Below are 56,784 nucleotides of genomic sequence, written 5' to 3'. Positions count from 1 at the left end.
GGGAGAGACGACAGGCGGCTCCCCCGCGCAGGGGAGCAAGTCTCCCCCGGGGAAACCCTCGCTCGGGTGATCCGCCCGAGCGAGCGGATGAACAGGATGGACTCCACAAGCAGTTGAGGACTCCACCCGGTTCCACGCACAGGAGGCACCTGACATGAACGCCCGCACGTCCCGCATCGTCATCGCAGCCGCTCTGCTCATCGGCATCACGGCGGGCCCCGCCTCACCGGCCCTGGCAGCGGCCGGCCCCTCCGTGACGGGCCGGGCCGCCCCCGCGTCACCGGCCGTCGGGGCAGCCGACGCCAAGGCGCTGCGGGCCGCGATCAGCGGGCTCCCGAAAGACGATGCCACGGCCGCACTGGTGCGGGTATCGGGCACCGCGGGCGTCTGGCGGGGAACCGCCGGCGTCCACGACCTGACGTCACAGCGGGCGGCGGACCCCGCCGGGCGCTTCCGGGCCGGTTCGGTCACCAAGGTGTTCACGGCGGCCGTGGTCCTCCAGTTGGCCGGGGAGGGCAGAATCGGCCTGGACCGTCCGGCCCGGCACTATCTGCCGGACCTGATCCCGGCGGCGTACGGGAAGGTCACGGTGCGCCAACTGCTGAACCACACCAGCGGCATCCCGTCCGTGGACCCGGGCAACGGCGACACGCTGGAGGACTGGTACGCGCACCGCTTCGACGTGACCGATCCGGCGGACGTGGTGCGCGAAGCCACCGCGCACCGGCCGGACTTCGCGCCCGGCACCCAGCAGCACTACGCCAACATCGGCTACACCGTCGCAGGGCTGCTGATCGAGCGGGTCACCGGGGGCACGTACGCCTCCCAGGTCTCGCGCCGCGTCCTGGAGCCCCTTGGCCTGAAGGACACCTACTTCCCCGGCACCGATCCGAAGATACGCGGCCGGCACAACCACGGATACCAGGCCTTCGGCACACAGGGCGAGCTGCGCGATGTGACGGTGTGGGGGGCGAGCGACGCCTGGGCGGCAGGGGACCTGATATCCACCACGGCCGATCTGGAGCGGTTCACCCGGGCGCTGTTCGGCGGGCAGGTGGTGCGCGGACCGCTGCTGGAGGCGATGTTCACACTGCCCGACGCCTCGGTGCGGGAGTACGGCACGGGCCGGCCCGCCGCGTTCGGCGCGGGCCTCTCGGTGATGACGCTGGGGGGACGCGAGGTCTGGGGCAAGACGGGTGGCCGCTGGGGATACAACACGGCCATCGCGGCCACCCGCGACCTCTCCCGCACCCTCGTCTACAGCGTCAACGCGACGGACGCGAAAGGCAGCGACATGAACGCCACGGCGATGAACGTCGTGGTGGCGGCTTTCGGCGCCCCGTCCGCCGGGTGATTCGGACCGCTGGAGCGGATTCGCCCGGGTAATTCAGACCGCTGGAGCGGATTCGCCGGCGGGCACCGGCTCCGGCGTCCCCTCCATGGCCTCCAGCCGCTTGATCAGGCGGTGGACGATCAGCAGCGGGATCACCCCGATGACGCCGAACGACATGTCGATGACCGACCACCAGAAGGGGATGTCGCGGATCGGTCCGCAGATCAGGGCGAGCGGAATGATCCCGGCGCACGCGATCATGCCGAACTCGATGACCCAGATGTTGCGGACCGGGTCGCGGTAGGGCCCGTAGAAGGCGACCGCGATCATGAGATGGGCGAAGGCCAGCCAGTCGGTGCCGTAGAGCACGAAGGGGTACGTGGCATCGGCCTCGTCCAGGCCGGTACGGACCCGGGTGATCCACTCCATCAGGGCCGGGAAGTGCTCGGGGACGGGCGAGGCGGAGGAGCTCAGCAGGTCCTCGGCCCAGCGCAGTTCGTGGACGAGCGGGAAGGCGGTGAGCCCGCTCAGTACCAGACAGACGATGAAGACGGCCAACCACACGCGTATGCGCCTCTGCAAGGCGCGTCGCTCGCTCATGTCCGCAGCGTACGCCCGTGTTTACCGGCTCTTCACGCGACCCCGGGCGCACCTTCACAAGCCGACGACGGCGTTCCATTTCTTGGCGAACCCGGCGCGTTCCTCCGAGGTGATGTCGCGGGCTATGGCCAGCCGCTTGCGCATGCCGTCGTCGGGGAAGATCAGGGGGTCCTCCGCCAGCGCGGCGGTCTCCTCGTCCTTGGAGGAGGCCAGGACGTCCCGGGCGGCGGGGACGGGGCAGACATAGTTGACCCAGGTGGCGAGTTCGGCGGCGACCTCGGGCTCGTAGTAGTAGTCGACGAGTTTCTCGGCATTGCGTTTGTGGCGGGCGAGGTTGGGGATCATCAGCGATTCCGCCCAGAGCTCGGCGCCCTCCTCGGGCACCACGAACTCGATGTCGGGGTTGTCGGCCTGGAGCTGGATGACGTCGCCGGAGTAGGCCTGGCAGGCGAGCACGTCTCCGGTGGAGAGGTCCTTGATGTAGTCGTTCCCGGTGAAGCGACGGATGTGCTTGCTCTTCACCAGCTTCTCCACCTGGTCGCAGATGTCGTGGAAGTCCTCGCGCTCCCAGCGGGTGATGTCGACGCCGTTGCCCTGCATCAGCAGGGCAAAGGCCTCGTCGAGCCCGGACAGCAGGGTGACCTTGCCGCGCAGGTCGGGTGCCCACAGGTCGCTCGTGTGCTTGATCTCCCGGCCGAGCCTCCTGCGGTTGTACGCGATGCCGGTGATGCCGGACTGCCAAGGGACAGTGTGCGTCCGGCCCTCGTCGAAGGCGGGCGAGCGAAGCTGCGGGTCGAGGTACTTCGCCACGTTGGGCTGCTTGCCCCGGTCCATCTCCTGGACCCAGCCGAGCCGGACGAAGCGCGCGGCCATCCAGTCGCTGATGACGACGACGTCGCGACCGGTCTGCTGGTGGTTCATGAGGGCCGGACTGATCTTGCCGAAGAACTCGTCGTTGTCGTTGATCTCCTCGGTGTACGTGACGGAGATCCCGGTCCGCTCGCCGAACGCGTCGAGGGTGGGCCGCCTCGACTCGTCCTCGTCGTCGGTGTCGATGTAGAGCGGCCAGTTGGCGAAATGAACGGTGTGATCGCCGGCGGAGTGGTCGCGGCCGGCACGGTCACCCGGCTCCACATAGGCGGCGGGGACTCCGCAGGCGGCCAGCGTGGCGCCGGCCGCTCCCGCCCCGGTGGCACGGAGCAGGGACCGGCGGGACATGAGGTGGTTCCGGATCGCTCGCACCTGCGCAGGATGCCGGTCGGCCGGTGCGGCGGGCAATGGACCAACCGTCCAGCGAAGCCCGCCCGTTGGGCACAACCTGTCGAGGCGGAAACGGGCCGGGAGGCACGGATCGGGAGGCGCCGGTCGCAGGCGCGCCAGGCGATGGATACGGAAACGGCCCCGAGCGGGTGCCCGGGGCCGTATCCGTACCGAATACCGCGACGGTCAGCCGTCGAGCGAGGTCATGACGTGCTTGATGCGGGTGTAGTCCTCGAAGCCGTAGGCGGAGAGGTCCTTGCCGTAGCCGGACTTCTTGAACCCGCCGTGCGGCATCTCGGCGACCAGCGGGATGTGGGTGTTGATCCACACGCAGCCGAAGTCGAGGTTCTTGGACATCCGCATGGCGCGCGCGTGGTCCTTGGTCCAGACGGAGGAGGCCAGCGCGTACTCGACGCCGTTCGCCCACTCGAGGGCCTGGGCCTCGTCCGTGAAGGACTGGACGGTGATGACCGGGCCGAAGACCTCGTTCTGGATGATCTCGTCGTCCTGCTTGAGCCCGGAGACGACGGTCGGGGCGTAGAAGTAGCCCTTCTCGCCGACGCGGTGGCCGCCGGCCTCGACCTTGGCGTGGGCGGGGAGCCGCTCGATGAAGCCGGTGACCTGGGCGAGCTGGTTGGCGTTGTTCAGCGGGCCGTAGAGCACGTCCTCGTCGTCCGGCTGCCCGGTCTTCGTGTCGGAGGCGGCCTTGGCGAGCGCGGTGACGAACTCGTCGTGGATCGACTCGTGGACGAGCACGCGGGTCGCGGCCGTGCAGTCCTGTCCGGCGTTGAAGTACCCCGCCACCGAGATGTCCTCTACGGCCTTGGGGATGTCGGTGTCCTCGAAGACGACGACGGGAGCCTTCCCGCCCAGCTCCAGGTGGACGCGCTTGACGTCCTTGGCGGCCGACTCGGCGACCTGCATGCCGGCCCGCACCGAACCGGTGATGGAGGCCATGGCCGGCGTCCGGTGCTCGACCATCGCGCGGCCGGTGTCGCGGTCGCCGCAGATGACGTTGAAGACGCCCTTCGGCAGGATCTGCCCGATGATCTCGGCGATCAGCACGGTGGACGCCGGAGTGGTGTCGGACGGCTTGATGACGACGGTGTTGCCCGCGGCGAGCGCCGGGGCGAACTTCCACACGGCCATCATCATCGGGTAGTTCCACGGCGCGACCTGCGCGCACACACCGACCGGCTCGCGGCGGACGATGGAGGTCAGCCCCTCCATGTACTCGCCGGCCGAGCGGCCCTCCAGCAGCCGTGCGGCGCCCGCGAAGAAGCGGATCTGGTCCACCATCGGCGGGATCTCTTCGGTGCGGGTCAGCCCGAGCGGCTTGCCGGTGTTCTCGGACTCGGCCGCGATGAGGTCCTCGGCACGCTCCTCGAAGGCGTCCGCGATCTTCAGCAGGGCGCGCTGGCGCTCGGCGGGCGTGGCGTCGCGCCACGCGGGGAAGGCAGCGGCGGCGGCGGCCATGGCGGCATCGACGTCGGCCTCGCCGGACAGCGGGGAGGTCGCGTAGACCTCCTCCGTCACCGGGTTGACCACATCGATGGTCCGCCCGTCGGCGGCGTCCCGGAACTCGCCATTGATGTAGTTGCGCAGACGGCGCACCTCGGTGGTCACAACCACCCCTCCTGTCGACACGTCCAATGGGTGAGACGTCCAGCGTAACCGCATGGGTAACGGTTTCGACATACCCACAGGGCGCGAACTTCGGATTCGGTGAGATCTGAGCCTCACGACAACGAATTTCATCGATTGAGGGTTGCAAGACAGACGAGTCCCGGTGCAGAGTGGCTCCGTGGCCAGTCGCAGCGCAGACTCCAGGACCGGGAACGGATCGTCCCCAGCGGTCGATGCCGTGTCCCTCGCAATCATCGAGCAGCTCCAGGAGGACGGGCGTCGTCCGTACGCCGCGATCGGCAAGGCCGTGGGCCTGTCCGAGGCGGCCGTGCGGCAGCGCGTCCAGAAGCTGCTCGACCAGGGCGTGATGCAGATCGTCGCCGTCACCGACCCCCTCACCGTGGGGTTCCGGCGGCAGGCGATGGTGGGGATCAACGTCGAGGGAGACCTCGACCCCGTGGCGGAGGCCCTGTCGGCCATGACCGAATGCGAGTACGTGGTGATGACCGCGGGCTCCTTCGACCTGATGGTGGAGATCGTCTGCGAGGACGACGACCACCTGCTGGAGACGATCAACAAACGCATCCGGGCCATCCCCGGTGTGCGCTCCACCGAGAGCTTCGTCTACCTCAAGCTCAAGAAGCAGACCTATATGTGGGGAACCCGATAGCCGTGAGCAAGGACCTCAGCCGGACCGCGTACGACCACCTGTGGATGCACTTCACCCGCATGTCGGACTACGAGAACGCGCCCGTACCCACCATCGTGCGTGGCGAGGGCACCTACATCTTCGACGACAAGGGCAAGCGCTACCTCGACGGGCTGTCCGGCCTGTTCGTGGTCAACGCCGGCCACGGCCGTCACGAGCTCGCCGAGGCCGCGTACAAGCAGGCGCAGGAGCTGGCCTTCTTCCCGGTGTGGTCCTACGCCCACCCGAAGGCCGTCGAGCTGGCCGAGCGCCTCGCGGACTACGCCCCGGGCGACCTGAACAAGGTCTTCTTCACCACCGGTGGCGGCGAGGCCGTCGAGACCGCCTGGAAGCTGGCCAAGCAGTACTTCAAGCTCAAGGGCAAGCCGACCAAGTACAAGGTCATCTCGCGTGCGGTCGCCTATCACGGCACCCCGCAGGGCGCCCTGTCCATCACCGGCCTGCCTGCCCTCAAGGCCCCCTTCGAGCCGCTGGTCCCCGGCGCGCACAAGGTGCCGAACACCAACATCTACCGCGCCCCGATTTACGGCGACGACCCGGAGGCCTTCGGCCGCTGGGCCGCCGACCAGATCGAGCAGGAGATCCTCTTCGAGGGCGCGGACACCGTGGCCGCCGTCTTCCTGGAGCCCGTGCAGAACGCGGGCGGCTGCTTCCCGCCCCCGCCCGGCTACTTCCAGCGGGTCCGCGAGATCTGCGACAAGTACGACGTGCTGCTCGTCTCCGACGAGGTCATCTGTGCTTTCGGCCGCCTCGGCACGATGTTCGCCTGCGACAAGTTCGGCTACGTGCCGGACATGATCACCTGCGCCAAGGGCATGACCTCGGGCTACTCGCCGATCGGTGCCTGCATCATCTCGGACAAGCTCGCCGAGCCGTTCTACGAGGGCGGCAACACCTTCCTGCACGGCTACACCTTCGGCGGCCACCCGGTGTCCGCGGCGGTCGGCCTCGCCAACCTCGACATCTTCGAGCGCGAGGGCCTCAACCAGCACGTCCTCGACAACGAGAGCGCCTTCCTCACCACGCTGCAGAAGCTGCACGACCTGCCGATCGTCGGCGACGTCCGCGGCAACGGCTTCTTCTACGGCATCGAGCTGGTGAAGGACAAGGTCACCAAGGAGACGTTCACCGACGAGGAGACCGAGCGCGTCCTGTACGGCTTCCTCTCCAAGGCGCTGTACGACAACGGCCTGTACTGCCGGGCCGACGACCGCGGCGACCCGGTCGTCCAGCTCGCGCCGCCGCTGGTCTCGGACCAGTCCACGTTCGACGAGATCGAGGGCATCCTGCGGTCCGTCCTGACGGAGGCCTGGACGAAGCTCTGACCAGCAGTCCTGACGAGGCTCTGACCGCTGGTCCGGACGGCCCAGCGGCCGGCCCCGGCTTGACCGCCGCTTGACCGTCCCGTGACGGCCCTCCGGCGGTCATTTCATACGGTCCACACGGCCCGGATGCGCCCATTCGAGTGGGAAGAAGCGCACCCGGGCCGTGTGCTGTGCGCACACCGCGATCCGAATCCCTACGGTGCCGAGTGACCGATCGGCCCCGCCTTCGTTCCCCCGTACGGGGGAACGGGATATCTGATCTGAACCGAGGTGTACGCCATGGTGGCCCCGCCGGACAACGACGTGATCTGGGCGCGTTCCCTGCAGCACTCCCACAACGGCTCACCCGCGCTCGGCGGGGTCTCCCTGGGGATCCGCGACGGCGAGATCCTCGCGGTGACCGGCCCGCGCGGCAGCGGCAAGACGACCCTGCTGCACTGCCTCTCCGGCCAGCTCGTGCCCCAGCAGGGCGAGGTGTGGTTCAACAGCGTCCCCGTCCACACCATGGGCCCGCGGCTGCGCGAACGGCTGCGCCGCGACAAGTTCGGCTGGATCGCCCCCGAACCCCAGCTCGTCCCGGAACTGAACACCTGGGAGAACACCGCGCTGCCGCTCCTGCTGCGCGGCTCCTCCCACCGCGAGGCCAAGAAGACCGCCATGGAGTGGCTGGAACGCCTCGACATCGGCATGTGCGCGCGGAAGCGGCCGCACACCCTCCAGCAGAGCCAGCGGCAGCGGATCTCGGTGGCCCGCGCACTCGCCGCATCACCCTCGGTGATCTTCGCCGACGAGCCGACCGCGACGCTGCACCGCACCGACCGCGCCCATGTGCTGCGCACCCTGACGAGCGCGGCCCGCTCGCACGGCATCACGGTGGTCCTCGCCACGCACGACGCGGAGATCGCCGCGCTCGCCGACCGCGTGGTGCCGCTGCTGGACGGACGCCGGGTCGCCACGGTCGGCCTGCCCGACGTGACCGATACGGAGGGCCGCGCGGCGTGCTCGCTCTCCGTCTAGCCCGCGGTTCCCATCCACTGGTCCTGGTGCGGCGGCTGCTGGTCGCGGCCGCCTCCGCCGGGGTCGGCTTCCTCCTGCTGTGCACGCTCGGCTATGCCTCCGGGCACCCGGCGCACTCCGCCGGTTCCGTACTGCGACTGCTGTGGTGCTTCGTGCCCCTGGCCGCGACGGTGCAGTTCGCGGTAGCGGTGGCGCGTACGGACCCGAGCACCCGCCCGCGCGCCGGACTGTCCGCCGTCGGCCTCGGGCCGGTGCGGCTGAGCGTGCTCGCCGCGGTCTCCACCGCCGTCTCGTGCACCCTCGGCTCGATGGTGGCGCTGCTCTTCTTCCTCCACCTGCGCGGCGACCTGTCCGGGCTGCCGTTCGACGGCGCCGCGGCCGGCCTGCTGGCCGCCGACGCGCCGCTGCCCCTGGCCGCGGTCCTCGTCCTGCTGACCCTGGTGCCGGCTGCCGCCGCGACGGCGAGCGCGCTGGCCCTGCGCACCGCTCCGGTGCGGGCCGAGGGCACCACGGAGGAGGCGGAGGACCTGCTGCCCGAGGAGCAGTTCCCGGCCCCGGCGGCGCCGCCCGCCGGGCTGCCGTGGGGCGTGGCCCTGACGGCCGCCGGGCTCGCCGTCGAGGCGTACGCGAACCGGGGCGCGCCCGGCAGTCCCTTCCCGCTCCCCGGCAAGCTCGACGCCACACCGGCCTGGGTGCTCGTCGGCTGGACCCTGACGGCGATCGGCCTGGCCACGGCCGGCCCGGGGCTGACCTACCTGTGCGGACGCCTGGTGCAGGCGATGCGGCCCGGAGCCGTACGCCTGCTGGCGGGCCGGGTCCTGATGGACGAGGCCCACCGGATCGGCCGCCCGCTGGGAATCGTCTGCGCGGTTCTCTCGGCCGTCGTCGCCGCCTACGCGCTGTACGGGACCGGGCCCCGGCCCTTCGGTCCGCTCACCGCCCTCGGCGCCGTCCTCGTCATCGGCTGCACCACAGCGACGCTCCTGACGTCGGCGCTGGAGGCCAAGCAGGCGCGCGCCGAAACGGCCCGGGCGCTGCTGCGCCTCGGCGCACCGGCCTCGGCGCTGCGCGCGGCGACGGCGCTGCGCGCGGCCGTCCTGCTGCTCGTCTTCGCCCCGCTGACGTGGGCGATCGCCGAGCTGGCCGCACTGCCGCTGACGGCCTGAACGGGCTCCGGCCGGGGCATCTCCCCCGGCCGGTCCGTAGCATGAGGGGGTGGAGACCCCGGAAGTCAGCACGCCGGCACCCGGCGCCGAGATCGAGTCGCTCGCCGCGTTCGACGCGGCGGTCGCCGCCGGTTCGCTGGCGGGTCTGCGCGTCCAGTCCCTCGACCTGACGGACCGCGGCGCGGCGCTGCTGGCCACGGACACGTCCGGCGCCGTCTTCCTCGGCTGCCCGATGGGGCCGGAAGCGGCCGAGAAGGTGCGGGCCGACGGGGCGTTCGTCTTCCCTCCGGTGCCCGGTCTCCCCTTCGATCCGTACCGCGGTCGGCTCTACTCGCCCGACGCCCTCTACGACGGGCTGGCGCAGGGCGGTTACGAGGCGACGCCCGACGCCCGCGCCTACCGCTGGTCCAGCCGCACCCGCTCGGACGGCGACGTCTTCGCCTCCATGCTGCGGGCGCTCCACGACGACGCGGTCTCCGACGCGCTGGACGAACTCCTCGCCGGGGCGCGGGTGGCCGGTGTGATGGGCGGTCACGCGACACCCCGGGGCAGCGCCTCGTACGCGGCGGCAGCCCGCCTCGGCAGGACCCTGGCCCGCAGCGGCCTGATGGTGGCCACCGGCGGCGGCCCGGGCGCGATGGAGGCGGCGAACCTCGGCGCCTACGCGGCCCCGCACCCCGACGCCATGCTGGACAAGGCGTGCGAACTCCTGGGCGCGGTCCCCTCGTTCACCCCGTCGGTCACCGACTGGGCGCTGGCCGCGTTCGCCGTGCGCGAGCGCTGGCCCGAGGGCGGACGCTCCGTGTCGATCCCGACCTGGTTCTACGGGCACGAGCCGCCGAACCCGTTCGCCCGGGACATCGCGAAGTACTTCGCCAACGCCCTGCGCGAGGACGGGCTGCTGGCCCGTTCCACGGCAGGGGTGATCTTCCTGCCCGGCGCGGCCGGCACGGTCCAGGAGATCTTCGACAGCACCACCCCCAACTACTACGGCTCGCTCGGCGATCCGTCCCCGATGGTGCTGGTCGGCCGTGACCACTGGACGCGGGAGCTGCCCGCCTGGCCGCTGCTCCGGGCCCTCGCGGCGGGCCGGCCGATGGAGTCCCGTATCGCGCTCGTAGACTCGGTGGACGAAGCGGCCGAGGCGCTCGCGCGGCTGTCGGAGGCGTAGCCTTCACGCCTCACCCCACTGGCCTTCAGGCCTCCCCCCGCCGGCCTTCAGGCCTCCCCCCGCCGGTCAGAACAGGGCGGGAAGCACGACGCTCTCCGCCGCGGCGAAGGTGACGCCGACCCGCGCGTCCTCGTCCGGAGTGCTGTTCAGCGCGCACTCAGCGTCCAGGACCGGCCCCTGTTCGGGGTGCAGCTTCACCGCGACGTGGTTGCCGCGGAAGGTGCGCGCGCCCACGGTGCAGCGCAGACCGTCCCGCGGGCCGCCGATCACGACCCCGGCCGGACGCACCAGCAGATCGCACGCCCCCTGCGGCGATCCCGCCGGTACCGGCACCTTCCCCCACTCCGTGTCCGCCACCTCACCGGTGACCGTCGCCTCCACCACATTGTCGAAGCCGAGGAAGCGGGCCACGAAGGCGGAGGCGGGGCGCTGCCAGACCTCCAGCGGCGTGCCCACCTGGGCGATGCGTCCGTCGCGCATCACGACGACCCGGTCGGCGAGCGCGAAGGCCTCACCCTGGTCGTGGGTGACGGCGAGCACCGTCGTACCCAGCCGGCCGAAGAGCGTGCGCAGTTCGACGACGAGGCGTTCGCGCAGACTGCGGTCCAGCTGCCCGAGCGGCTCGTCCAGCATCAGCAGCTTGGGCCGGGGGGCCAGCGCCCGGGCGAGGGCGACGCGTTGCTGTTCGCCGCCCGAGAGCGCGGCCACGGCCCGCCGTTCGGCGCCGGGCAGGCCCACCAGGTCGAGGAGTTCAGCGACCCGGCGGTCCTGCTCGCCCCGCTTCACGCCGTGCATCCGCAGCCCGAAGGCGACGTTGGCACCGACGTCACGGTGCGGGAAAAGCTGGTGGTCCTGGAACATCAGGCCGAGCCCGCGCCGGTGCACCGGCACGCCGTCCTGGTCCGCGCCGTCGAGCAGGACCCGTCCGCCGTCGGCGTCCTGGAGTCCGGCGACGAGCCGCAGCAGGGTCGACTTCCCGCTGCCGCTCGGCCCCAGGACGCACACGATCTCGTGCTCGGCGACCTCCAGGTCCACCCGGTCCAGCGCGGCCCGGTCGCCGAAGCGCACGGTGGCCGATTCCAGTGTCAGCATCTCTAGAACTCCCCGGATCGGTCCGTGCGGATACGTTCGAGCAGCAGCAGCGACACAGCGCACACGAGCATCAGGATCGTGCTCAGGGCCATCGCCTGGCCGTAGTTGAGCTCCCCGGACCGGCCCAGCAGCCTCGCGACGGCCACCGGAAGCGTGGGGTTGTCGGGCCGCGCGATGAACACGGTGGCCCCGAACTCGCCCAGCGACACGGCGAACGCGAATCCGGCGGCGACCAGCAGCGCCCGGCGCACCAGCGGCAGGTCCACCTCGCGCCAGGCCCGCAAGGGCGAGGCGCCGAGCACCGCGGCCGCCTCGCGCAGCCGCCCGTCCACCGCTCTGAGGACCGGCAGCATCGTGCGTACGACGAAGGGCACCCCGACCAGGGCCTGGGCGAGCGGCACCAGAATCCAGGAAGTACGCAGATCCAGCGGGGGTTTGTCGAGGGTGATCAGGAAGCCGAAGCCGACCGTGACGGCGGAGACGCCGAGCGGCAGCATCAGCAGCGCGTCGAAGCCCCGGACGAGCCGGCCCGCCTTCCGGGTCAGAGCCGCGGCCGCCAGTCCCCCGACGACCAGCGCGATGAGGGTGGCGACCAGGGCGTACCGCAGTGAGTTCCCGATCGCCTCGATGGGGGCGACCAGGAACGTACCGCTGTTGGCCTCCGCCGAGGCCAGCGCGCGGTAGTAGGCGAGAGAGTGACCGCCGGACACGTCGAGCGACCGCTCCACCAGGACGGCGAGCGGCAGCAGGATCAGCACCAGCACTGTCAGCAGCACCCCGGCGAGCAGCGTCCACTGCCCCGCCCCGCGCGGCCTGCGGGCCGTCTGCGCCGGGTCGACCAGCTTCAGCGCCCTCTCCCTGCGCCGCACGGTCCACGCGTGCACGGCGAGTACGGCGCCGACCGCGACGAACTGCACCAGGGTCAGCACGGCGGCGGTCGGCAGGTCGAGGAGCTGTGCGGTCTGCCGGTAGATCTCCACCTCCAGCGTGGAGAAGCCGGGGCCGCCGAGGATCTGTACGACGCCGAAGGAGGTGAAGGTGAAAAGGAAGACCATCAGCGCGGCGGCCGCCACCGCGGGCCCGAGGGCGGGGAGGGTCACGCGGCGCCAGGCGGCGAGGCGTCCGGCGCCGAGCACCCGCGCGGCCTCCTCCTGCCGGGGGTCGAGCTGGGACCAGAGTCCGCCGACCGTGCGCACGACGACGGCGTAGTTGAAGAACACATGGGCCAGCAGGATCGCCCACACCGTGGTGTCGAGGCGGACGCCCCAGAGTTCGTCAAGGAAGCCGCCGCGGCCGAGCAGCGCGAGGAACGCCGTACCGACGACAACGGTCGGCAGGACGAACGGCACGGTGACGATCGCCCGCAGCAGTTGCTTGCCCGGGAAGTCGAACCGGGCGAAGACGTACGCACCGGGCAGCGCGATCAGCAGGGTCAGCGCGGTCGAGGCGAGCGCCTGCCAGAGGGTGAACCAGAGCACGCCCCCGATGTCCGGCCGGCTCAGCACCTCGCCGAACCGCCCGAACTGCCAGACCCCGTCCGCCTTGAGCCCGCGTCCCACGATCGCGACGACGGGATAGGCGAAGAACAACGCGAAGAACGCCACGGGCACGGCCATCAGACCGAGCCGTACCGCGCCCCCGCGCAGCGACCGGGCGCGCGCGGCCTTCCCGCGCGCGCCCGGTCCGCGTACGGGAGTCTTCGCTACTTCACTACGAGCGAGGACCATGACTGGACCCACTGCTCACGGTTCTTGGCGATCTCGTCCGGGGCGACGGTCGTCGGCCTGTCGACCGTGGCACCGAACTTCGTGAAGAGCTCCGGAACTTTCGCGCCCTTGGTGACCGGGCTGACGAACATGTTGAGCGGCATGTCCTCCTGGAACTTCTTGCCGATCAGGAAGTCCAGCAGGGCCTTGCCGCCCGCCGGGTTCTTCGCCCCGTCGAGCAGACCGGCGAACTCGATCTGCCGGAAGCACGTCCCGGTGGCGACGCCGGTCGGGGCGGTCTTCGGCTGCGGATCGGCGTACAGCACCTCGACGGGCGGGCTGGAGGCGTAGCTGACGACGAGGGGCCGGTCGGCCTTGGCCTTCTTGCCGCCCGCGGAGCCGGAGAACTCCTCGTTGTAGGCCTGCTCCCAGCCGTCGACGACCTTGACGCCGTTGCTCTTCAGCTTCTTCCAGTAATCCTGGTAGCCGTCCTCGCCATAGGTGGCGACGGTGCCGAGGAGGAAGCCGAGGCCGGGCGAGGAGGTCGCCGCGTTCTCGGTGACGAGCAGGTTCTTGTACGCGGGCTTCGCCAGGTCGTCGAAGGACTTCGGCGGCGCGAGCTTCTTGTCGGCGAAGTACTTCTTGTCGTAGTTGACGCAGATGTCGCCGGTGTCGACGGGCGTGACCCGGTGCTTGTCCGCGTCCAGCTGGACGTCGGCCGCGACCTGGCCGATCCCCTTGGCCTCGTACGGCGTGAACAGGCCGTTGTCGAGGGCGCGCGAGAGCAGGGTGTTGTCGACGCCGAAGAACACATCACCGCGGGGCGAGCCCTTGGTCAGGATCTCCTGGTTGAGGGCAGCGCCCGCGTCACCGCTCTTCAGCACCTTGACGGTGTAGCCGGTCTGCCGGGTGAACTCCTTCAGTACGTCCTTGGAGGCGTTGAAGGAGTCGTGGCTGACGAGGGTGACGGTCTTGGAGCCCGTGCCCTTGGTGCCGCCGCTGCCGGAGGCCGGGTCGTCGGAACTTCCGCAGCCGGCCAGCGCGGTCGCGCCGAGCGCGGCGGCGACGGCCGTCACGGCGATCTTCTTGGTGGTGCTCATGTGATTCCTCCTGGGATGACCAGGAAGAGACGCGGCCCTGCCCGCCCCGGTGGAAACCGGAAGCGGGCAGGGCGCAACAGCTTGAGTAAGGTCCGAACTTCCTACCCGGAATGACCCGGGCGAGGTTCAGAGGGTCTGCGGCCAACCTGTCCTTGGTGCCGCACTCTCAGCGCTGTGGCGCTCCCCTGTCGGAATATGAAGTTGATTTCGAGCCCAGGCTACACGCCCGGTTCCGGCCTCAGCGTTCGGAGGCCGCCAGCTGTCCACAGGCCCCGTCGATCTCCTGGCCGCGGGTGTCCCGGACGGTCACCGGCACCCCGTGGGCGGCGATCGCCTCGACGAACGCCTTCTCGTCCTCGGGCCGCGAGGCGGTCCACTTCGAGCCGGGCGTCGGGTTCAGCGGGATCAGGTTGACGTGGACCCGCTTGCCCTTGAGCAGCCGGCCGAGCCGGTCGCCCCGCCACGCCTGGTCGTTGATGTCGCGGATCAGCGCGTACTCGATGGAGATGCGGCGGCCGGACTTCTCCGCGTACTCCCACGCGGCGTCCAGGACCTCGCGCACCTTCCACCGGGTGTTCACCGGCACGAGCGTGTCGCGCAGTTCGTCGTCCGGGGCGTGCAGCGACACGGCGAGACGGCACTTGAAGCCCTCGTCGGCGAAGCGGAGCATCGCGGGGACGAGGCCGACGGTGGAGACCGTGATGCCTCGCTGCGAGAGGCCGAGGCCGTCGGGCTCGGGGTCGGTCAGGCGGCGGATGGCGCCCACGACGCGGTTGTAGTTGGCGAGCGGTTCGCCCATGCCCATGAAGACGATGTTGGAGAGCCGGGCGGGGCCGCCGGGGACCTCGCCGTCACGCAGGGCGCGCATGCCGTCGACGATCTGGTGGACGATCTCGGCGGTGGACAGGTTGCGGTCGAGACCGGCCTGCCCGGTGGCGCAGAACGGGCAGTTCATGCCGCAGCCGGCCTGCGAGGAGATGCACATCGTGACGCGCTCGGGGTAGCGCATCAGGACGGACTCGACCAGCGTCCCGTCGTGCAGCTTCCACAGCGTCTTGCGGGTGGTGTCGTCGTCGCAGCTGATGTGGCGGAGCACGGACATCAGATCGGGGAACATCGCCTCGGCGAGCTTGTCCCTCGACGCGGCGGGGATGTTGGTCCACTCCGCCGGGTCGTGCGCGTACCGCGTGAAGTAGTGCTGCGAGAGCTGCTGGGCGCGGAAGGGCTTCTCGCCGATCGCGGCGACGGCTTCCTTGCGCTCGGCGGGCGTGAGGTCGGCGAGGTGCCGCGGCGGCTTCTTGGCTCCGCGGGGCGCGACAAACTGGAGTTCTCCGGGCTTAGGCATGGTTCTTCCAGTGTCGCAGACAGAACAGCGAGGGCCCGCCGCCCTGTGGACAACGAACCCTCGCCAGCAAAACCGCAGGTCACCAGGGGTGACCCCACCGCTTCTCAGCCGGAGCCGACGAAAATCACCATCAGCAGCCAGACCACCGGTGCGGTCGGCAGCAGGGAATCCAGCCGGTCCATGATCCCGCCGTGGCCGGGCAGCAGCGTGCCCATGTCCTTGATCCCGAGGTCGCGCTTGATCATGGACTCGCCCAGGTCGCCCAGGGTCGCGCTGGCGGCGACCGCGAGGCCGAGCAGCAGGCCCTGCCACCACGAGCCGTCGTCGATCAGGAACTGCATGCACAGCGCACCGGCCACCATCGCGAAGGCCACGGCTCCGAACAGGCCCTCGCGGGTCTTTCCGGGGCTGATGCGGGGTGCGAGCTTGTGCTTGCCGAACCGCCAGCCGACGGCGTACGCACCCGTGTCGCTGACCACCGTCAGCAGCAGGAAGGTCAGGACCCGCTGCGGTCCGTCGTCGGCGGTGAGGAGCATGGCGACGAAGGTCGCCAGGAACGGCACGTAGAACGCGGCGAAGACCCCGGCCGTGACGTCCTTCAGGTACCCCTCGGGCGGCTCGGTCATCCGCCAGACGAGCACCGCCAGGGCGGTCAGCGCCATGGCGATCCACGCGCCCTCGGCTCCTCGCGCGTAACCGGCCACGACCATGGCCGCGCCACCGATCGCGAGCGGCACGAGGGGCGCCTTGATGTCCTTGCGCTCCTGAAGCCGGGAGGTGAGCTCCCACAGGCCCACGACGACGGCGACCACGATCACGCCGACGAAGACGGCCTTGACGATGAAGAGCGAGGCGACGACGACGGCACCGAGCCCGACGCCGACCCCTATGGCGGAACCCAGATCACGGCCCGCACGCTTCTTCTGCGGGGGTGGCGGCGCGGTGGACATGGGCTCCTGCGGCTTCTCGTCGCGGAACGGGGGGCCGCCGCTCAGGCGTCCGGCTCCCCGGTCCCGGTCATCGTCAGTGTCTCTACCTGCGTCGGGAACGTCCGGCACGATGGGCATGGGCCGAGTCTGCTGGGCGCCATGCACATCGTATGCAGGACCCGCCGGAGCGGCCCGCATCTCGGGCGCAGCCCTGTGGCCGGCGCCCTGCGGGACGCCCCGGGAAAGGTCGTTCATCAGACTTCGAGCAGCTCGGCTTCCTTGTGCTTCAGCAGCTCGTCCACCTGCGCGACGTACTTCGCGGTGGTGTCGTCGAGCTCCTTCTCGGCGCGACGCACCTCGTCCTCGCCGGACTCCTTGTCCTTGACCAGCTTGTCGAGCGTCTCCTTGGCCTTGCGGCGGACGGCCCGGATCGAGATCTTGGAGTCCTCGGCCTTGGTCTTCGCGACCTTGATGTAGTCGCGACGGCGCTCTTCGGTGAGGTCCGGGAAGGTCACCCGGATGATATTGCCGTCGTTGCTCGGGTTGACGCCGAGGTCCGAGTCACGGATGGCCTGCTCGATGTTGCGCAGCGCGGTCTTGTCGAACGGCGTCACGACGGCCATACGGGGCTCGGGCACCGAGAACGAGGCCAGCTGGTTGATCGGGGTCAGCGCGCCGTAGTAGTCGGCGACGATCTTGTTGAACATCGCCGGGTGCGCACGGCCGGTGCGGATCGCGGCGAAGTCCTCTTTCGCGACCACGACGGCCTTCTCCATCTTCTCCTCGGCCTCGAGGAGGGTTTCTTCGATCACCACGTGCTCCTGCGTGTCTTGAGTGGGCCCGGCGTGCTCGGGCCCGGCGGGTCCTGCGTCGCGTCCTCACCTGCACGGTGTCCGACCGGCAGGCCGTTGTCCATCCTTCGTGGCCGTGCAGCGGGCCCCCGGGAACGCCCCGGGTCTCCTCGGCTCGGCCCCCCGGTTCTCAGGCCCGGGTGCTCCGGTCACTCACGAGCGAGCCGATCTTCTCACCCTTGACCGCGCGGGCGATATTGCCCTCGGCGGTCAGCTCGAAGACGAGGATCGGCAGCTGGTTGTCACGGCAGAGCGTGATGGCGGTGGCGTCGGCGACCTTGAGATCGCGGGCGAGCACCTCGCTGTACTCCAGCGCGTCGAACTTCACCGCGCCGGGGTTGGTCTTCGGGTCGGAGTCGTAAACCCCGTCCACGCCGTTCTTCCCCATCAGCAGCGCCTCGGCGTCGATCTCCAGGGCGCGCTGTGCCGCGGTGGTGTCGGTGGAGAAGTACGGCATGCCCATGCCGGCGCCGAAGATGACGACGCGCCCCTTCTCCAGGTGCCGTACGGCGCGCAGCGGAATGTACGGCTCCGCGACCTGGCCCATGGTGATGGCCGTCTGGACGCGCGAGTCGATGCCCTCCTTCTCCAGGAAGTCCTGAAGAGCGAGGCAGTTCATGACGGTGCCGAGCATGCCCATGTAGTCGGACCGCGCCCGGTCCATGCCGCGCTGCTGGAGCTCGGCACCGCGGAAGAAGTTGCCGCCGCCGATGACGACCGCGATTTCCGCGCCGTCGCGGACGACTGCCGCGATCTCGCGGGCGATGGTGTGCACGACGTCGGGGTCGACGCCGAGACCCCCGCCGCCGGCGAACGCCTCTCCGGACAGCTTCAGCATGAAGCGTCCGCGCACCTTGCCGTCGTCGCGCCTGTGGTCACCTGTTGCGGCGTCCGCGCCCTTGTTCATGGAGATTCTCCTCGTGCACATACGAAGAAGGCCATTGCCGGTGGGTCCGATGTCCCTCAGCGGCAATGGCCTCCTCGTCAGATCTGCGGTCGTACGGCGGTGTGCGGCCGTCGACTGCACCAGACCCTATCGGGGTCCACCGTTTTTCGCGGACGGACTCAGATGCCGACCTTGATGCGCGTGAAGCGCTTCAGGGTGACACCGGCCTCGTCCAGGACCTTCTGGACGGACTTCTTGTTGTCCAGCGCGTACGGCTGGCCGAGGAGGGTGGCCTCCTTGAAGAAGCCGTTGACGCGACCCTCGACGATCTTCGGGAGCGCGGCCTCGGGCTTGCCCTCGGCGCGCGTGGTCTCCTCGGCGACACGACGCTCGGCCTCGACGACCTCGGCCGGGACGTCCTCGCGGGACAGGTACTTCGGCGCGAAGGCGGCGATGTGCTGGGCAATGCCCTTCGCCAGATCGGCGTCGGCCTTGTCCAGCTCGACCAGAACACCGATCTGCGGGGGCAGGTCGGGCATGGTGCGGTGCATGTAGACCGAGACGTAGGCGCCGTCGAACTGCGCGAAGCGGTCCAGGACGATCTTCTCGCCGAGGTTGGCGTTGGCCTCGTCCACGTACGCCTGGACGGTCTTGCCGGGCTCGATCTCGGAGGCGAGAAGCGCCTCGATGTCGGCCGGGGAGGTGGCGGCGACGTGCGCGGCGAGCGTGTTGGCGACGGCCTGGAACTTGTCACCCTTGGCGACGAAGTCGGTCTCGCACTTCAGCTCGAGCAGGACGCCGGACGTCTTGTCGTCGGAGACGACGGAGACGACGGCGCCGTTCTCGGCAGAACGGCCCTCGCGCTTGGCGACGCCCTTCTGGCCCTTGATACGGAGGGCCTCGACGGCTCCGTCGACGTTGCCGTCGGCCTCGTCGAGCGCCTTCTTGCAGTCCATCATGCCGGCGCCGGTGAGCTCACGGAGCTTCTTGACGTCAGCGGCGGTGTAGTTCGCCATGAGTCTGTATGTCTCTCTCGAAGTCTGAAAGATCTACGGGTGAACGGCGGGGGCGGTGCCTGTGGCACCGGCCCCCGCCGTCTTCAGCCGTGACGGGTGTCAGGCCTGCTCAGCGTCCGCGTCCGCGGCCGGAGCCTCGGCGACGGGGGCCTCAGCCGCGGGGGCCTCGGCAGCAGCCTCGGCGGCGGGGGCCTCGGTGGCCTCCGCGTCCGCGACCTTCTCGGTCTCGGCGGAGGTCTGGACCTCGGCGTCGGCCTTCTTGTCGCCCTCGAGCAGGTCGCGCTCCCACTCGGCGAGCGGCTCGCCGGCAGCCTTCTCGCCCGGCTTCGAGTCGCCGGTCGCAGCGCCGGAGCGGGCGATGAGGCCCTCGGCGACGGCGTCGGCGATCACGCGGGTGAGCAGGGTGACGGAGCGGATCGCGTCGTCGTTGCCCGGAATCTTGTAGTCGACCTCGTCGGGGTCGCAGTTGGTGTCCAGGATCGCGACGACCGGGATGTGGAGCTTGCGCGCCTCACCGACGGCAATGTGCTCCTTCTTGGTGTCAACGATCCAGACGGCGCTCGGCACCTTCTGCATCTCGCGGATACCACCGAGGGTCTTCTCCAGCTTGGCCTTCTCGCGGGAGAGAACCAGGAGCTCCTTCTTGGTGAGGCCGGAGGCGGCCACGTCCTCGAAGTCGATGAGCTCGAGCTCCTTCAGACGCTGAAGGCGCTTGTAGACGGTGGAGAAGTTGGTGAGCATGCCACCGAGCCAACGCTGGTTGACGTACGGCATGCCGACGCGCGTCGCCTGCTCGGCGATGGCCTCCTGGGCCTGCTTCTTCGTACCCACGAACATGATGGAGCCGCCGTGGGCGACGGTCTCCTTGACGAACTCGTAGGCGCGGTCGATGTACGACAGCGACTGGAGCAGGTCGATGATGTAGATGCCGTTGCGCTCCGTGAAGATGAAGCGCTTCATCTTCGGGTTCCAACGACGGGTCTGGTGACCGAAGTGGACGCCGCTTTCCAGCAGCTCCCGCATCGTGACGACGGCCATGGCCGTACTCCTTGAGTGCTCGGTTATCGCGACCGCAGGTTTGCGCTCGCGCCTGACGCCCCGACGCGCCGTGCCACGAAGGACCGAGGAGCGCGGCCACCCCCGAAGAGGGAGGTGGCGGGGCGTGCGAAGTCGACCCGGTGACCCGGATCGCCAGAGAAAGTGTACGGGACCGGCCGGGTGCCGGGTGACGGCGCTGTCCACAACCGGCCGGTAGTCCACAGATCCGGTCCATGATCCCCGCTGAGCGGGGACCGGGGGGACGCTGACGGCATGCGATTCACATCTGAACGGGGCTGCCGTTTCCGGTTCCGCAGAGGCGGCCGTGCCGGGCGCCGCGGTGCGGTGGCCGGCGGGACGGGGCTGCGGGCCCGTCGGGCGGTGGTGGCCGCCTCGGGGCTGCTGATCACGGCACTGTTGCCGCTCGTGACTCTGCTCGCGGTGGGGGGCGGCGGGCTGTACGCCCTGGCGGCGGAACGGCCGCCCCCAGGTGTGGCGGGGGCGGCCGCGGCTGATCCGGCCGGGGGCCGGGTCTGGCCGCTGGAGGGGCGGCCGCCGGTCCTGCGAGGGTGGGAGCCGCCCGCCACCGAGTACGGGCGGGGGCACCGCGGGGTTGACCTCGGCGCCGCTCCGGGCGCGCGGGTTCTCGCGGCCGCGGCGGGCCGGGTGTCCTTCGCGGGCGGCGTGGCGGGGCGCGGAGTGGTCGTGATCGAGCTTGCGGGGACGGGCGATCCGCCGTTGCGGACCACCTACGAGCCGGTGCGCCCGCTGGTCGAGAAGGGCGACGAGGTCGCGGCGGGCCAAGTGGTGGCGGTGCTGTCGCCCGGGCCGTCCCACTGCGCCCCGGGCTGTCTGCACTGGGGCCTGCGGCGCGCGGAGGCGTATCTGGACCCGCTGTCGTTGCTGCCGCCGTCCCTCTTGCGGCGCGGACCTTCCCGGCTGCTGCCGGTGTCGGGCGTCCCCGTACCCGGCCCCTCGTAGGCAGGGGCCACACCGCGCGAGGGTGTCAGCCCTGGTCGCCGCCTAGACCCCGGACGCCGTTCAGGATCATGGCGACGGCGGTGTCCGCGATCACGTCGGGCTCCTCGGCGACGCTCAGCTCGATCCGCCGGACCGCCGCGTCCACGGAGCCCTGGAGCAGCATGGCCGCCAGCCGTGGCTGCTCGTGCCCGAGGTCTCCGAGCGCCTCCACGATCATGGCGATCAGACCGCCGTGCGCCGCCCGGATCTTCTCGCGCGCGCCCGCGTCCAGCTCGCTGGCGGAGATCGCGACGACGGCCCGGTGACGACGGTCCCCCACGAGAGCGAGCTGCCGCCGGACGTACGCCTCGATCTTCCGTTCGGGCGTCTTCGCCCGCTCCATGGCGCCCTCGACCTCGGCCGCCCACACGGGGAAGTCGACGGCGCAGAGTTCCTCGACGACGGCGGCGCGGGAACGGAAGTACTCGTAGACGGAGGACCGTGCGAGACCCGTGCGTTCGGCGAGGGCGGGGAAGGTCAGAGCCTCCGTGCCTCCCTCGGACAGCAGGGAGCGCGCTGCGTCCAGGAGGGCGCCGCGCTGCATGGTCCGGTGCTCGGCCACGGAGGCCGCTCGAATCCTGGGCACACGACCACTCTACGGCGGCCGGTGTTCGTGAGGAGGGCGGGCGGGCCCGACCGTTGGCCGAAGCGCCCGCTGCCGGTGGCCGCCCGTCGCGGGGCAGGCGTGGCGGTCCGGGCGGCTCAGCGTCCGGCGTCGGCCAGCTTCGCACGCAGTTGCAGCACCGACTTGGTGTGGATCTGGCTGACGCGGCTCTCGGTGACCCCGAGGACGTTGCCGATCTCGGCGAGGGTGAGCCCCTCGTAGTAGTAGAGCGTGACGACCGTCTTCTCACGGTCCGGGAGGGTGTTGATCGCGCGGGCGAGAAGTCTTCGGAGCTCACGGTCCTCGGCCACCTCCACCGGGTTGTCGGCGGCGGTGTCCTCCAGTGTGTCCATCAGGCTCAGCCGGTCGCCGCCCTCGCCGCCCACATGGAGCAGCTCCTCCAGCGCCACCACGTTGGCGAGCGACAACTGGCTGAAAACCGCGTGCAGTTCCTCCAGCGCGATGCCCATCTCGGCGGCGACCTCCGCCTCCGAGGGCGTACGCCGCAGCTGCGCCTCCAAGGTGGCGTAGGCGCGCTCCACCGCCCGCGCCTTCTGGCGCACGGAGCGCGGAATCCAGTCCAGCGCCCGCAGTTCGTCGATCATCGCGCCGCGGATGCGGGTGATCGCGTACGTCTCGAACTTGATCGCGCGCTCGATGTCGAACTTCTCGATCGCGTCGATCAGCCCGAAGACCCCCGAGGAGACGAAGTCGGCCTGCTCGACGTTGGACGGCAGACCCACGCTGACCCGGCCGGCGACGTACTTCACCAGGGGCGAGTAGTGCAGGATCAGCTGTTCCCGCAGCCGCCCGTCGCCCGTGGTCTTGTACGAGCGCCACAGCTCGTCGAGCGAGGAGGGCGCGGGCGGGCGCACAGTGCCACGCGCAGCCGGTGGCGCTGCCGCGCGGTCAGACCCGGAGGTGTGCTGGGGCATGTGGTGCCTTGAGCCGTTCTGCCGTGAAGTGCTGGGGGACTTGTGTCTGGGCCGGAATCCTTGTGAGCGTAGCGTGACTGAAGTGTCGCGGTCCGCGCAGGATAAGGGATCGAGGCTGAGCGCTTCCCGGCGCACGGACCTGGAGCGGGACATGGCGGCGGATACGACCGCGCAGTTGGGCGAGGGCACGACGGGTGCCCGGGGCCGCCGCGTCGCGCGCCGGCCCCGGAGGCGTCGCCGAAGGATCCACCGGGGTCATCGGCATCACCTTTTCACCCGTATGCCCCAGGTCAAGAACCGCCTCGCCGCGCGTCGCCATTGCATGTCGGCCGCTTCGTCAACCTCCATCCGTCGCCTTCGCGTTCGACGAACCCCAGTGAGTGCAGTTCGTACAGCTTGCCGAGTGCCTCGTCCGCACTCGTCGCCGCCGCACGCGCTACCTCCCGTCCGTCGACGGAGCCGTGGGCGGGGAGGGCGTCAAGCACTGCGGCGCAGACCGGATCCAGCTGATCGCGGGGCAGCATCGGACCGCGTCTGGGCGGCGCCAGATCCCCGATGTCGCCCACCATCTCAGCGACTTCGGCGGCATCCGTCACCAGCACCCCTTCGCCTCTCAGGAGTTCGTGGACACCCGCCGACAGACCGCTGGTGGCGGGACCCGGAACACCCATGGTGTGGCGGCCGAGCCGTTGCGCGCACCGGGCGGTGACCAGTGAGCCGCTGCGGTACTCGGCCTCGACGACGACGGTCCCCCGCGTCAACGCGGCGATCACCCGGTTCCGGAGGATGAATCTGCTGCGGGTGGGGTGGTCGGCCGGTGGCAGTTCACCGAGGACGAGCCCCTGTCCCACGATGCGCCCGATCAGTTCGGCATGGCCCCGGGGATAGGCGACGTCCACCCCGCACGCCAGGACCGCCATCGTCGCGCCGCCGGCGGCCAGGGCTCCCCGGTGAGCCGCTCCGTCGACCCCGAAGGCAGCCCCCGAGACGACCACCCACCCCCGCTCCGCGAGGCCCGCGCCGAGCGTCGTCGCCATGTGCGCCCCGTACGGTGTGCAGGCCCGGGCCCCGACCACGGCGACCGAGCGCAGCGCCCAGAGCCGCAGATCGGGCTTGCCCCGTACCCAGAGCCCCGTCGGCCTGGCGTCACCCAGGTCGTCGAGCTGGCTCGGCCACTCCCGGTCCCCGGGACAGACGAATCGCCCGCCTGCCTCGGCCACCGCCGCAAGGTCCCGCTCGGGCTCGACGGTCCGGGCCCGCAGCCGGTAGCCGGCCAGCCGCCTCGCGGTCATCCCGCTCAACCGTTCGGCCGAACCGTCCGCCGTGGTGATCCGCCGCATCAGTTCCGAGGCACCGCACTCCCGCAGCCAGCGCCCGCCGCGCATGTCCCCCGGCTCCATGACCCGGGTCAGCGCCGCCCGGGCCAGCCGTTCCCGGTCGCGCGCGCCGCCGTCGTCGGCGCCCGGGCGGCCGGGCATCCGCCGGTCGTCGGCCACCGGCCCTTGCGGCTCGGCCGTCGCGCCCGCTCCGCCCGCCGACGCGCAGCCCTCCCGTCCCTGGCCGTTCATGACGCCCCCGCGCCCATCGGGGCTCCGCGCGGAATCCCGGTGCGCAGTTCCAGGGCCACCCCGATGTCCGAGGCGTCCGGGCGGTCGGCTCCGCGCAGATCCGCGACGGTCCACGCCACCCGCAGCACCCGGTCGAGACCGCGCGCCGTGAGCAGGCCCCGCTCCATGTCCCGCTCGGCCGCCATCAGCGCGCCCGGGGCCGCGGCCAGCCGGGTCCGCAGTTCATGCCCCGGCACCTCGCTGTTCGTCGCCCACGGGGTGCCCGCCAGCCGCTCCGCGGCCCGCGCCCGGGCCCGGAGCACCCGGGCGGCGACGACATCGGTCGACTCGCCCCTGCCGCCCTGGCCCATCAGGTCCTCGCGTCTGACGGGGTCGACGGTCACCCGCAGGTCCACCCGGTCGAGCAGGGGACCGGAGAGCCTGGCCTGGTACCGGCGGACGGCCGAGGGCGGGCATTCGCAGCCGGCCCCGCTCAGCGTGTGCCTCCCGCACGGGCAGGGATTGGCTGCCAGCATCATCAGGAACCGGGCCGGGAGCCGCACCACTCCGGCGCTGCGCGCCACCACGACATGCCCCGACTCCAGTGGCTGACGCAGCGCGTCCAGCGCCCGTACCGAGAACTCGGGCGCCTCGTCCAGAAAGAGAATCCCCCGATGCGCGAGCGAGACCGCTCCGGGGCGCGGCAGTCCGTTGCCGCCGCCGATGAGTGACTGCATGGTCGCCGAGTGGTGCGGCGCGCAGTACGGCGGGCGGGAGACCAGTGGTTCGCCCGGTGGCAGGATGCCCGCCACCGAGTGCACTGCGGTCACCTCAAGGGATTCCTGCCTGGTCAGCGGCGGCAGGATGGCCGGCAGCCGTTCGGCCAGCATGGTCTTGCCGGCGCCCGGCGGTCCCCAGAGCAAGAGGTGGTGGCCGCCCGCCGCGGCGACCTCCAGCGCCATGCGCGGCCGTTCCTGGCCCGCGACGTCGGCCAGATCCGGCCGGCCGCCCTCGCCGTGCGCCGAGGCCCTGGCGATCCCGGTGCCCATACCGGCGCCGGGGACCATCAGCCCGGCCAGCATGGTGTCGGGGCGCCCCTGGTCATGGGCCTCCGGCTCGTCGGGCACCGGCTCTTCGCAGAGCACGGCGATCAGCTGCCGCAGGCTGCGCACCCCGAGCACGCAGACCCCGGGGACCAACGCCGCCTCGCCGGCGGTCTGCTCGGGGACGACCACCTGCCGGTATCCGGCCTCGGCCGCGGCCAGGACGGCGGGCAGGATGCCGCGCACCGGCCGCACCCTGCCGTCCAGCCCCAGCTCCCCGATCATCACGACATCGGCGATCGACGCGGGATCGATCCGCTCGGCGGCGCCGAGCACGGCGCAGGCGACGGCCAGGTCGAAGCCGGATCCGCCCTTGGGCACCGAGGCCGGGGACAGTCCCACGGTGAGTTTCTTCTGCGGCCACTCCGCCCCGGAGTTGGCCACGGCGGCCCTGACCCGGTCCCGGCTCTCCACCAGGCTCTTGTCCGGCAGTCCCACCAGGGTGAACGCCGCGACGCCGGCCTCCAGGTCCGCCTGGACCTCCACCACCACGCCCTCGACGCCGACGAGGGCCACCGAGCAGGCCCGGGCAAACGCCATCAGGCCACCCCCCGGGCGTGTTCCGCCACGGGTGCGCCGCGCCTCGGCAGCACCACGCCGACCAGGTCGATCCGCACCCCGCCGGGCGGCGGACCGCCGTGCCCGGCCAGCCAGAGCTCGGCCAGCCGCCGCAGGCGGTCCGCCTTGACCGGGGTGACCGCGGCCATCGGATGCTCGAAGGCGCCCGCCCTGCGGGTCTTCACCTCGCAGATGACGAGCGCGTCACCGTCCTTCGCGACGATGTCGATCTCGCCGGCGCGACAGCGCCAGTTCCGTTCCACCACGGACATGCCGGCATCGGTCAGCAACCGTGCCGCCAGGTCCTCGCCGTACCGCCCGAGTGCCCCCCGTGCGTTCATATCGGCACCACCTCCGGCACCGACTGTGACGCGTCCGCCCGGAACTATTGGATCTTGGTGGAAAACTCCGCCGTTGTGGACAACTCAGCCACCCGGAAGCTCGAGATCGCTCTTGTTGAGCTCCTCGATGTTGACGTCCTTGAACGTCAGGACCCGTACCTGCTTGACGAAACGTGCGGGCCGGTACATGTCCCAGACCCAGGCGTCCGCCATGGACACCTCGAAAAACACCTCGCCCTGGACCGAGTGCACCTGCATCTCGTAGTCGTTGGTGAGGTAGAAGCGCCGTTCGGTCTCGATCACATATTTGAACAGACCGACGACATCGCGGTACTCCCGGTAGAGCTTCAGCTCCATCTCGGTCTCGTACTTCTCGAGGTCCTCGGCGCTCATTGGCATGTTCCCCTTCAGCCGTGCGTTCCCCCATTGTGCGCCAGGGCCCTGCGTCCCCGGTCGCTCAGGCGATTTCGGGGGTCAGAACCAGCGGCGTACCCGGAGGACCCTCGTCGAGCAGCGTGCGCAGCAGCTCGGCGAGTCTGGTCGGGTACACCGTCTCACGCGCCGCCGACAGTTCGGCGGAGGTCCACCACCTCAGACCCGCGACACTGCGGCGTTCCAGCCCGGTCTGCCCGCTGGTGTCCGTCGCGGTCTGCGTCGTGCGGGCCAGGAAGTACCACTCGTCCTGTTCCCAGCGCCGCCCGTCGAACGGAAAGGAGCACATCCGCTGCCAGAGCAGCGGGCCCAGCTCCACGTCCGTGATCCCGGTTTCCTCGGCCAGCTCGCGCAGGGCGGCCTGCTCGCGGGTCTCGTCGCCCTCGAGGCCGCCGCCGGGGGTGAACCACCACGTGCTGGCCGGGTCCTCCGGTTCGAACCCGTGCATCAGCAGAATGCGGTCCTCCGGGTCGAGGAGCACCAGGCGGGCGACCTTGCGCCTCTCAGCGGGCACCCGCGGTCGCCCTCTCCCGCTTGTTCCGCTTCGACCGGGCGGACCGGCCCGCGACGGGCCCGTACACGGCACCGCCCAGGATGAGCGCCACCCCGCCGGCCATGGCCCACAGCTGAAGCTTCAGCGGCCCCGGGGAGGACACCCCGCCGGGCAGCGCCGCAAAGGTCTGCGGCCGTCCGATCATGCCGCCCAGCGGCCACGCGACGGCGTCCACCCGGGCCTGTACGGCGCTTCGGGGCACCGAACCCTGTCCGCCCTCCTCCAAGTGGACCCGGGAGTCCAGCGAGGACGTGCGGTCGTCACCCAGGAGGAAAAGGTTGCCCTTCGGGACCTCGGCCGTGAAGTCGTTCGCCGAGGCGGGGTCACCGGCCGGAAGATACGATTCGTCGACGGGTATGCCGTTGACCGTGAGCCGGCCGCCCTTCTCGCAGCAGGCGATCTTGTCGCCGCCGATCCCCACGACACGCTTCACCATCGGCATGTCGCCCCACGCCTTGTCGGTGAACACCACCACATCGCCCCGGCGCACCTCGTCGCCGCCCACGCGCTGGGCGAGGACCCGGTCCCCGGCGTTCACCGTCGGGGTCATCGACCCGGTCGGCACCGTGTACGGCCGGTACACCACAGCCGCCCAGGCGAAGCCTCCGAGGAAGAGCACACAGCCGACGGCCACGGCCAGACCCGACAGCTTGCTGCCGAGCCGGCCGCGGCCGTCTCCCGTACGTCCTGTTGCACTCATCGCAGCGTCCCCCATCGGAGATCGACAATCGCTGATCCGAGTCGGCACCCTACCCGGCGGTACGCCCGCCGGTCAGCCTCCGCCGCCGCCAGAACACGAGGGGCAGCGCCCCGGCTACACCGAGTACTCCCGGCGCCGGCCCCGCCGCGGCGTTGATCCCCGGCTGGTCGAAGGTCTTCGGTACCGGCAGCGTCGCCCACCGGTTGACCGGCCACGCCACCACCACGGCCCGCCCCACGACGTCCTTGACGGGCACGAAGCCCTTCGTCGCTCCGTCGATGTGATAGCGCGAGTCCGCGGACTCCTGCCGATGGTCGCCCATCACCCAGATCTTGCCTTCGGGGACCGTGAACGGCCCGAAGGGCTTGTCGTCGCACGCCGAGTTGCCGGGGAAGATGTATGGCTCGTCGAGCGCCTTCCCGTTGACCTCGACCGGACCGCCAGCCTTGCACTGCACGGTGTCGCCGCCGACCGCGATCGTCCGCTTGATCAGGTCCTTCTCCTCGGCCGACGGCATGAGGCCGATGAAACTCAGCACGTCCTGCACGGCATTCGACCGGGGAGTCGGCTCGCCGGCGAGCCAGTGGTCCGGATCGTGGAACACGACCACCTCGCCTCGTTCGGGCTCCCCTCCGAACCAGGGCGTCAGCTTGTCGACCAGCACCCGGTCGCCCCGCTGCAGCGTGTTCTGCATCGAATCCGAGGGGATCGAGAACGCCTGCACGAGAAACGTCTTGATCAGCAGCGCGAGCACCAGCGCGACGCCGATCAGCAGAGGCAGCTCCTTCCAGAAGGGGCGCTGCTTCTTTGCCTTCTTTCCGTCCCCGGCCGCGGCCTGCGCATCTGCGGGCGCCTCCGGATCCGGTGTCTCCCCCGGCGGTCCGAAGGTGAGAGCGGCGGACCGGCCGGGCCTCTCCGGAGGCTCCTCTTGTCCCGGTCGCGCACCGGCAGCCACGTCACTCACATCCACGTCCTTACTGTGTCCACGCCCACCACGGAGGCGTGTGCGTTCGAAGCACCTGCCCCGGACAACGAACGGGAGTTCCGCGAACGGCCGGCGGGGTCCGCGATGCCTGCGCGCCCGCCGAAGGACCCTACGGTCCTCGGCAGACGATGACCCCCTACCGGCCCCCGGGGCCCGGAGCGGTCAGCCTCCGCCGCCGCCAGAACACGAGGGGCAGCGCCCCGGCCACACCGAGTACTCCCGGCCCCGCCGCGGCGTTGATCCCCGGCTGGTCGAAGGTCTTCGGTACCGGCAGCGTCGCCCACCGGTTGACCGGCCACGCCACGACGATGGCCCGGCCGACGACTTCGTCGGTCGAAACGGTGCCGCCGCCCGGCAGCTCCTGGTGGTAGCGCGAGTCGAGGGAGTTCTGGCGGTGGTCGCCCATCACCCAGATACGGCCCTCGGGGATCTTGATCGGCCCGAACGGCTCGTCGTCGCAGGGCGTGTTGCCCTCGAAGATGAACGACTTGTCGTCCAGCGCCTTGCCGTTGACCGTGACGGGGCCGTTCTTCTTGCACTCCACCGTGTCACCGCCGACCGCGATGACGCGCTTGATCAGGTCCTTCTCCTCGGCCGAAGGCATCAGGCCGATGAAGCTCAGGAACTTCTGCACCACGTTCGGGTCGGGTGCGGCGGTGTCCTCCAGCCAGCCCCCCGGGTCGTGGAAGACGACCACTTCGCCCCGCTCCGGCTCGGAGCCGAACCACGGTGTCAGCTTGTCGACCAGCACCCGGTCGCCCCGCTGCAGCGTGTTCTGCATCGAGTCCGAGGGGATCGAGAACGCCTGCACCAGGAATGTCTTGATCAGCAGCGCGAGAATGAGCGCGATGCCGATGAGGAGGGGCAGTTCCTTCCAGAAGGAGCGGGGCTTCTTCCGGGCCGTGCTGCCACTGCCCTCCTGGGAGCCGGCTTCACTCTCCGTCGGGTCCGCCGCGGTCCCGGCAGGCTCCGTGTTCCCCGGATTGTCCGGCCGGTCCTCGGGTTCGTCGTGTCCGGATCGCGCGCCGACCGCCAAATCCCCCACATCCACTCCTTATTCCGTGCCACCGCCTGCGCCCTAGCCGGTGCAGGCCCACCACTCCCATAACGAGCGGGAGTTCCGCAGGGGTCGGGAGACGGGTCAATCCGTTGGGATCCTGGGACACACTATTCGACGACCGGGGTCCGGCCGCCGTCCCGGCGCGCGCGTCCGGGACCGAGGAGAACGCCGAACGTTCCTCCAGCTCGCGCCAGTGCCCGAAGGGCCAGGCGATCACCACGGCCCGTCCCACTACCGCGTCCTCGGAAACCGTGCCGTGCCCCGTCTTGTCCAGGTGGAAACGGGAATCAGCGGAATTGGAGCGATGGTCCCCCATCACGAAGATTCTTCCGACTGGAACCTTTACCTCGAATTTGATCGTGGAGGGCGAATCGCCGGGATAGATGTAGGGCTCGTCAACAGCCACCCCGTTCACCGTGAGCCTGCCGTCCTGCTCGCAGCACTTCACGGTGTCACCGCCGACGGCGACCACGCGCTTGATCAGATCCTGCTCGTCGTCGGAGGGCAGCAGCCCGATGAAGGTCAGCGCCTCCTTCATCTGCTTGATGACGACGGGTGACTCCTTGGACGCCTCCACCGGGTTCGGCGGCGGCCAGTCGGAGGGGTTGGTGAACACGACGACGTCACCTCGCTCCGGCTTGGACCCGAACCAGGGCGTCAGTTTGTCCACGAGCACCCGGTCCCCGATCCGGATGGTCTGCTCCATCGACCCCGACGGGATCACGAAGGCCTGTACGAGGAACGTCTTGAGGACCAGGGCGATCAGCAGTGCCACGGTGATGAGAAGGGGTATCTCCTTCACCGCCGACCTGCGCCGCTTCCGCTTCACCTTGCGCGCCAGCTTGCGCCGCTCCGCGCGGGTGGGCAGCGAGCGCGCGGCCGTCGGCCGGGTGCCGGTGGGCAGCGGGATCTCCGGGTCCGCCGCGCGGTTCCGCCCGCGGTTACCCATGCGCCGGACCGGGTGCGGGCACGCCCTCGAAGGCCGTGGTGTCCGGGACGGTCCCCAGCCGGTCCAGCGGCCAGCCGAACCAGTCGGCCCGGCCGATCACCTTGTCGACGGGCACCATGCCGCCGCCCGGTTCGCCGAGGTGGTCGCGGGAGTCGCGGGAATTGCTCCGGTGGTCGCCCATCATCCAGAGCGTGCCGTCGGGCACGACGATGTCGAAGGGCGCCCGGGACGCCGTGTCCCCCGCGAACAGGTAGTCCTCGTTCACCGGCCGGCCGTTCACCTCGACCCTCCCGCGCTTGTCGCAGCAGACCACCCGGTCACCCCCCACACCCACCACCCGCTTCACGAAGTCGGTCTCGGCGGGCTCCGCGAGCCCCAGAGAGGCCGCCGCACCGTGCAGCAGCCCGCTCACGGGGTTCTCCGGCGGCGCCTCCTGGACGAAGGAGCCGGTCCCGTCGAAGACCACCACGTCGCCGCGCCGGGGCACGGAGCCGAAACGGTACGCCAATTTGTTGACGAGCACCCGGTCCCCGACCTGCAGGGTGGGCTCCATCGAGCCGCTGGGGATCAGGAAGGGCTGGACCACGAAGGTGCTGAAGAGCAGCACGCCGACCGCGCAGACGGCACCGAGCGCAAGGGTCCCCCGCCAGGACACCGAGGCGGCGCAACGGCTCGGGACACGCGAAAAGCGGCTTGGGATACGCGAGAAGCGCGACCGCTCCTCCGTTCCCGTAGCGGGTGCGGAGGAGCGGTCGCGCTCCAGGGGTTCTGCTTCCGTGTCCATCGGGGCCAGAGCTTATCCGGCTGTCCTGTGGACCAGGGAATCAGATCAGCGGTCGCGCTTCTCCTTGATCTTCGCGGCCTTGCCGCGCAGCTCACGGAGGAAGTACAGCTTGGCGCGACGCACGTCACCGCGGGTGATGAGCTCGATCTTCTCGAAGATCGGGCTGTGCACCGGGAAGGTGCGCTCGACGCCGACCTGGAAGGAGACCTTGCGGACCGTGAAGGTCTCGCTGATGCCCGCGCCCTGGCGGCGGATGACAATGCCCTTGAACTGCTGGATACGGGAGCGGTTGCCCTCGATCACGCGGACGTGGACGTTGACGGTGTCGCCGGGGCGGAACGCCGGAACGTCGGTACGCAGTGAAGCGGCATTGACGTCATCGAGCAGGGAAGCCATGGTGTCTGCTTTCTTCGCCGATGCCACAGGTCATCGACGGGAGAGTGATGAATGAGGGTGCTGATCGCGTCGGACGGGCGTCGTTCCCCCTGTGGCAGGGGCGCACGCGGACGTACAGCAGCGGCCTATTGTTCCACGGCCGGGGGCCTGCGCCAAAATCGGCCGCCGGGCTCCGGTGACCAGCCGAGGATCGAGAGCATCTCGCGGTCCTTCTTGTCGAAGGCGCTCGCCTCGCAGCGCTCGATCAGATCGGGGCGGTTGAGCGCGGTACGACGGAAGGCCTCGTCCCGGCGCCAGCGCGCGATCCGCCCGTGGTGACCGCTGAGCAGCACGTCCGGGATGCCCCGGCCACGCCACTCGGGCGGCTTGGTGTAGACGGGGCCCTCCAGCAGGTTGGCCATCGCGCCAGGGGCGAAGGAGTCGTCCCGGTGCGACTCGGCGTTGCCGAGCACGCCGGGCAGCAGCCGGGCCACCGCCTCCGTGATCACCAGCACCGCGGCTTCACCGCCGGCCAGCACGTAGTCGCCGATGGACACCTCGACGACCGGCATACGCGTGGCGTACTCCTCGCTCACCCGCCGGTCGATGCCCTCGTAACGCGCCGGGGTGAAGATCAGCCAGGGCCGCTCGGACAGCTCGACGGCGAGTTCCTGGGTGAACGGCCGGCCGCTCGGCGTGGGCACCACGAGCACCGGGGAACGCGCCCCCGCCTCGTATCCGTCCGCCAGCGTCTCGTCCAGTGCGTCGCCCCACGGTTCGGTCTTCATGACCATGCCGGGGCCGCCGCCGTAGGGGGTGTCGTCGACCGTGTTGTGGCGGTCGTACGTCCACTCCCGCAGATCGTGCACGTGCACGTCCAGGCGCCCGCGGGCGCGGGCCTTGCCGACCAGCGAGACGTTGAGCGGTTCCAGGTATTCGGGGAAGATCGTGACGACGTCGAGGCGCATCAGACGTCTTTCCCGGGTGCGTCGGCCGAGTCCGCCGCGGAGCCTTCCGTCAAGTCGCCGGCCGTCGCCTCCTCGTCACGCGCGGACACCACGATCGCCTGGCTCTCGTCGATCAGACCCGGCGGCGGCGTGATCACCGCGCGCTGCTCCTCCAGGTCGATCTCGGTGACGATCTCCTCGACGAACGGGATCATGACCTCGGTGCCGTCGGGACGCTCCACGATGAAGAGGTCCTGGGACGGCAGATGTGTGATCTCGGTGATGCGGCCGATCTCCGTGCCGTCGGCGAGGACCACGTCGAGGTCCATCAGCTGATGGTCGTAGAACTCCTCGGGGTCCTCGGGGAACTCGTCCGGGTCGACGTCGGCGATCAGCAGCGTGTTGCGCAGCGCCTCGGCGGCCGTACGGTCCCGTACGCCCTCGAAGCGCAGCAGCAGCCTGCCGCTGTGCACCCGGCCGGTCTCGATCGTCAGCGGCCCCGTGGAGGCCGGCTCGGTGGCCAGTACGGCGCCGGGCCCGAGCCGGAGCTCCGGCTCGTCCGTTCGCACCTCGACGGTGACCTCGCCCTTGATGCCGTGGGCGCGACCGATCCGCGCGACTACCAACTGCACCTTGTGTCTCTCCTGTCGTACGACGACGGGCCGGGGCGGGCGCATGGCCCTCCCCGGCCCGTGCCGGTGTTCAACTTCTGTCAGCGAACCTGATCCACATCGACGAGGTCGACGCGGATACCACGGCCGCCGATGGCGCCCACGACGGTACGCAGCGCGCGTGCGGTGCGGCCGTTGCGGCCGATCACCTTTCCGAGGTCATCGGGATGGACCCGGACCTCGAGCACACGTCCACGGCGCAGATCACGCGAGGCGACCTGCACGTCGTCGGGGTTGTCGACGATGCCTTTCACGAGGTGCTCGAGAGCCTCCTCGAGCATGCTCAGGCCTCGGTCGACTCGGCGGGCGCGGCAGCGTCAGCAGCCTCGTCCGCCTTCTTGTCGGCCTTCTTCGCCTTCTGCGTGATGGCCTCGCCCTTGGACTCCTCGCCGGCGTCCTTGGTGAGGGCCTCGAACAGGGCGCGCTTGTCGGGCTTGGGCTCCGGCTGCAGCAGCGGCGCGGGGGCCGGGAGGCCCTTGTGCGCCTGCCAGTCACCGGTGAGCTTCAGGATCGCGAGAACCGGCTCGGTCGGCTGGGCGCCGACGGACAGCCAGTACTGCGCGCGCTCTGCGTTGACCTCGATGCGCGAGGGGTTCTGCACCGGGTGGTACAGGCCGATCTCCTCGATGGCCCGGCCATCACGGCGGGTACGGGAGTCGGCGACGACGATGCGGTAGTGAGGCGAACGGATCTTGCCCAGACGCTTCAGCTTGATCTTGACTGCCACGGAAGTGGTGTCTCCTGGTCTCTGACGTGGTTGGGCACAACTAGATGCCACGTGGGGTTGCGGTACTCGGAGTGCCCGATGGACGCGTCAGCCGGAGGAGAGAGGGGTCCTATGCGACTGTCGAGTACAGCTAGCCATTGTGCCACACGCCATCGCCTCACCCCACCGCGACCACTGCCTCCGGGATCCGGAACGGCTTTCCGCAGCCGCCGCAGACGATCGGGGCCTGCGCGAGGACCGACGGGACGACGCGCACGTTGCGGCCACAGTCGCAGACGGCCTTGACCCGCACGCCTCCTCCGGAGGAGCCGTGCCGGGCCGCGGGCCCGCGGAAGGAGCGCTTGGTGTCGGCGGCGGTGGCCACGGTGTGCGCCTTGAGGGCGCGCTGCAGCCGTTCCATCGTCGGCCGGTACCGGCGCTTGGCTTCGGGGTTGAGCGTGACCAGCGAGAACCCACTGCTGGGGTGGGGTTCCTCGGCGTGATCGAGGCCCAACTCCTCGGCGATCGCGAGAAATCGGCGGTTGTGGTATCGGCCGGCGCGCGAGGTGTCGCGGACACCTCGGGCGGCGGCGATGCCGTGGACTGCCTCATGGAGCAGTCGCTCGAAGGAGAGCTCGGCGCCACAGGCGGACGAGGACTCTCCGATCAGGGACTCGGGTGCGGCGAGATCGGGCAGCTCGGAGTGGTACCGCTGAATGTCGGCCCACGCCTGTGCCAGCTCTGCGGCAAGTACAGGTGGTGTCGTGCTCACGTCGTGACAACGAGCGCGAGTGCCCCGGTGTTCCGATTCCGGGCCATCCCAAATAATTTGCACGTACCAGTCAGTTGCCGTTGATGTGTCCTGACGAGGGCGGGTGCGCTGATCTGCGGAGAAGACGCACAGCTCGCACCAAGGTGGTACGTAGCGCCGTGTACGCCCCGGCGCGTAGACGGCGCGTACGCCCGCCCGCCGATGGGGCGGGCGCCGGGCGCGCACACCGACACTACCCGGCGGTCCGTCCGCCCCGCGGACCCTCCCCCAGCAGCGCCGCAGGCTCCGCGCGGCCCGGCCAGGAGCGCTCGACGTGCCCACCCCGGCGTGCCGGGTGAAACTGGTACCGCAGCGCGGGACAGCAGATCCTCCGGGCGCCCATGTCCCACGGGCGCCCCGGCCCCGGGCGCATCGCCGGCCGCCGCCGCGGGCAACCATTGCCCGTAGACCCCTGGACGCGGCGGCGGATGCGCAGTTCTCTGGCATACGGGGGAAGCGCGGACGTACGGCCACGGGGAGATCGTCCATCAGCACACCGTTCGGCATGACCGGCATCTCGGCGGATTGGGGCGCATTCCATGACACCTACGCTCGTCCGGCACCACACGCAGGCGGAGCCGTCCGCGTCCGTGGACACCGGGTCCCGCGCCCGTGACTGGGCCGAGATCCAGGAGCGGATGCTCGCTCCGCTCTACGAGGCGGTGTACACGCGGCTCGAGGTCGGACCCGCCACGCGGATGCTCGCGCTGGGCTGCGGCTCCGGGCTCGCGCTGCTGATCGCGGCCGCCCGCGGGGCGCACGTCACCGGCGTCGACACCGATCTGGAACGCCTGGCTCTCGCCCGGACGCGGCTGCTGCCGGGCCCGGAGGGCGAGAACGGGCCCGGCTCCGCCGGACCGCGGCTCCTGGAGTCCCCTCCGGCGCCGGCGGCCGGCCAGGAGCCCTACAGCCTGATCACCGCGTTCACCCCGATCGGCTGCGCCCCCGACGACGCGGACGAGCTGGTGCGGACGCTCGGGGCCGCGGTGCCCTCGGCGGGCCGGCGCAGCACGGTCGTCCTGACCGGCTGGGGGCCGCCCGAGCGGTGCGCCACCGACGCCGTGCTGCGGGTGGCGACCCGGCTCGCGGAGGGCTCGGACGCGGCCCGGGGCACGAGCGGACGCGGCGCGCGGCGGGACGACCTGGAGAACGTGGCGTTCCGGTCCGGGCTGAAGCCGGACGGCTCGGGGCGGGTGGCGTGCCCGTTCGGCTACGCGGACGTGGACAGCGCGGTGAGGGGCCTGCTGTCGACGCGGCTCTTCGACGCCGCGGTACGGGCGACGGACCGGTCCCAGGTGGAGAAGGAGGTCGCGGAGGCACTGCATCCGCATCTGCGCCGGGACGGCACGGTCTGGATGCCCAACGTGTTCCGCTACCTCATCTGCACCACGTAGGACCGGCCGTGACGTCCCCGAGGGGGCGCCCGCTGCGACGCGGGCGCCCCCTCGGGGACGTAAATCGGCTGACTGCTCAGCCCATGAACTTCTTGAACTCGTCCGGCAGCTCGAAGTTCTTGTCGTCCTGACCGGCCGGCAGGCCGAGCGCGCCGCCCTGGGCGGCCTGCTCACGGCGGGCCGCCTCGGCCGCTTCCTCGGCCTTGCGCTTCATCGGGTTGCCGCTCTTGCGCTTGCCCTTGGCCTGCTTGACCTGCTTCTTCTGCCGGCCGGGACCGCCGCCCATGCCCGGCATCCCGGGCATCCCCGGCATGCCGCCGCCCTGCGCCATCTTCGACATCATCTTGCGGGCCTCGAAGAACCGCTCGACCAGGTTCTTCACGGCGCTGACCTCGACACCGGAACCCTTGGCGATACGGGCCCGCCGCGAGCCGTTGATGATCGTCGGCTCGGCGCGCTCCTTCGGGGTCATCGACTTGATGATCGCGGCGGTGCGGTCGACGTCGCGCTCGTCGATGTTGTTGATCTGGTCCTTGATCTGCCCCATGCCGGGCAGCATCCCGAGCAGCTTGGAGATGGAGCCCATCTTCCGGACCTGCTCCATCTGGGCCAGGAAGTCGTCGAGCGTGAAGTCCTTCCCGCCCTTGCTGGACGCCAGCTTGGAGGCCATTTGAGCGGCCTCTTCCTGGCTGAAGGTCTTCTCCGCCTGCTCGATCAGGGTGAGCAGGTCACCCATGTCGAGGATGCGGGACGCCATGCGGTCGGGGTGGAAGGCGTCGAAGTCCTCGAGCTTCTCACCGTTCGACGCGAACATGATCTGCTTGCCCGTGACATGGGCGATCGACAGGGCCGCACCACCGCGGGCGTCGCCGTCGAGCTTGGAGAGCACCACGCCGTCGAAGCCGACGCCGTCGCGGAAGGCCTCGGCGGTGTTGACCGCGTCCTGGCCGATCATCGCGTCGACGACGAAGAGGATCTCGTCGGGGCTGACGGCGTCGCGGATGTCCGCGGCCTGCTGCATCAGCTCCTGGTCGATACCCAGGCGGCCGGCGGTGTCGACGACGACGACGTCGTACTGCTTGGTCCGGGCGAACTCGATCGAGTCCTTGGCGACCTTGACCGGGTCGCCGACGCCGTTGCCCGGCTCGGGCGCGTAGACCGCGACGCCGGCACGGTCGGCGACCACGCTCAGCTGGTTCACGGCGTTGGGGCGCTGGAGGTCACAGGCGACGAGCAGCGGGGAGTGGCCCTGGCCCTTGAGCCAGACGCCGAGTTTTCCGGCCAGCGTCGTCTTACCGGCACCCTGGAGGCCCGCGAGCATGATCACGGTGGGGGCGGTCTTGGCGAACCGCAGCCGCCGGGTCTCGCCGCCGAGGATGGAGACGAGCTCCTCGTTGACGATCTTGACGACCTGCTGGGCGGGATTCAGCGCCTGGGAGACCTCGACGCCGCGCGCCCGCTCCTTGACGTTGGCGATGAAGGACCGGACGACGGGCAGCGCGACATCCGCTTCCAGCAGGGCGATACGGATCTCGCGAGCCGTGGCGTCGATGTCCGCCTCGGACAAGCGGCCCTTGCCCCGGAGGTTCTTGAAAGTCGCGGCAAGGCGGTCGGAGAGAGTATCGAACACGGCGCTCGTCGGTCCTCAGGGTCGGGGGCGGGGTCAGCTGGTCGTCCCCCAGGGTATCCGGACGCCGGAGAACGCAAAGCCCTCGCCCGGTTTACGTACCGGACGAGGGCGGCATCACGCTCAGCCGAGCGCCTTCTCGATCTCCCCGGCCAGCTGCGCGGCCCGCTCCGCCGACAGCGGCTCGCCGTCCTCATCGGTGACGTAGACGGTGTCCACCGCGTTCGCGCCCAGCGTCGACACATGCGCGCTGCGCACCCGTACCGCGCTCCGTTCCAGCGCCCGGCCGATCCGGTGCAGCAGACCCGGGGCGTCCTGGGCGCGCACCTCGATGACCGTGGCCAGCCGGGAACCGGCCGCCGCGACGGTGACCCTCGGCGGCGGCGCCTTCACCCCGCGGCGGCGCGGGTAGGCCGCCTCACGCTCGGCCAGCCGGGCCGCGATGTCCAGTGAGCCGTCCAGGGCGCGGACGAGGTCGGCGCGCAGCCGGGACGCCTGGGGCAGGGACCCGTACTCGGCCGCGACGCGCCAGCTGAGGAGCAGCAGGTCCGCCCTCTCGCCCAGTTCGGTGGGCAGCTCCACGGCCCGCAGATCGGCGGCGCGGACCGTGAGCCGGTGCAGGGCGAGGACCCCGGCGGCGGCGGGCAGGACGCCTGGCCGGTCGGGCAGGGCGATGAGGAGTTCGACGCCGACGGGTTCGGGACCCCCGTCCTCGTGCGGCGCCTCGGGCTGGGTGTGCAGGGCGAGGACCGGTTCGCCGGTGCGCAGGGCCTCGATGGCCAGGCGCTCCTGTTCGGCGCTGGGCGCCTCGGGCGCGGGCTCCTCGGGCGCCTCGCCGGCGAGGACGGACGCGACGCGTTTGACGAGCTCGGTGACGAGGGAGGCGCGCCAGGTGGACCAGGCGGCGGGCCCGGTGGCGAGCGCGTCGGCCTCGGTCAGAGCGTGCAGGAGCTCCAGGGTGGCGGCGCTGCCCACGGCGGTGGCGACGGAGCGGACGGTCGCCGGGTCGTCGAGGTCGCGGCGGGTGGCGGTCTCGATGAGCAGCAGATGGTGGCGTACGAGGGTGGCGATGACACCCACGTCGTGCTGGTCGAAGCCGATCCGGGCGGCCATGTCGCGGGCGATGACCTCACCGGCGACGGAGTGGTCGCCGGGCCAGCCCTTACCGATGTCGTGGAGCAGGGCCGCCACCAGCAGGAGGTCGGGGCGGCCGACGCGGCGGGTGAGGGAGGAGGCGCGGACGGCCGCCTCGACGAGGTGGCGGTCGACGGTCCAGGTGTGGACGGGGTTGCGCTGGGGCCGGCAGTGGACGCGTTCCCAGTCGGGCAGCAGGCGGGTGATGAGCCCCTCGGCTTCGAGGGCCTCCCAGACGGGGACGGTGGCCTCGCCCGCGCCAAGGAGTGTGACGAGTTCCTCCCGGGCCTCGGCCGGCCACGGCACGGGCAGCGGCTTGGCGGCGGTGGCGAGGTGGCGTACGACGTGGCGGGAGAGCGGGAGTTCGGACTGGGCCGCCGCCGCGGCGGCCCGCAGGACGAGGACGGGGTCGCGCTCGGGCCGGGCGGTGCGGGCGAGGACGACCTCGCCGTCGGCCTCGACGACACCGTCGGCGAGCGGGGTCCGGTCCGTGACCGGAGCGCGGCCGCCGCCCAGGATGGCGCGCAGTTTGGGGCGGACCGAGCGGGCGCGCAGCACCCGGTTGACCTCGCGCCAGGTGACGTCGGTGGCGTACGAGACGGTGCGGGCGGCCTCGTAGACCTGGCGCAGCAGGGCGTCGGCGTCCAGGAGGCCGAGGGAGGCTGCGACCTGGTCCTGTTCCTGGAGGGCGAGGCGGTCGGTGGCGCGGCCGGTGGTGAGATGGAGGGCGTCGCGGGCGTCGAGGAGGACGCGGCGGGCCTCGGCGAGGCCCTCGCGGGGAGCGTCGGCGACCCAGGAGGCGGCGACGGCGCGCAGGGCGGTGGCGTCACGCAGTCCGCCCCGGGCCTCCTTGAGGTCGGGCTCCAGGAGGAACTGGAGCTCGCCCTGGCGCTCCGCCCGTTCGCGACAGAGTTCGTCGAGTGCGGGCAGGCGCTTGGGGGCCTGGTTCCGCCAGTCGGCGAGGATCGCGGTGCGCAGGGACGCGACGAGCCCGAGGTCTCCGGCGACGGGCCGGGCGTCGAGGAGGCCGAGCTGGACCTTGAGGTCCTCGCCTGCCGTCTTGCGGGCCTCGGCGGGGGTGCGTACGGAGTGGTCGAGGGCCAGGCCCAGATCCCAGACGGGGTACCAGACGCGGTCGGCGAGGGCCGCGACCGCTCCGGCGTCGGCGGTGCCGTCGTGCAGGAGCAGGAGGTCGAGGTCGCTGCGCGGGGAGAGCTCGCCGCGGCCGTAGCCGCCGACGGCGACGAGGGCGGCGCCCCGCACGCCGGCGTGTTCGGCCGCCGCGGTGAAGAGGGCGGTCAGCCACTCGTCGGTGAGCTTGGCGAGGGCCGCACGGCGCGGCGGCCCGGACCGCTCCTTCTCCTGGAGAAGGCGCAGCCGGGCCGCCGCGTAGCCGCTGGGTCCCGAGTCCTCTGATTCGGTGGTCACTTCGGTGCTCGTCACCCAGCTGCCTTTCCGTGTGCGGAACAGTCGGTCAGAGTGCGTCCGGGCCGCGTTCGCCGGTGCGTACCCGGATCGCGGTCTCGACGGGGACGCTCCAGACCTTGCCGTCACCGATCTTGCCGGTCCGGGCGGCCTTCACGACGACGTCGATGAGCTGTTCGGAGTCCTCGTCCTCGACGAGGACCTCGATGCGGATCTTCGGGACGAGGTCGACGGTGTACTCGGCACCGCGGTAGACCTCGGTGTGGCCGCGCTGACGCCCGTAGCCGCTGGCTTCCGTGACCGTGAGGCCCTGGACGCCGAAGGCCTGGAGGGCCTCCTTGATCTCGTCAAGCCGGTGGGGCTTCACGACTGCGGTGATGAGCTTCATGCGTCCACCTTCTTGTTCGTCGGGGCTGCCGTGGTGCCGGGTGCGGGGGGCGTGGAGCGCGAGGCCGAGCCGCCGCCCGCACCGCTGAAGTCGTACGCGGTCTCGGCGTGTTCGACCTGGTCGATACCGGAGACCTCGTCGTCCTCCTCGACTCGCATCCCGATGGTCTTGTCCAGCAGGAAGGCGAGGATCGCGGAGACGACCAGAGAGTACGCGAGGACCGAGAAGACGCCGACGGCCTGCTTGCCGAGCTGGTCGAGTCCGCCGCCGTAGAAGAGGCCCTTGGCGTCGGACTGGACTCCGCCGGTGGCGAAGAGGCCGATGAGGAGGGATCCGGCGACACCGCCGACGAGGTGGACGCCGACGACGTCCAAAGAGTCGTCGTAGCCGAACCTGTACTTGAGGCCGACGGCCATGGCGCACAGCACACCGGCGATGGCGCCGACGGCGATGGCGCCGAGCGGGCTGACCGCGCCGCCGGCCGGGGTGATGGCGACGAGTCCGGCGACGGCGCCGGAGGCGGCGCCGAGGGTGGTGAAGGAGCCGTGGCGGAGCTTCTCGTAGCCGAGCCAGGCGAGCATCGCGGCGGCGGTGGCGACCTGCGTGTTGACGAACATGACCGCGCCGACGCCGTCGTCGTTGCCGAGCCACGAGCCGGCGTTGAAGCCGAACCAGCCGAACCAGAGCAGACCGGCGCCGAGCATGACGAGCGGCAGGCTGTGCGGCCGCATCGGGTCCTTCTTGAAGCCGACGCGCTTGCCGATGACGAGGATCACGCCGAGGGCGGCGGCACCCGCGTTGATGTGGACGGCGGTACCACCGGCGAAGTCGATGACGCCGAGCTCGAAGAGCCAGCCGCCCGCGCCCCAGACCCAGTGGGCGACCGGGAAGTAGACGACGGTGACCCAGAGGGTGATGAAGAGCGCCCACGAGGAGAACTTGACCCGGTCGGCGAGGGCGCCGCTGATCAGGGCCGGGGTGATCACGGCGAACATCAGCTGGAACACGGCGAAGACGTATACCGGGATGGTGTAGCCGTCCCAGAGTTCCGTGACGCCGATCCCGCTGAGGCCGACGAAGTCCTGGCTCCATCCGATGACCGAGCCGGCGTCGGTGCCGAAGGTGAGGCTGAATCCGTAGAGCACCCACAGGATCGTGACGATCCCGAGGCTGATGAAGCTCATCATCAGCATGTTGAGGGTGCTCTTGACGCGGACCATGCCTCCGTAGAAGAAGGCCAGGGCCGGGGTCATGAGCATCACCAGGGCCGAGCAGATGAGCATGAACCCGGTGTTGGCAGAAGACAGCGTCGGGGCGTCTGCTGCAAGCGTCGTGATGCCTGGGGGCATCGGCGTCTCCTCGTCGTCGGTGCGGCCGCGTGCGGGGGCGGTGGGGACGTAACCACGTGCGGGACCACTGGGGAAAAGGTGCGGGCCGGTAGGACCGCCCTCCATGTGCCGGTCGGTCCTTATGCGCCATGAGATTCGCCCAGCGCCGTTTCGGCCGATGCCGCACGATGTTTCGCCGCAGTGACTAAGAGGACCGGCGTGTTACGTCCCCATGAACCGCCCGTGCCGTACCCACGCTCCGGCCTACTCTGCGGCCGGAGCCGCATACGGTGCGGTTACGACGCTCCGGCAGGGGAACGACCACACGAACCGGCCACGGCGACCACCCGCTGACCAGGCAATCGGGGGAGCCGAAGTCGGTCGGTGCGGGGTGGCCGTCGTGGCCGGGGCTGTGGCTGCTCAGACCGCTTCGGCGGTCTCGGGCAGTTGTTCGGTGAGGAGATCGGTGAGCCGGGCGACCTCGGGAATGTCCCCGAAGTCCCTGGCAGCGGTGTCGACGGTCTTGCGCAGCCGGGTGTTGACCCGCTCCGAGCGGACCTTCTTGGCGACGCGCAGGGCCTTCTCGGCCAGCACGGTGGACTGCTCGGGCTCGCGCTTGAGGAGGTGGACGGTGGCGAGGCCGACCAGATTGAGGGCGTACGACCGCTGGTGCTCGTCGTCCTCGCCGAAGAGCTCGACCGCCCTGCGCATGACAGGTTCGGCCAGTGAGGCGTACGTGGGGCTGCGGCCGGCCACATAGGCCAGGTCGCGGTAGGAGTGGGAGTTCTCGCCGTTGAGCTCGGCCTCGGAGAAGAAGCGGATCCAGTCGGGCTCGGGCTCGCCGTCCATCCCGGCGTCGAGGAAGGTGTCCTCGGCCATCCGGACGGCCCGCTTGCACTTGCTGGGCTGTCCCATGTTGGCGTAGGCGCGGGCCTCCATCGCATACAGCATGGCCTGGGTCCGCGCGGTGGCGCAGTCGCGGCTGCCGTACTGCGCGAGGTGGATGAGTTCCAGGGCGTCGTCGGGCCGGCCGAGGTGGATCATCTGACGGCTCATGCTGGACAGGACGTACGAGCCCAGCGGCTTGTCGCCGGCCTCCTTGGAGGCGTGCAGGGCGAGCACGAAGTACTTCTGGGCGGTGGGCTGGAGGCCGACGTCGTAGCTCATCCAGCCCGCCAGTTCGGCCAGTTCGGCGGCGCAGCGGAACAGGCGCTTGGCGGTGGCGGCCGGCTGCGGCTCCTGGAGCAGGTCGGTGACCTCGTGGAGCTGGCCGACGACGGCCTTGCGGCGCAGTCCGCCGCCGCACTGCGCGTCCCACTGGCGGAACATCGCGGTGGTGGACTCCAGCAGGTCGAGCTCCGGACCGGAGAGCCGGGAGGGGCGGCGGGCGGCGGCGGCCGACTCCGGTTCGACGGATCCGCCGGAGGCGACGGGCACCAGCCAGCGCTGCATGGGCTCGATGAGGGCGGGTCCGGCGGCGAGCGCGAGGGAGCTGCCGAGGAATCCGCGGCGGGCCAGCATCAGGTCGCTGCGGGAGAACTCACTGAGCAGGGCGACCGTCTGGGGCCCGGCCCAGGGGAGATCGACACCCGCCACGGAGGGCGCCTGGTGGGCGGTGCGCAGCCCCAGGTCCTCGACGGCGACGACGGAGCCGAAGCGCTCGGAGAACAGCTCGGACAGGATGCGCGGGATCGGTTCGCGCGGCTGCTCACCATCCAGCCAGCGCCGCACCCGTGAGGTGTCGGTGCTGATGTGGTGGGCACCCATCTGGCGTGCTCTGCGGTTCACCTGGCGGGCGAGCTCGCCCTTCGACCAGCCGCTGCGCACGAACCATGATCCCAATTGCCCGTTGGGGCGCTTACCGGCATTCGCATCGCCTGCGCCGCTGCCACTCACTGAACGCCCCCATCCGCCGAATACTGTCGCGCGAACCTCTATCAGAATGCCGCGAACCGATGCTGTCCGTATGCGGGTTGCCCACCATCGAACAGAAAATCGGGTTGCCTCCGGCATACCCATGGGCGCACATACTTCCATGGTTCGTGTACCGACGGTAATCCTACGATCACCCGCTCCGCGAGCGTGTTTACAGAAACGCCACCATTCGCCACCCCTTCGAATGAACGCCACCCCGGCCGGGCGCGATTCACTTGACAGACAGCGATCAGCGAGAGGCGCAGGGATGCGCTCGGGGGCGCGCGTGGTGTCTCGTACGCCCGAGGCGCGCTCCTTCCCGACGTGGTCGCAAGGTCGACGGAGCGTCATGAGGCTCTCCGGTTCGTAACCACCGGCGCGTTGGACCCGTTGGAGGGGGCATGGGCTTCACGATCGGCATCCGTGAGAAGCGGTCCGGCGCACGGCGTCGCGGCCGTGCGGCCGAGGGCACCGCGGTGGCCGAGTACACGGGGCTGTGGGGCTGGGCCGTCGTCCCGGGCGCCCGCGCCGCCGGCGGCGCCTGCTCGTGCGGGGACGCGGGCTGCCCCTCCCCCGGTGCGCATCCGCTGGACTTCGCGCGGGAGGTTCCCGCCGGGGCGACCCTCGACGCGGCGGCCCGTGCGTGGGCCGAGGTGCCCGGCGCCTCGATGCTGCTGCCGGTCGGCCGCAGCTTCGATGTCCTCGATGTCGCCGAGCAGGCCGGGCGCCGGGCGCTCGTACGGATGGAGCGGATGGGGCTGCCGCTCGGCCCGGTGGCGGTGACCCCGGACGGCCGGGCGCAGTTCTTCGTCGCGCCCGGAGCGGCCGCCGAGCTTCCCCGACTGCTGTACCGGACGGGCTGGGACGACACCGGCCTGGACCTGCGGGCGTTCGGCGCCGGCTCCCACATCACCGCGCCGCCCTCGGACCGGGGCGGTCTCGGCCCGGTGCGCTGGCTGCGCCCGCCGGCCCTGGACACCGCGGCGGCGCCGCCGGAGGCCCGGCTGCTGCTGGGCACGCTGGCGTACATCTGCCACCGGCTGGCGCCCTGCGGCTGAGCCGCTCCAGCGAGGAGCCCGGCCGCTCATGGCGTGCGGCCGGGCTCCTCGGGCGTACAGACGGGCGCTGGGGTTCAGTCCCCGATGAGGGCGTCCACGAACGCCTCGGGCTCGAAGGGAGCCAGATCGTCCGGCCCCTCGCCGAGTCCGACCAGCTTCACCGGCACGCCCAGCTCGCGCTGGACGGCGATGACGATGCCGCCCTTGGCGGTGCCGTCGAGCTTGGTGAGGACGATGCCGGTGATGTCGACGACCTCGGCGAACACCCGTGCCTGCACCAGGCCGTTCTGGCCGGTGGTGGCGTCGAGGACGAGCAGGATCTCGTCCAGCGGACCGTGCTTCTCGACGACCCGCTTGACCTTGCCGAGCTCGTCCATGAGCCCGGTCTTGGTGTGCAGCCGGCCCGCCGTGTCGATGAGGACGACGTCGGCGCCCTCGGCGATGCCCTCCTTCACGGCGTCGAAGGCGATCGACGCCGGGTCGCCGCCCTCGGGTCCGCGCACGGTGCGGGCGCCGACGCGCTCGCCCCAGGTCTGGAGCTGGTCGGCGGCGGCGGCACGGAAGGTGTCCGCTGCGCCGAGCACGACGCTGCGGCCGTCGGCCACGAGCACCCGGGCCAGCTTGCCGGTGGTGGTGGTCTTGCCGGTGCCGTTGACGCCGACGACCATCACGACGCCGGGGGTCTCGGCCCCGCCCTCCGTCTTGACCTCACGGTCGAAGTCGGTGCCGAGCAGGGTGAGGAGCTCCTCGCGCAGCAGGGTGCGCAGCTCGTCGGGGGTACGGGTGCCGAGGACGCGGACGCGCTCCCGGAGCCGTTCGACCAGTTCCTGGGTGGGGGCGACGCCGACGTCGGCGGTGAGGAGGGTGTCCTCGATCTCCTCCCAGGTGTCCTCGTCGAGGTTGTCCCGCGACAGGAGCGTGAGCAGCCCCTTGCCGAGGGTGCTCTGCGAGCGGGCGAGCCGGGCCCGCAGCCGTACGAGACGGCCGGCGGTGGGCTCGGGGACGTCCAGCGCGGGGGCCGCGGGCGTCTTCGGTTCAGCGGTTTCCGGGGCCTCCTCGGGCGGAAGGCCGACCTCCTCGATGGTGCGGCGCGAGGTGTCGCGCGGCGTCTCGGCCTCCTCGCCGACATGGGGCTCGGCGGGAGGAGTGAGGGTCGGCGTGCTCGACGGTGCCGGGGGCAGCTGCTTCTTCTTGCGGCTGCTGACCACGAGCCCGCTGATCACGCCGACCGCGACCAGGGCGATGACTACAGCAAGGATGACGAATTCCATAACCCACCCAGTATCGGTCACGTGCGGCGGCAAGCGAGGGACGCGCGGCACCCCCGAAAATTGAGACGGTACGCACCCTATGCCGCTAAAGGTACGATCCGGCCGTGGAAACCCGTGGGCTGGACCCCGTGCCCGACAGGGAGCGCACCGGCCGGGTACGGTCCCTCTTCCCCACCTGGGCCGCCGCCAACATGACCGTGCTGCTGCTCACCATCGGGGCGGGATTCGTCGTCCTCGACGGACTGGGCTTCTGGCAGGTGCTGGTCGTCGCGGCCGTGGCCCCGGTCGTCTCGTTCGGCATGGTCGGACTGATCTCGGTCGCCGGGCGCAGCGGCGGCGCCCCCGGCATGGCCCTCTCGCGGGCCGTCTTCGGGCAGCGGGGCAATCTGGCGCCCGGTGCGCTGATCTGGATGGCCCGCTGGGGCTGGGAGACGGTGAACGCGGTCACCGGCGCGTACGCCCTGCTGGCCGTGCTCGGCCTGCTCTTCGGCGTCCGGAGCACCTCCGCGCTGATCATGGTGACGCTGCTGGCGTTCGTCGCGGGCAGCTACCTGCTGTCCGGCCTGGGCGTGCGGGCGCTGCGGCTGTGCTGCACCTGGTCGGCGTACCTCTTCGGCGGGTTCAGCGTGCTGGTCCTGGTGCACCTGGCGGGGACGACGGCCTGGCAGGCGGTGCTGGACCGGCCGGCCGGTCCCACCTCGGCGATGATCGCGGGGATCGGCACCCTGGCGGCGGGCGGGATCAGCTGGGCGCCCACCGGGCCGGACTTCACCCGCTATCTGCCGCGCGCCGCGTCGGGCAGGGTGGTGGTCGCGGCGACCGTGGGGGGTGCGGGCCTCGTGTTGCTGCCGATGGTCCTGATGGGGGCGGTGATGGCGGTCGGCGCGCCGGGGCTCGCCGTCACCCATGATCCGGTCTCGTTCATCGGGGAGCTGCTGCCCGACTGGATCTCGGTTCCGTATCTGGTCGTCGCCTTACTCGGCATGGTGCTGATCAACGCCATGTCGATGTACTCGGCGGGATTCACCGCGCAGACGCTGGGATTCATGATGCCGCGCGCCTGGGCCGTCGGCGTGAACGCCGCGATCAGTCTGTTCCTGGGGGCACTGCTGATGCTCGTGGCGAGCAGTTTCACCGATGCGTTCGTGTCCTTTCTGCGCCTGCTCGCGGTGACGTTCTCGGCCTGGATCGGCGTCTTCGGCGTGGATCAGCTGCGCGGGCGTGTGTACGACCCGGTCGCGCTCATGGACACCACGCGCACCAGCGCCTACTGGTACACGGGCGGTTTCGCGTGGGGTGCCGTGACGGCCTGGGCGGCGGGCCTGGCGGTGGGACTGCTGTTCACCGGTGTGGAGTGGTTCACCGGCCCGCTCGCGACATCCTGGACCGGGCGCAACGGGCTCGGATGGGCGGTCACGATCGTCGTCTCGGGCGGTCTGTACGCGATGCTGCCGCGGCCCGGCGGGCAGGCCGCACCCCTACACTTCTGACGCTTCGTCAGCTAGGGTCCGGCTGCCCCGGCCCGCCCGGCGAAGGAGACAGCGCCATGGCCTTCACAGTCGTCCGGTTCAACCTCGTCGACCCGGACGCCACCCCGGATTCCCTCTCGGCCCGCTACCGCGCGGCGCTGGACATGGCCGCGTACGCCGACGAGCACGGCGTCGACACGGTGCAGACGGAGGAGCACCACGGGGCCGCCAACTCCTGGCTGCCGTCGCCCTTCGTGCTGGCCGGGGCCGTGTTCGGGGCCACCCGCCGGATCGCGGTCACGGTCTCCGCCGTCATCGGGCCGCTGCACGACCCGTTGCGGCTGGCCGAGGACATCGCGGTACTCGATCTGCTGAGCGCCGGCCGGCTGGTGACGGTCGCGGGGATCGGCTACCGGCCCGAGGAGTACGAGCGGGCGGGCGTCGAGTGGGGCAGGCGCGGCCGGCTCCAGGACGAGGTGCTGGAGACGCTGGTGCGGGCGTGGACCGGGGAGCCGTTCGAGTTCCGCGGCCGCACGGTCACGGTCACCCCGCGGCCGTACACCCGCCCGCATCCGCTGCTGCTGGTGGGCGGCAGCTCGCGGGCGGCGGCGCGGCGGGCGGCGCGGCTGGGGCTGCCGCTGTTCCCGAGCGCGCATCTGCCGGAGCTGGAGGCGTACTACCACGAGCAGCGCGCGGAGCACGGCACGGAGGGATTCTGCCTGATGCCCGCGGCCCGGACGCCGTTGCTGCACGTGTCCGAGGATCCGGACCGGACGTGGGCGCGGTACGGGGAGCACTTCCTGCACGAGGCGCGTACGTACGCCTCCTGGCAGTCCAAGGACATCCGCTCGGCCGTCCGCTCGGCGGCCACGACGGTGGCGGAGCTCCGGGACGAGGGCGTCTACCGGATCGTCACGCCCCGGGAGTGCGCGGCTCTCGCCGGGGAGCTGGACAGCCTGGTGCTGCACCCGCTGTGCGGCGGGATGCCGGTCGAGGAGGGGTGGCGCAGCCTGCGGCTGTTCTGCGGGGCGACCGGGGCGGCCGGGGGCTGAGACGCGTACGGCCCCGCGCGCTCGCGCTTGATACGCGCGCCGGGGCCGTACGGATTTCGAGCAGAGCGGGCAGCGGGCCCTAGCCCATCTCCTCCAGCGCCTTGCCCTTGGTCTCCTTGACGAACTTGATGACGAAGGGGATCGAGAGCGTGGCGAAGCAGGCGTAGATGATGTACGTGCCCGACAGGTTCCAGTCGGCGAGGCTCGGGAAGCTCGCGGTGATCGCCCAGTTGGCGATCCATTGCGCGGACGCGGCGACGCCGAGTGCGGCGGCGCGGATCCGGTTCGGGAACATCTCGCCGAGGAAGACCCAGACCACGACGCCCCACGAGAGGGCGAAGAAGAGCACGAAGACGTGGGCGGCGACGAGGGCGACCACGCCTTGGGCGGTGGGGAGTTTGCCGTCGACCAGGTCGGCGGAGAAGGCCCAGGCCTCGAAGGCGAGGGCGACCGCCATGCCGCAGGAGCCGACGAGGGCCAGCGGGCGGCGGCCCACCCGGTCCACCAGGATCATCGCGATCACCGTGCCGATGATGTTGATGATGGACGTCGTGAACGAGTAGAAGAACGAGTCGGTCGGGTCGACGCCGACCGACTGCCACAGCGTCGCCGAGTAGTAGAACGCCACGTTGATGCCGACCAGCTGCTGGAACACCGACAGGCCGATACCGACCCAGACGATGGGCAGGAAGCCGAAGCGGCTGCCGAGCAGGTCCCTGAAGCTCGACTTGTGCTCGCGGTACATCGCGGTCTCGATCTCGGTGACCCGGGCGTCGAGGTCGACGTTCTTGCCCTCGACCTCCGAGAGGATCTTCCGGGCCCGGTCCTTCTTGCCGACGGAGATCAGGAAGCGGGGGGACTCGGGGATCGCGAACGAGAGGAGCCCGTAGAGCACCGCGGGCACGACCATCACGCCGAGCATCCACTGCCAGGCTTCCAGCCCGCCGATCTCGCCGCGCTGGTCACCGTCGGCGATCTGCAGGATGCCGTAGTTGACCAGCTGGGAGATGGCGATGCCGATGACGATCGCCGCCTGCTGGAAGGAGCCGAGCCGGCCGCGGTAGGCGGGCGGGGAGACCTCGGCGATGTAGGCCGGGCCGATCACCGACGCCATGCCGATGGCGAAACCGCCGATGATGCGCCACATCGCCAGGTCCCAGAGCGCGAAGGGAAGCGCGGAGCCCACGGCGCTGATGGTGAAGAGCACCGAGGCGATCTGCATGCAGCGGATGCGGCCGATGCGGTCGGCGATACGGCCGGCCGTCGCGGCCCCGATCGCGCAGCCGATCAGCGCGATGGCGATGACCTGGGCGAGCGTGCCGGAGCCGATGTCGTACCGGCTGCGGATGGCCTCGACGGCGCCGTTGATCACGGAACTGTCGTAGCCGAAGAGGAAGCCACCCATGGCGGCCGCAGCGGTGATGAAGATGACATGGCCGATGTGGTCCGGATGAGCCGCCCGGGCTCCGGACGCCGGTCCCTGCGAGGTGCTGGTCACATGAACTCCTGGGGCCTGGCCGCAACGTCAGGCGTGGGGGGTGAGCTCTTCCAGTGGCGCACAACTTCCCCGGTGCCACCACTTGAAGGTAAAAACGACGTTGCAGAGACTATGCGTTCAAGTTTTGAAGTCAATAGTGGGGTCCTGACTCAGCGACTACCCAGTCGCCCTCGTGTCTCACGTTGAAGTCTTGAAGGTTGTGTGAAGCCTCAGCGCAGCCGCTGGCTGATCACCTTGGAGACGCCGTCGCCCTGCATGGAGACGCCGTAGAGCGCGTCGGCGACCTCCATCGTCCGCTTCTGGTGCGTGATCACGATGAGCTGGGAACTCTCCTGGAGCTCCTCCATGATCCGGATCAACCGCTGCAGATTGGTGTCGTCGAGCGCCGCCTCGACCTCGTCCATCACATAGAACGGGCTCGGCCGGGCCTTGAAGATCGACACCAGCAACGCCACTGCCGTCAGCGACCTTTCCCCGCCCGACAGCAGGGAGAGCCGCTTGACCTTCTTGCCCGGCGGCCGGGCTTCCACGTCCACGCCGGTCGCCAGCATGTTGTCCGGATCGGTCAGGACGAGCCGGCCCTCGCCGCCCGGGAAGAGGCGCGAGAAGACGCCCTCGAACTCCCTGGCCGTGTCGCGGTACGCCTCGGTGAAGACCTGCTCGACCCGCTCGTCGACCTCCTTGATGACCTGCATCAGATCGGCCCGGGTCTTCTTCAGGTCCTCCAGCTGCTCGGAGAGGAACTTGTGCCGCTCCTCCAGCGCGGAGAACTCCTCCAGAGCGAGCGGATTCACCTTCCCGAGTTGCTGATACGCCCGTTCGGCCGACTTCAGCCGCTTCTCCTGCTCGGTCCGGACGAAGGGCTTCGGCTGGTTGCGCGGGTGCTCCGGATCCTCCGGCAGCTCCTCCCCCTCGGCCGCCGGGGACGGCGGGACGAGCTGGTCGGGGCCGTACTCCGCCGCCAGACCGGCGGGCTCCACACCCAGTTCCTCCAGGGCCTTCGCCTCCAGCTGCTCTATCCGCAGCCGCTTCTCGGCGCCGAGCACCTCGCCCCGGTGGACGGAGTCCGTCAGCTTGTCCAGCTCGCCCTTGAGCTCGCGGCCCCGGTGGCGTTCCGCCGCCAGTTGCCGCTCCCGCTCGGCCTTCGACGCCTCGGCCGCCGCCCGCTCCTCCTGTGCCCGTACGACGGACACCTCGACGTGGGCGAGCAGCTGACGGGCTCCGGACGCCACGGCCGAGGCCACGGCGCCCTCGTGACGCAGCCGGGCGCGGCGCTGCTCGGCACGGGCGCGGGCCTCGCGTTCGGCGCGGGCGCCCCGGTCGAGGGAGTCGGCGCGTCCGGCGAGTGCCTTGACCCGCTCCTCGTGCGTACGGACCTGGAGCCGGGCCTCCATCTCGGTCTGGCGGGCGTTGGCACCGTCGGCGGCCAGCCGGTCGCGCACGGCGGTGTCCGGCTCCTCGTCCGCGCCGTCCTCGGCGGCCTCCTCGGCCACCAGCAGCCGCTCGGCCAGCTCCTCGGCCTCCTGGGCCGCCCGCTCCAGGGCCTCCTGGGCGCGGGCCGCCGACGCGGTCATCCGCTCGGCCTCGCCGGCCGCGCCGCGGGCCTGCCCGGCCAGCCGGCCGAGCTGCTGGGCCACCCCGGACTTCTCCCGCTCCGCCGTCCGGCGGCGCTCCCCCAACTCCTCGACGAGCGCCGCGCAGTCGCCACGCCGCTCCGCCGCGCGCCGCTGCGTCCCGGCCAGCTCCGCGCACCGCACGGCGAGTCCGGCCAGCTCGGCCGCCGCCTCGTCCACGGACGCCTGCACCTCCAGGAGGCTGGGCGCCCCCGCCGAGCCGCCGTGCGCGAAGTGCGCAGAGAGCACATCTCCCTCGGCGGTCACCGCCGTCAGCTCCGGACGGGCGGCGATGAGATCCTCGGCGTCCTCCAGCGTCGCGACGACCACCATGTCCCGCACCAGCCGGCGGACCGCGGCCATCAGTCCGAGGGGGCCGCTGACGAGATCGGCGACGGCGGGGGCGGTCGCCGGGTTGCCTGCGAGGACCAGTGCGGCCGGCCGGCCGGCCGGTTCGATGGCTTCGGCGGTGGGCTCCGGCGGCGCGGGCACCGCCCCCTGCCCCGGGACATGGGCGACCGCGGCGGGGTGCGCCTGTGGGCCCTGCCCCGGTACGTGGCCCCCCGCGCCGGCCCCGCAGGGCGCCGGGCCGCCCGCGCTCCCGCCGCCGCTCCCGCTTCCGCTTCCGCCGAGCAGGAGGGACGCGCGCCCCGCGTCCTGCTTGCGGAGCAGCCGGATCGCCTCCGCCGCGGTGGCCGCGTCCGTCACCGCGAGCGCGTCCGCCGCCGCGCCCAGCGCCGCCGCCACCGCCACCTCGTGTCCCGGCGCCACCGTGAGCAGCTCCGCGGCCGGGCCGAGGAGACCCGTCAGCCGGTCCCGGGCGCCGAGCAGCATGCCCGTGCCGTCCTTCCGGCGCAGACCGAGGGCCAGCGCGTCATGGCGGGCCGCGACCGCCGCGCGCTCGCGTTCGGCGGTGGTGAGGTCCTCCCGTGCCGCGGAGAGCACGCCCTCCGCCTCCTTCAGTTCGCGCCGGGCCGCCTCGTACCGCTCGCCGAGCTCCGCGTCCCCGGCGTCCAGGCCATCGACCTCGGCCTTCAGCTGCTCGTACTCCTCCTGGGCGGCAACCGCCCGCTCCCGCGCCTCGTCGCGCGAGGCGGCCAGCCGCTCGATCTCCGACTGCGCCGAACCGGCCCGGCTGCGGGCCGCGTTGACCTGGCCGTTCAGCCGGGCGAGCCCTTCGCGTCGGTCCGCGAGCGCGCGGGCCGCGTCCTTGAGCCTGCGTTCCTCGGCCGCCAGTTCCCGCTCCAGTTCGGCCCGGTGGGACGCGGTGTCCTCCAGCGCGTGCTCCGCCGCCTCCAGCGCGGCGGTCAGCTCCGCCTCCTGCTCCCGGATCCGGGCGGCCTCGCGTTCCATGTCCTCGGGATCGCGCCCGCGCCGTTCCTCCTCGGGCGGAGCGGTGGCGCTCTTCACCCGGGCGTCGGCGAGCGAGACGGTGCCGCGCACCCGTTCGGCCAGCTGCGACAGTTCGTACCAGGTCTGCTGGGCCCGCTGGAGCCGCGGCGTCAGCCGCCGCACCTCGCCCTCCAGTTCGGCCTCGCGCGCGAGGGCCGCCTTCAGCTCCGCCTCGGCCGCCTCGCGGCGCTGCTTCAGCGCCGCCTCGTCGGCGATCTCGCCGCGCAGCGCGGTGTGCAGACGTACCAGGTCGTCGGCGAGGAGGCGCAGCCGGGCGTCGCGCAGATCGGCCTGGATGACGGCGGCCCGGCGGGCCACCGCGGCTTGCCGGCCGAGCGGTTTCAGCTGCCGCCGCAGTTCGTCGGTGAGGTCCTGCACGCGGGCCAGGTTCGCCCCCATCGCGTCCAGCTTCCGCAGCGCCTTCTCCTTGCGCTTGCGGTGCTTGAGGACGCCCGCGGCCTCCTCGATGAAGGCGCGGCGCCCCATCGGGTCCGCGTGGAGTACGGAATCCAGCTGGCCCTGGCCGACGATGACGTGCATCTCACGGCCGATGCCGGAGTCCGAGAGGAGTTCCTGGATGTCCAGCAGCCGGCAGGTGTCGCCATTGATCTGGTATTCGCTGCCGCCGTTGCGGAACATGATGCGGGTGATCGTCACTTCGGCGTACTCGATCGGCAGTGCGCCGTCGGAATTGTCGATGGTCAGCGACACTTCCGCCCGGCCGAGCGGCGGCCGCCCGGTGGTACCTGCGAAGATCACGTCTTCCATCTTGCCGCCGCGCAGGGATTTGGCGCCCTGCTCCCCCATGACCCAGGAGAGGGCGTCCACCACATTGGACTTTCCCGATCCATTGGGGCCGACCACACAGGTGATCCCGGGTTCGAACCGCAGGGTGGTGGCGGACGCGAACGATTTGAAACCACGCAGGGTCAGGGCCTTGAGGTGCACGCCGCCGGACTCTACCTTTCGCTCTCGGTTTCGCTGATGAAGGTGCAGGGCACATCAGACGGTAAGGGAAGGGGTGTACGTCCGGGGCGGACGGGCGCGGACGGGCGCGGTTCAGGAGATTCGGGGAGATTCAGGGAAAAGCAAAAGGGACGCCGAAGCGTCCCCTGCACATCTCGTGCAATGCTGTGCCGCCGGATCCACTGCCTCCATGAAGGCGTGAAGGCGCGCGTACCCGGATCAGTGACGAGGCATGACGAAGCAGATCAAGAGCGATTGATCTTCAATGATCCGGTGACGATCCGGCGATGTTCCCGTGCGGCTGCCGCGTGCAGCCCGACCGGCCCCTGGGGGCCATCGGTCAGGTCAGCGCCGGCTCCGCCTGAGGTACGTCGATGTCGATGCTGTCGAGCAGCGACTCTTGGTGCTGGGCGGCGGCGTTGAGCGCGTCGTTCTCGTCCTGAATCCGTACGAGCTCGGACTCAAGATCCTGGACGCGCTGCTGAAGCCGTCGCATCTCGGCGAGGAGTCGCGGATCGGAACCGCCGACGTAACCGAGAAGCGCCTTTGCCATGATGGATGGTCCTCCACACTGAGTGACCGACCGATGCGGTGTGGGTCGTGAGGGAATCGCACCCGCGGTGCTCGGCAGTGCTCCGTCTTGCTCTGTGTTCACTGCTGCTCTGCTGCCAAACAGCTCTGCCGAACAGCTAAGGTGCGCGGGGATTTCAGCGTCTCACCAAAAAGTTTGACGGTCAACACGATCACACCCTGTAGAGCGGGCGTCCCCGGGGCGCGCGGCTCGACGATCATGCGGCGCGACTCTCCAGCGGGGCCCTCAGGGGCGCGGAAGTCATCCTTACTGCCGCAGCCTGGCACGCCATCCGAATCTTGGCAACCATCGGTCATTCCGCAGGTCATTTCATGTGTACGCATGACCGGACCGTTCGCCGTCACACCCCGGCGCCCCTCGAACACGGCCCGAACACGAGACGTGTTTCCCGGCCTTCCGGGACCCGGATCAGCGGATCGCGAATCCCTCGTATCCGCCCCGCGGCGTGTCCCAGATCTCAGTGACTCCGTCGACGCGGCCGGGTGTGTCGTCCGAGCGCAGCCAATCCAGCAGACGGTGGCAATTCTCACGCGCCCCTTCCGCCACAACCTGCACCCGGCCGTCCTCGAGATTGAGCGCGAATCCGGTGAGTCCGCCGATCTCCAAAGCGTTTGCCCTGGTGAACCAGCGGAACCCTACTTGCTGTACTCGGCCGCGTACCCAAGCGGTGAGGCGCACATCTTCGTTCATACCCGAACGCTAACCGGCCAATTGCTCTCGGAGCACTTCTCGCCGATAGGCCATGGCGTACAGTCCCCTCGCAATAGCTTCACTCGATCGGGTGAGCCAGGGTGCGCCGACAACGGCGTCCAGATCGTCAGAAGGGCACAGCAGATGGGACGCCATCGACGCTCCGCCGCAGCTCCCGCCGCTGAACAGTCCGCGGAGCCGGCGGCCGGCCACAACCGGGGAGCGCGCCGCAGGAAGCGGTCCGGAATACCGGTACGCACGGGACTGCTCGGCGTCTCCGCGGCCATGGCCGTCGGGGCCGTGGCGGTGGCCTCCGGACTGCTGCCGGGCGGGGACACCTACCACGTGAGTGGCGGTCCCGCCGCCGACCAGGTGCGCTCCCAGGGCGCCCCGGACCTCCTGTCGCAGGGCGGCTCCACGACCGCCCCGGCCGGCCGCGCGTCCGCCTCCGCCTCCGCCTCCGCCTCTGCATCCGCCTCCGAACGCGCATCCGCGTCGGCCACGGCGAGCCGGAGTGCCGAGCGCAGCAAGGCGCCCACGAAGTCGGCCTCCCCCAGGGCCGGCACGCCGTCCGCGTCCCCGTCGAAGACCTCCGAGCCGACGAAGACGACGAAGACGAAGGCAGCGGCCGCCACCGAGCAGGCACGGCGCTCCGCCTCCAAGGCCCCCTCCGCCGCACCCACGAAGAGTTCGGCCCCGGCCACCGCGTCGAGCCCGGCCGC

Annotated in this window: 54 protein-coding genes (2 of these 54 only partly in view); 13 read left to right on the top strand and 41 right to left on the bottom strand. The window is 70.9% G+C overall.

The window, feature by feature from the left end; translation table 11 throughout:
- Window positions 1–70, top strand: partial view of a response regulator gene (locus ABTX18_RS11020; protein WP_352122397.1) — the 3' portion only. The gene continues 659 nt to the left of window position 1, outside the view; only the last 70 of its 729 coding nucleotides appear in the window; the start codon falls outside the window, past its left edge; the stop codon is at window positions 68–70.
- Window positions 71–154: 84 nt separating this feature from the next.
- The gene (locus tag ABTX18_RS11015) at window positions 155–1,354 is read left to right on the top strand and encodes a serine hydrolase domain-containing protein (RefSeq protein WP_352122396.1); all 1,200 of its coding nucleotides are present in this window, start codon (window positions 155–157) and stop codon (window positions 1,352–1,354) included.
- A 33-nt stretch (window positions 1,355–1,387) separates the two neighbouring features.
- Here ABTX18_RS11015 and ABTX18_RS11010 read toward each other — a convergent pair whose 3' ends face one another.
- The 3 genes from ABTX18_RS11010 to ABTX18_RS11000 all read right to left on the bottom strand — a co-directional run bounded on the left by ABTX18_RS11010 (window position 1,388) and on the right by ABTX18_RS11000 (window position 4,819).
- Window positions 1,388–1,933, bottom strand: a complete 546-nt coding sequence (locus ABTX18_RS11010) for a hypothetical protein (protein WP_352122395.1) — start codon at window positions 1,931–1,933, stop codon at window positions 1,388–1,390.
- A gap of 54 nt (window positions 1,934–1,987) precedes the next feature.
- Entirely contained in the window at window positions 1,988–3,151 is a 1,164-nt protein-coding gene (locus tag ABTX18_RS11005; protein ID WP_352122394.1) for a polyamine ABC transporter substrate-binding protein, read from the bottom strand.
- A 228-nt stretch (window positions 3,152–3,379) separates the two neighbouring features.
- Window positions 3,380–4,819, bottom strand: coding sequence for a gamma-aminobutyraldehyde dehydrogenase (locus tag ABTX18_RS11000; protein WP_352122393.1), 1,440 nt, complete (start codon window positions 4,817–4,819; stop codon window positions 3,380–3,382).
- 178 nt (window positions 4,820–4,997) lie between these two features.
- Between ABTX18_RS11000 and ABTX18_RS10995 the strand changes: the two genes are divergently transcribed.
- The 5 genes from ABTX18_RS10995 to ABTX18_RS10975 all read left to right on the top strand — a co-directional run bounded on the left by ABTX18_RS10995 (window position 4,998) and on the right by ABTX18_RS10975 (window position 10,207).
- Entirely contained in the window at window positions 4,998–5,489 is a 492-nt protein-coding gene (locus ABTX18_RS10995) for an Lrp/AsnC family transcriptional regulator (protein ID WP_326739069.1), read from the top strand.
- Entirely contained in the window at window positions 5,474–6,853 is a 1,380-nt protein-coding gene (locus tag ABTX18_RS10990; RefSeq protein WP_352122392.1) for an aspartate aminotransferase family protein, read from the top strand. The genes ABTX18_RS10995 and ABTX18_RS10990 overlap by 16 nt, the downstream gene beginning before the upstream one ends.
- Before the next feature lie 279 nt (window positions 6,854–7,132).
- Window positions 7,133–7,870: an ABC transporter ATP-binding protein gene (locus ABTX18_RS10985; protein WP_352122391.1), complete on the top strand. Its 738-nt coding sequence runs from the start codon at window positions 7,133–7,135 to the stop codon at window positions 7,868–7,870.
- Window positions 7,852–9,036, top strand: a complete 1,185-nt coding sequence (locus ABTX18_RS10980; protein ID WP_352122390.1) for a hypothetical protein — start codon at window positions 7,852–7,854, stop codon at window positions 9,034–9,036. Before ABTX18_RS10985 ends, ABTX18_RS10980 begins: the two co-directional genes overlap by 19 nt.
- A 49-nt stretch (window positions 9,037–9,085) precedes the next feature.
- Window positions 9,086–10,207 carry an LOG family protein gene (locus tag ABTX18_RS10975; protein WP_352122389.1) on the top strand — a complete coding sequence of 374 codons (1,122 nt, stop codon included), beginning with the start codon at window positions 9,086–9,088 and terminating at the stop codon, window positions 10,205–10,207.
- Window positions 10,208–10,273: 66 nt separating this feature from the next.
- Here ABTX18_RS10975 and ABTX18_RS10970 read toward each other — a convergent pair whose 3' ends face one another.
- The 9 genes from ABTX18_RS10970 to rpsB all read right to left on the bottom strand — a co-directional run bounded on the left by ABTX18_RS10970 (window position 10,274) and on the right by rpsB (window position 20,170).
- Complete coding sequence (locus ABTX18_RS10970; protein ID WP_352122388.1) at window positions 10,274–11,299, bottom strand: ABC transporter ATP-binding protein; 1,026 nt, start codon at window positions 11,297–11,299, stop codon at window positions 10,274–10,276.
- A gap of 2 nt (window positions 11,300–11,301) precedes the next feature.
- Entirely contained in the window at window positions 11,302–12,915 is a 1,614-nt protein-coding gene (locus ABTX18_RS10965) for an ABC transporter permease (RefSeq protein WP_352122494.1), read from the bottom strand.
- 86 nt (window positions 12,916–13,001) lie between these two features.
- A complete protein-coding gene (locus ABTX18_RS10960) occupies window positions 13,002–14,105 on the bottom strand; it encodes a thiamine ABC transporter substrate-binding protein (RefSeq protein ID WP_352122387.1) in 1,104 nt (367 codons plus the stop codon).
- Between the two features lie 238 nt (window positions 14,106–14,343).
- The gene (rlmN, locus tag ABTX18_RS10955) at window positions 14,344–15,450 is read right to left on the bottom strand and encodes a dual-specificity RNA methyltransferase RlmN (RefSeq protein WP_352122386.1); all 1,107 of its coding nucleotides are present in this window, start codon (window positions 15,448–15,450) and stop codon (window positions 14,344–14,346) included.
- Window positions 15,451–15,554: 104 nt separating this feature from the next.
- Window positions 15,555–16,634, bottom strand: a complete 1,080-nt coding sequence (locus ABTX18_RS10950) for a phosphatidate cytidylyltransferase (RefSeq protein WP_352122385.1) — start codon at window positions 16,632–16,634, stop codon at window positions 15,555–15,557.
- Complete coding sequence (gene frr, locus ABTX18_RS10945; protein ID WP_037690170.1) at window positions 16,634–17,191, bottom strand: ribosome recycling factor; 558 nt, start codon at window positions 17,189–17,191, stop codon at window positions 16,634–16,636. Before frr ends, ABTX18_RS10950 begins: the two co-directional genes overlap by 1 nt.
- Window positions 17,192–17,360: 169 nt before the next feature.
- Complete coding sequence (gene pyrH, locus ABTX18_RS10940; RefSeq protein ID WP_352122384.1) at window positions 17,361–18,137, bottom strand: UMP kinase; 777 nt, start codon at window positions 18,135–18,137, stop codon at window positions 17,361–17,363.
- Between the two features lie 158 nt (window positions 18,138–18,295).
- Window positions 18,296–19,132, bottom strand: a complete 837-nt coding sequence (gene tsf, locus ABTX18_RS10935; RefSeq protein ID WP_352122383.1) for a translation elongation factor Ts — start codon at window positions 19,130–19,132, stop codon at window positions 18,296–18,298.
- 99 nt (window positions 19,133–19,231) lie between these two features.
- The gene (rpsB, locus tag ABTX18_RS10930; RefSeq protein WP_352122382.1) at window positions 19,232–20,170 is read right to left on the bottom strand and encodes a 30S ribosomal protein S2; all 939 of its coding nucleotides are present in this window, start codon (window positions 20,168–20,170) and stop codon (window positions 19,232–19,234) included.
- Window positions 20,171–20,443: 273 nt separating this feature from the next.
- On the opposite strand from rpsB, the gene ABTX18_RS10925 reads away from it, so the two are divergent.
- Entirely contained in the window at window positions 20,444–21,151 is a 708-nt protein-coding gene (locus ABTX18_RS10925; protein ID WP_352122381.1) for a peptidoglycan DD-metalloendopeptidase family protein, read from the top strand.
- A 25-nt stretch (window positions 21,152–21,176) separates the two neighbouring features.
- Here ABTX18_RS10925 and ABTX18_RS10920 read toward each other — a convergent pair whose 3' ends face one another.
- The 18 genes from ABTX18_RS10920 to ABTX18_RS10835 form a co-directional block, all read right to left on the bottom strand.
- Window positions 21,177–21,752, bottom strand: coding sequence for a TetR/AcrR family transcriptional regulator (locus ABTX18_RS10920; RefSeq protein WP_352122493.1), 576 nt, complete (start codon window positions 21,750–21,752; stop codon window positions 21,177–21,179).
- Between the two features lie 140 nt (window positions 21,753–21,892).
- Window positions 21,893–22,729 carry an RNA polymerase sigma factor WhiG gene (gene whiG, locus ABTX18_RS10915; protein WP_136329597.1) on the bottom strand — a complete coding sequence of 279 codons (837 nt, stop codon included), beginning with the start codon at window positions 22,727–22,729 and terminating at the stop codon, window positions 21,893–21,895.
- A gap of 290 nt (window positions 22,730–23,019) precedes the next feature.
- Complete coding sequence (gene dprA, locus ABTX18_RS10910; protein ID WP_352122492.1) at window positions 23,020–24,207, bottom strand: DNA-processing protein DprA; 1,188 nt, start codon at window positions 24,205–24,207, stop codon at window positions 23,020–23,022.
- An 86-nt stretch (window positions 24,208–24,293) separates the two neighbouring features.
- Window positions 24,294–25,919 (bottom strand): YifB family Mg chelatase-like AAA ATPase, encoded by a 1,626-nt coding sequence (locus ABTX18_RS10905; protein ID WP_352122380.1) that lies wholly within the window; start codon window positions 25,917–25,919, stop codon window positions 24,294–24,296.
- Window positions 25,919–26,278, bottom strand: coding sequence for a YraN family protein (locus ABTX18_RS10900; protein ID WP_352122379.1), 360 nt, complete (start codon window positions 26,276–26,278; stop codon window positions 25,919–25,921). The genes ABTX18_RS10905 and ABTX18_RS10900 overlap by 1 nt, the downstream gene beginning before the upstream one ends.
- Before the next feature lie 84 nt (window positions 26,279–26,362).
- Complete coding sequence (locus ABTX18_RS10895; protein ID WP_003965949.1) at window positions 26,363–26,671, bottom strand: DUF2469 domain-containing protein; 309 nt, start codon at window positions 26,669–26,671, stop codon at window positions 26,363–26,365.
- A 64-nt stretch (window positions 26,672–26,735) separates the two neighbouring features.
- Window positions 26,736–27,224 carry an NUDIX hydrolase gene (locus ABTX18_RS10890; protein WP_352122378.1) on the bottom strand — a complete coding sequence of 163 codons (489 nt, stop codon included), beginning with the start codon at window positions 27,222–27,224 and terminating at the stop codon, window positions 26,736–26,738.
- The gene (gene lepB, locus ABTX18_RS10885) at window positions 27,214–27,963 is read right to left on the bottom strand and encodes a signal peptidase I (RefSeq protein WP_352122377.1); all 750 of its coding nucleotides are present in this window, start codon (window positions 27,961–27,963) and stop codon (window positions 27,214–27,216) included. The genes ABTX18_RS10890 and lepB (ABTX18_RS10885) overlap by 11 nt, the downstream gene beginning before the upstream one ends.
- A gap of 49 nt (window positions 27,964–28,012) precedes the next feature.
- Window positions 28,013–28,918 (bottom strand): signal peptidase I, encoded by a 906-nt coding sequence (lepB, locus tag ABTX18_RS10880; RefSeq protein ID WP_352122491.1) that lies wholly within the window; start codon window positions 28,916–28,918, stop codon window positions 28,013–28,015.
- A 166-nt stretch (window positions 28,919–29,084) separates the two neighbouring features.
- Window positions 29,085–29,984: a signal peptidase I gene (gene lepB, locus ABTX18_RS10875; RefSeq protein WP_352122490.1), complete on the bottom strand. Its 900-nt coding sequence runs from the start codon at window positions 29,982–29,984 to the stop codon at window positions 29,085–29,087.
- Window positions 29,881–30,957 carry a signal peptidase I gene (lepB, locus tag ABTX18_RS10870; RefSeq protein WP_352122376.1) on the bottom strand — a complete coding sequence of 359 codons (1,077 nt, stop codon included), beginning with the start codon at window positions 30,955–30,957 and terminating at the stop codon, window positions 29,881–29,883. The genes lepB (ABTX18_RS10875) and lepB (ABTX18_RS10870) overlap by 104 nt, the downstream gene beginning before the upstream one ends.
- Entirely contained in the window at window positions 30,950–31,741 is a 792-nt protein-coding gene (lepB, locus tag ABTX18_RS10865) for a signal peptidase I (RefSeq protein WP_352122375.1), read from the bottom strand. The genes lepB (ABTX18_RS10870) and lepB (ABTX18_RS10865) overlap by 8 nt, the downstream gene beginning before the upstream one ends.
- A 45-nt stretch (window positions 31,742–31,786) precedes the next feature.
- Entirely contained in the window at window positions 31,787–32,137 is a 351-nt protein-coding gene (gene rplS, locus ABTX18_RS10860) for a 50S ribosomal protein L19 (RefSeq protein ID WP_136329605.1), read from the bottom strand.
- A gap of 125 nt (window positions 32,138–32,262) precedes the next feature.
- Window positions 32,263–33,084: a tRNA (guanosine(37)-N1)-methyltransferase TrmD gene (gene trmD / locus ABTX18_RS10855; protein ID WP_352122374.1), complete on the bottom strand. Its 822-nt coding sequence runs from the start codon at window positions 33,082–33,084 to the stop codon at window positions 32,263–32,265.
- On the bottom strand, window positions 33,084–33,695 hold the full coding sequence (gene rimM, locus ABTX18_RS10850) for a ribosome maturation factor RimM (RefSeq protein ID WP_352122373.1): 612 nt from the start codon (window positions 33,693–33,695) through the stop codon (window positions 33,084–33,086). Before rimM ends, trmD begins: the two co-directional genes overlap by 1 nt.
- A gap of 80 nt (window positions 33,696–33,775) precedes the next feature.
- Window positions 33,776–34,015 (bottom strand): RNA-binding protein, encoded by a 240-nt coding sequence (locus ABTX18_RS10845; protein ID WP_014153811.1) that lies wholly within the window; start codon window positions 34,013–34,015, stop codon window positions 33,776–33,778.
- Between the two features lie 2 nt (window positions 34,016–34,017).
- A complete protein-coding gene (rpsP, locus tag ABTX18_RS10840; RefSeq protein WP_136329608.1) occupies window positions 34,018–34,461 on the bottom strand; it encodes a 30S ribosomal protein S16 in 444 nt (147 codons plus the stop codon).
- Window positions 34,462–34,618: 157 nt separating this feature from the next.
- The gene (locus ABTX18_RS10835) at window positions 34,619–35,212 is read right to left on the bottom strand and encodes a hypothetical protein (protein ID WP_136329609.1); all 594 of its coding nucleotides are present in this window, start codon (window positions 35,210–35,212) and stop codon (window positions 34,619–34,621) included.
- 578 nt (window positions 35,213–35,790) lie between these two features.
- On the opposite strand from ABTX18_RS10835, the gene ABTX18_RS10830 reads away from it, so the two are divergent.
- The gene (locus tag ABTX18_RS10830) at window positions 35,791–36,645 is read left to right on the top strand and encodes a methyltransferase domain-containing protein (RefSeq protein ID WP_352122372.1); all 855 of its coding nucleotides are present in this window, start codon (window positions 35,791–35,793) and stop codon (window positions 36,643–36,645) included.
- A gap of 76 nt (window positions 36,646–36,721) precedes the next feature.
- On the opposite strand, the gene ffh is transcribed toward ABTX18_RS10830, so the two are convergent.
- The 5 genes from ffh to nsdA form a co-directional block, all read right to left on the bottom strand.
- On the bottom strand, window positions 36,722–38,275 hold the full coding sequence (gene ffh / locus ABTX18_RS10825; protein WP_352122371.1) for a signal recognition particle protein: 1,554 nt from the start codon (window positions 38,273–38,275) through the stop codon (window positions 36,722–36,724).
- A gap of 120 nt (window positions 38,276–38,395) precedes the next feature.
- Window positions 38,396–40,849 (bottom strand): [protein-PII] uridylyltransferase, encoded by a 2,454-nt coding sequence (locus ABTX18_RS10820; protein WP_352122370.1) that lies wholly within the window; start codon window positions 40,847–40,849, stop codon window positions 38,396–38,398.
- Window positions 40,850–40,880: 31 nt separating this feature from the next.
- Window positions 40,881–41,219: a P-II family nitrogen regulator gene (locus ABTX18_RS10815; RefSeq protein ID WP_136330688.1), complete on the bottom strand. Its 339-nt coding sequence runs from the start codon at window positions 41,217–41,219 to the stop codon at window positions 40,881–40,883.
- Complete coding sequence (locus tag ABTX18_RS10810) at window positions 41,216–42,568, bottom strand: ammonium transporter (protein ID WP_352122489.1); 1,353 nt, start codon at window positions 42,566–42,568, stop codon at window positions 41,216–41,218. The genes ABTX18_RS10815 and ABTX18_RS10810 overlap by 4 nt, the downstream gene beginning before the upstream one ends.
- Before the next feature lie 399 nt (window positions 42,569–42,967).
- Window positions 42,968–44,443 carry a transcriptional repressor NsdA gene (gene nsdA, locus ABTX18_RS10805; RefSeq protein WP_352122369.1) on the bottom strand — a complete coding sequence of 492 codons (1,476 nt, stop codon included), beginning with the start codon at window positions 44,441–44,443 and terminating at the stop codon, window positions 42,968–42,970.
- Window positions 44,444–44,862: 419 nt separating this feature from the next.
- Between nsdA and ABTX18_RS10800 the strand changes: the two genes are divergently transcribed.
- Window positions 44,863–45,519 (top strand): bifunctional DNA primase/polymerase, encoded by a 657-nt coding sequence (locus ABTX18_RS10800; protein ID WP_352122368.1) that lies wholly within the window; start codon window positions 44,863–44,865, stop codon window positions 45,517–45,519.
- Between the two features lie 74 nt (window positions 45,520–45,593).
- On the opposite strand, the gene ftsY is transcribed toward ABTX18_RS10800, so the two are convergent.
- Entirely contained in the window at window positions 45,594–46,790 is a 1,197-nt protein-coding gene (gene ftsY, locus ABTX18_RS10795) for a signal recognition particle-docking protein FtsY (protein WP_352122367.1), read from the bottom strand.
- Window positions 46,791–46,894: 104 nt separating this feature from the next.
- On the opposite strand from ftsY, the gene ABTX18_RS10790 reads away from it, so the two are divergent.
- Together ABTX18_RS10790 and ABTX18_RS10785 are read left to right on the top strand one after the other, a co-directional pair.
- Entirely contained in the window at window positions 46,895–48,280 is a 1,386-nt protein-coding gene (locus ABTX18_RS10790) for a purine-cytosine permease family protein (RefSeq protein WP_352122366.1), read from the top strand.
- Between the two features lie 56 nt (window positions 48,281–48,336).
- Complete coding sequence (locus ABTX18_RS10785) at window positions 48,337–49,311, top strand: LLM class flavin-dependent oxidoreductase (RefSeq protein ID WP_352122365.1); 975 nt, start codon at window positions 48,337–48,339, stop codon at window positions 49,309–49,311.
- A 79-nt stretch (window positions 49,312–49,390) separates the two neighbouring features.
- Here ABTX18_RS10785 and ABTX18_RS10780 read toward each other — a convergent pair whose 3' ends face one another.
- The 5 genes from ABTX18_RS10780 to ABTX18_RS10760 form a co-directional block, all read right to left on the bottom strand.
- Window positions 49,391–50,809, bottom strand: coding sequence for a sugar porter family MFS transporter (locus ABTX18_RS10780; protein WP_352122364.1), 1,419 nt, complete (start codon window positions 50,807–50,809; stop codon window positions 49,391–49,393).
- A 209-nt stretch (window positions 50,810–51,018) separates the two neighbouring features.
- Window positions 51,019–54,762: an SMC hinge domain-related protein gene (locus ABTX18_RS10775; RefSeq protein ID WP_352122363.1), complete on the bottom strand. Its 3,744-nt coding sequence runs from the start codon at window positions 54,760–54,762 to the stop codon at window positions 51,019–51,021.
- Window positions 54,763–55,120: 358 nt separating this feature from the next.
- Window positions 55,121–55,333, bottom strand: a complete 213-nt coding sequence (locus ABTX18_RS10770) for a hypothetical protein (RefSeq protein ID WP_018551753.1) — start codon at window positions 55,331–55,333, stop codon at window positions 55,121–55,123.
- A gap of 98 nt (window positions 55,334–55,431) precedes the next feature.
- Window positions 55,432–55,695: a hypothetical protein gene (locus ABTX18_RS10765; RefSeq protein WP_352122362.1), complete on the bottom strand. Its 264-nt coding sequence runs from the start codon at window positions 55,693–55,695 to the stop codon at window positions 55,432–55,434.
- 85 nt (window positions 55,696–55,780) lie between these two features.
- Window positions 55,781–56,062 (bottom strand): acylphosphatase, encoded by a 282-nt coding sequence (locus ABTX18_RS10760; RefSeq protein WP_352122361.1) that lies wholly within the window; start codon window positions 56,060–56,062, stop codon window positions 55,781–55,783.
- A 144-nt stretch (window positions 56,063–56,206) separates the two neighbouring features.
- Here ABTX18_RS10760 and ABTX18_RS10755 point away from each other — a divergent pair, with 144 nt between their 5' ends.
- Window positions 56,207–56,784: the 5' portion of a CAP domain-containing protein gene (locus ABTX18_RS10755; protein ID WP_352122360.1), read on the top strand. Its footprint extends 433 nt past the window's final position; 578 of the gene's 1,011 nt are visible here — the first part of the coding sequence; the start codon lies at window positions 56,207–56,209; the stop codon falls past the right edge of the window.

The organism is Streptomyces sp. NPDC096323 (assembly GCF_040302845.1).
Classification (GTDB): domain Bacteria; phylum Actinomycetota; class Actinomycetes; order Streptomycetales; family Streptomycetaceae; genus Streptomyces.
This window is presented reverse-complemented; position numbering and strand designations above follow the sequence as displayed.

Coding starts and splice junctions, on each gene's coding strand:
- ABTX18_RS10785 (WP_352122365.1), top strand. CDS start 48,337: ATGGCCTTCACAGTCGTCCGGTTCAACCTCGTCGACCCGGACGCCACC.
- ABTX18_RS10905 (WP_352122380.1), bottom strand. CDS start 25,919: ATGGCGTTTGCCCGGGCCTGCTCGGTGGCCCTCGTCGGCGTCGAGGGC.
- lepB (WP_352122376.1), bottom strand. CDS start 30,957: ATGGGTAACCGCGGGCGGAACCGCGCGGCGGACCCGGAGATCCCGCTG.
- lepB (WP_352122375.1), bottom strand. CDS start 31,741: ATGGACACGGAAGCAGAACCCCTGGAGCGCGACCGCTCCTCCGCACCC.
- ABTX18_RS11010 (WP_352122395.1), bottom strand. CDS start 1,933: ATGAGCGAGCGACGCGCCTTGCAGAGGCGCATACGCGTGTGGTTGGCC.
- trmD (WP_352122374.1), bottom strand. CDS start 33,084: ATGCGCCTCGACGTCGTCACGATCTTCCCCGAATACCTGGAACCGCTC.
- ABTX18_RS10760 (WP_352122361.1), bottom strand. CDS start 56,062: ATGAACGAAGATGTGCGCCTCACCGCTTGGGTACGCGGCCGAGTACAG.
- ABTX18_RS10965 (WP_352122494.1), bottom strand. CDS start 12,915: ATGGCCGTGCCCGTGGCGTTCTTCGCGTTGTTCTTCGCCTATCCCGTC.
- lepB (WP_352122377.1), bottom strand. CDS start 27,963: ATGAGTGCAACAGGACGTACGGGAGACGGCCGCGGCCGGCTCGGCAGC.
- ABTX18_RS10970 (WP_352122388.1), bottom strand. CDS start 11,299: ATGCTGACACTGGAATCGGCCACCGTGCGCTTCGGCGACCGGGCCGCG.
- tsf (WP_352122383.1), bottom strand. CDS start 19,132: ATGGCGAACTACACCGCCGCTGACGTCAAGAAGCTCCGTGAGCTCACC.
- ABTX18_RS10960 (WP_352122387.1), bottom strand. CDS start 14,105: ATGAGCACCACCAAGAAGATCGCCGTGACGGCCGTCGCCGCCGCGCTC.
- ABTX18_RS10770 (WP_018551753.1), bottom strand. CDS start 55,333: ATGGCAAAGGCGCTTCTCGGTTACGTCGGCGGTTCCGATCCGCGACTC.
- rpsB (WP_352122382.1), bottom strand. CDS start 20,170: ATGGCCGTCGTCACGATGCGGGAGCTGCTGGAAAGCGGCGTCCACTTC.
- ABTX18_RS10810 (WP_352122489.1), bottom strand. CDS start 42,568: ATGCCCCCAGGCATCACGACGCTTGCAGCAGACGCCCCGACGCTGTCT.
- ABTX18_RS10985 (WP_352122391.1), top strand. CDS start 7,133: ATGGTGGCCCCGCCGGACAACGACGTGATCTGGGCGCGTTCCCTGCAG.
- ABTX18_RS10925 (WP_352122381.1), top strand. CDS start 20,444: ATGCGATTCACATCTGAACGGGGCTGCCGTTTCCGGTTCCGCAGAGGC.
- rplS (WP_136329605.1), bottom strand. CDS start 32,137: ATGGCTTCCCTGCTCGATGACGTCAATGCCGCTTCACTGCGTACCGAC.
- ABTX18_RS11015 (WP_352122396.1), top strand. CDS start 155: ATGAACGCCCGCACGTCCCGCATCGTCATCGCAGCCGCTCTGCTCATC.
- ABTX18_RS11005 (WP_352122394.1), bottom strand. CDS start 3,151: ATGTCCCGCCGGTCCCTGCTCCGTGCCACCGGGGCGGGAGCGGCCGGC.
- ABTX18_RS10765 (WP_352122362.1), bottom strand. CDS start 55,695: ATGCGTACACATGAAATGACCTGCGGAATGACCGATGGTTGCCAAGAT.
- ABTX18_RS10830 (WP_352122372.1), top strand. CDS start 35,791: ATGACACCTACGCTCGTCCGGCACCACACGCAGGCGGAGCCGTCCGCG.
- pyrH (WP_352122384.1), bottom strand. CDS start 18,137: ATGAACAAGGGCGCGGACGCCGCAACAGGTGACCACAGGCGCGACGAC.
- ABTX18_RS10800 (WP_352122368.1), top strand. CDS start 44,863: ATGGGCTTCACGATCGGCATCCGTGAGAAGCGGTCCGGCGCACGGCGT.
- ABTX18_RS10950 (WP_352122385.1), bottom strand. CDS start 16,634: ATGAACGACCTTTCCCGGGGCGTCCCGCAGGGCGCCGGCCACAGGGCT.
- ABTX18_RS10815 (WP_136330688.1), bottom strand. CDS start 41,219: ATGAAGCTCATCACCGCAGTCGTGAAGCCCCACCGGCTTGACGAGATC.
- ABTX18_RS10895 (WP_003965949.1), bottom strand. CDS start 26,671: ATGAGCGCCGAGGACCTCGAGAAGTACGAGACCGAGATGGAGCTGAAG.
- rlmN (WP_352122386.1), bottom strand. CDS start 15,450: ATGCCTAAGCCCGGAGAACTCCAGTTTGTCGCGCCCCGCGGAGCCAAG.
- whiG (WP_136329597.1), bottom strand. CDS start 22,729: ATGCCCCAGCACACCTCCGGGTCTGACCGCGCGGCAGCGCCACCGGCT.
- ftsY (WP_352122367.1), bottom strand. CDS start 46,790: ATGGAATTCGTCATCCTTGCTGTAGTCATCGCCCTGGTCGCGGTCGGC.
- ABTX18_RS10845 (WP_014153811.1), bottom strand. CDS start 34,015: ATGCTCGAGGAGGCTCTCGAGCACCTCGTGAAAGGCATCGTCGACAAC.
- dprA (WP_352122492.1), bottom strand. CDS start 24,207: ATGCCCGGCCGCCCGGGCGCCGACGACGGCGGCGCGCGCGACCGGGAA.
- ABTX18_RS10900 (WP_352122379.1), bottom strand. CDS start 26,278: ATGAACGCACGGGGGGCACTCGGGCGGTACGGCGAGGACCTGGCGGCA.